58 protein-coding genes (2 of these 58 cut by a window edge) are annotated in these 55007 nt (G+C 66.4%); 27 read left to right on the top strand and 31 right to left on the bottom strand.

From position 1 onward, the window contains the following. The 5 genes from ppsA to NFU08_RS14140 all read right to left on the bottom strand — a co-directional run. Nucleotides 1-1310 carry the 5' portion of a phosphoenolpyruvate synthase gene (ppsA, locus tag NFU08_RS14160; protein ID WP_251424189.1) on the bottom strand. It extends 1105 nt beyond the left edge of the window, so the window shows 1310 of its 2415 coding nt (coding positions 1-1310); the start codon lies at nucleotides 1308-1310; the stop codon falls past the left edge of the window. Between the two features lie 94 nt (nucleotides 1311-1404). Then, entirely contained in the window at nucleotides 1405-3954 is a 2550-nt protein-coding gene (locus NFU08_RS14155; RefSeq protein ID WP_251424188.1) for a cation-transporting P-type ATPase, read from the bottom strand. Beyond that, a complete protein-coding gene (locus NFU08_RS14150) occupies nucleotides 3951-4415 on the bottom strand; it encodes a universal stress protein (protein WP_174180287.1) in 465 nt (154 codons plus the stop codon). Before NFU08_RS14150 ends, NFU08_RS14155 begins: the two co-directional genes overlap by 4 nt. 46 nt (nucleotides 4416-4461) lie before the next feature. Then, nucleotides 4462-6303 (bottom strand): heavy metal translocating P-type ATPase, encoded by a 1842-nt coding sequence (locus NFU08_RS14145; RefSeq protein ID WP_251424216.1) that lies wholly within the window; start codon nucleotides 6301-6303, stop codon nucleotides 4462-4464. A gap of 136 nt (nucleotides 6304-6439) precedes the next feature. After that, nucleotides 6440-6922 carry a pyridoxamine 5'-phosphate oxidase family protein gene (locus NFU08_RS14140; protein WP_251424186.1) on the bottom strand — a complete coding sequence of 161 codons (483 nt, stop codon included), beginning with the start codon at nucleotides 6920-6922 and terminating at the stop codon, nucleotides 6440-6442. Between the two features lie 144 nt (nucleotides 6923-7066). On the opposite strand from NFU08_RS14140, the gene NFU08_RS14135 reads away from it, so the two are divergent. The 4 genes from NFU08_RS14135 to NFU08_RS14120 all read left to right on the top strand — a co-directional run bounded on the left by NFU08_RS14135 (nucleotide 7067) and on the right by NFU08_RS14120 (nucleotide 9089). Then, nucleotides 7067-7537 carry a pyridoxamine 5'-phosphate oxidase family protein gene (locus tag NFU08_RS14135; protein WP_251424184.1) on the top strand — a complete coding sequence of 157 codons (471 nt, stop codon included), beginning with the start codon at nucleotides 7067-7069 and terminating at the stop codon, nucleotides 7535-7537. A gap of 14 nt (nucleotides 7538-7551) precedes the next feature. Continuing rightward, nucleotides 7552-7923 carry a DUF5655 domain-containing protein gene (locus NFU08_RS14130; RefSeq protein WP_251424182.1) on the top strand — a complete coding sequence of 124 codons (372 nt, stop codon included), beginning with the start codon at nucleotides 7552-7554 and terminating at the stop codon, nucleotides 7921-7923. 90 nt (nucleotides 7924-8013) lie between these two features. Then, nucleotides 8014-8484, top strand: coding sequence for a GyrI-like domain-containing protein (locus NFU08_RS14125; protein ID WP_251424181.1), 471 nt, complete (start codon nucleotides 8014-8016; stop codon nucleotides 8482-8484). Between the two features lie 23 nt (nucleotides 8485-8507). After that, nucleotides 8508-9089, top strand: coding sequence for a flavodoxin domain-containing protein (locus NFU08_RS14120; RefSeq protein ID WP_251424179.1), 582 nt, complete (start codon nucleotides 8508-8510; stop codon nucleotides 9087-9089). On the opposite strand, the gene NFU08_RS14115 is transcribed toward NFU08_RS14120, so the two are convergent. Then, a complete protein-coding gene (locus NFU08_RS14115) occupies nucleotides 9086-9571 on the bottom strand; it encodes a DUF1003 domain-containing protein (RefSeq protein ID WP_251424177.1) in 486 nt (161 codons plus the stop codon). The genes NFU08_RS14120 and NFU08_RS14115 overlap by 4 nt on opposite strands. A gap of 176 nt (nucleotides 9572-9747) precedes the next feature. Between NFU08_RS14115 and NFU08_RS14110 the strand changes: the two genes are divergently transcribed. Continuing rightward, nucleotides 9748-10020, top strand: a complete 273-nt coding sequence (locus NFU08_RS14110; RefSeq protein WP_251424175.1) for a DUF1508 domain-containing protein — start codon at nucleotides 9748-9750, stop codon at nucleotides 10018-10020. A gap of 12 nt (nucleotides 10021-10032) precedes the next feature. Here NFU08_RS14110 and NFU08_RS14105 read toward each other — a convergent pair whose 3' ends face one another. Together NFU08_RS14105 and NFU08_RS14100 are read right to left on the bottom strand one after the other, a co-directional pair. Then, nucleotides 10033-11460: a DUF5129 domain-containing protein gene (locus NFU08_RS14105; protein WP_251424214.1), complete on the bottom strand. Its 1428-nt coding sequence runs from the start codon at nucleotides 11458-11460 to the stop codon at nucleotides 10033-10035. 62 nt (nucleotides 11461-11522) lie between these two features. Then, the gene (locus tag NFU08_RS14100; RefSeq protein WP_251424173.1) at nucleotides 11523-12293 is read right to left on the bottom strand and encodes an SDR family NAD(P)-dependent oxidoreductase; all 771 of its coding nucleotides are present in this window, start codon (nucleotides 12291-12293) and stop codon (nucleotides 11523-11525) included. Nucleotides 12294-12447: 154 nt separating this feature from the next. On the opposite strand from NFU08_RS14100, the gene NFU08_RS14095 reads away from it, so the two are divergent. The 6 genes from NFU08_RS14095 (at nucleotide 12448) to NFU08_RS14070 (ending at nucleotide 16711) form a co-directional block, all read left to right on the top strand. Further along, the gene (locus tag NFU08_RS14095; protein ID WP_174180272.1) at nucleotides 12448-13320 is read left to right on the top strand and encodes a universal stress protein; all 873 of its coding nucleotides are present in this window, start codon (nucleotides 12448-12450) and stop codon (nucleotides 13318-13320) included. A 41-nt stretch (nucleotides 13321-13361) separates the two neighbouring features. Then, nucleotides 13362-13799 carry a VOC family protein gene (locus NFU08_RS14090; protein ID WP_251424171.1) on the top strand — a complete coding sequence of 146 codons (438 nt, stop codon included), beginning with the start codon at nucleotides 13362-13364 and terminating at the stop codon, nucleotides 13797-13799. Between the two features lie 128 nt (nucleotides 13800-13927). Beyond that, a complete protein-coding gene (locus tag NFU08_RS14085; RefSeq protein WP_251424169.1) occupies nucleotides 13928-14983 on the top strand; it encodes a zinc-dependent alcohol dehydrogenase family protein in 1056 nt (351 codons plus the stop codon). A 59-nt stretch (nucleotides 14984-15042) separates the two neighbouring features. Continuing rightward, nucleotides 15043-15573 carry a hypothetical protein gene (locus NFU08_RS14080; protein WP_174180266.1) on the top strand — a complete coding sequence of 177 codons (531 nt, stop codon included), beginning with the start codon at nucleotides 15043-15045 and terminating at the stop codon, nucleotides 15571-15573. Beyond that, nucleotides 15570-15764, top strand: a complete 195-nt coding sequence (locus NFU08_RS14075) for a hypothetical protein (protein WP_174180264.1) — start codon at nucleotides 15570-15572, stop codon at nucleotides 15762-15764. Before NFU08_RS14080 ends, NFU08_RS14075 begins: the two co-directional genes overlap by 4 nt. A gap of 56 nt (nucleotides 15765-15820) precedes the next feature. Further along, the gene (locus NFU08_RS14070; protein WP_251424167.1) at nucleotides 15821-16711 is read left to right on the top strand and encodes a restriction endonuclease; all 891 of its coding nucleotides are present in this window, start codon (nucleotides 15821-15823) and stop codon (nucleotides 16709-16711) included. A gap of 11 nt (nucleotides 16712-16722) precedes the next feature. Here NFU08_RS14070 and NFU08_RS14065 read toward each other — a convergent pair whose 3' ends face one another. Continuing rightward, nucleotides 16723-17430 (bottom strand): Pr6Pr family membrane protein, encoded by a 708-nt coding sequence (locus NFU08_RS14065; protein WP_251424165.1) that lies wholly within the window; start codon nucleotides 17428-17430, stop codon nucleotides 16723-16725. Nucleotides 17431-17483: 53 nt separating this feature from the next. Then, nucleotides 17484-17978, bottom strand: a complete 495-nt coding sequence (locus NFU08_RS14060) for a hypothetical protein (RefSeq protein ID WP_251424164.1) — start codon at nucleotides 17976-17978, stop codon at nucleotides 17484-17486. 237 nt (nucleotides 17979-18215) lie between these two features. Here NFU08_RS14060 and NFU08_RS14055 point away from each other — a divergent pair, with 237 nt between their 5' ends. From NFU08_RS14055 to NFU08_RS14035, 5 genes are all read left to right on the top strand, one after another. Beyond that, a complete protein-coding gene (locus NFU08_RS14055; RefSeq protein WP_174180258.1) occupies nucleotides 18216-19238 on the top strand; it encodes a LacI family DNA-binding transcriptional regulator in 1023 nt (340 codons plus the stop codon). A gap of 191 nt (nucleotides 19239-19429) precedes the next feature. Continuing rightward, the gene (locus tag NFU08_RS14050; protein ID WP_251424162.1) at nucleotides 19430-20722 is read left to right on the top strand and encodes a sugar ABC transporter substrate-binding protein; all 1293 of its coding nucleotides are present in this window, start codon (nucleotides 19430-19432) and stop codon (nucleotides 20720-20722) included. 70 nt (nucleotides 20723-20792) lie between these two features. Beyond that, nucleotides 20793-21770 carry a carbohydrate ABC transporter permease gene (locus NFU08_RS14045; RefSeq protein WP_174180256.1) on the top strand — a complete coding sequence of 326 codons (978 nt, stop codon included), beginning with the start codon at nucleotides 20793-20795 and terminating at the stop codon, nucleotides 21768-21770. A gap of 1 nt (nucleotide 21771) precedes the next feature. Next, nucleotides 21772-22650 carry a carbohydrate ABC transporter permease gene (locus NFU08_RS14040; RefSeq protein WP_066276517.1) on the top strand — a complete coding sequence of 293 codons (879 nt, stop codon included), beginning with the start codon at nucleotides 21772-21774 and terminating at the stop codon, nucleotides 22648-22650. A 2-nt stretch (nucleotides 22651-22652) separates the two neighbouring features. Continuing rightward, a complete protein-coding gene (locus NFU08_RS14035) occupies nucleotides 22653-24173 on the top strand; it encodes a glycoside hydrolase family 32 protein (protein WP_251424160.1) in 1521 nt (506 codons plus the stop codon). A gap of 37 nt (nucleotides 24174-24210) precedes the next feature. Here NFU08_RS14035 and NFU08_RS14030 read toward each other — a convergent pair whose 3' ends face one another. Next, nucleotides 24211-25377 (bottom strand): alpha/beta fold hydrolase, encoded by a 1167-nt coding sequence (locus NFU08_RS14030; RefSeq protein ID WP_251424158.1) that lies wholly within the window; start codon nucleotides 25375-25377, stop codon nucleotides 24211-24213. A gap of 69 nt (nucleotides 25378-25446) precedes the next feature. Here NFU08_RS14030 and NFU08_RS14025 point away from each other — a divergent pair, with 69 nt between their 5' ends. After that, nucleotides 25447-26967, top strand: a complete 1521-nt coding sequence (locus NFU08_RS14025) for an HNH endonuclease signature motif containing protein (protein WP_251424156.1) — start codon at nucleotides 25447-25449, stop codon at nucleotides 26965-26967. A 59-nt stretch (nucleotides 26968-27026) separates the two neighbouring features. Here NFU08_RS14025 and NFU08_RS14020 read toward each other — a convergent pair whose 3' ends face one another. The 3 genes from NFU08_RS14020 to NFU08_RS14010 form a co-directional block, all read right to left on the bottom strand. Then, nucleotides 27027-27632 carry a hypothetical protein gene (locus NFU08_RS14020; protein ID WP_174180248.1) on the bottom strand — a complete coding sequence of 202 codons (606 nt, stop codon included), beginning with the start codon at nucleotides 27630-27632 and terminating at the stop codon, nucleotides 27027-27029. Between the two features lie 58 nt (nucleotides 27633-27690). Then, nucleotides 27691-28512: a nuclease-related domain-containing protein gene (locus NFU08_RS14015; protein WP_174180246.1), complete on the bottom strand. Its 822-nt coding sequence runs from the start codon at nucleotides 28510-28512 to the stop codon at nucleotides 27691-27693. Nucleotides 28513-28690: 178 nt separating this feature from the next. After that, a complete protein-coding gene (locus tag NFU08_RS14010) occupies nucleotides 28691-29110 on the bottom strand; it encodes a hypothetical protein (protein ID WP_251424154.1) in 420 nt (139 codons plus the stop codon). A 39-nt stretch (nucleotides 29111-29149) separates the two neighbouring features. Here NFU08_RS14010 and NFU08_RS14005 point away from each other — a divergent pair, with 39 nt between their 5' ends. After that, nucleotides 29150-30016, top strand: a complete 867-nt coding sequence (locus NFU08_RS14005) for a hypothetical protein (RefSeq protein ID WP_251424152.1) — start codon at nucleotides 29150-29152, stop codon at nucleotides 30014-30016. A gap of 34 nt (nucleotides 30017-30050) precedes the next feature. Here the strand turns inward: NFU08_RS14005 and NFU08_RS14000 are convergent, their stop codons facing one another. After that, complete coding sequence (locus NFU08_RS14000; protein WP_251424150.1) at nucleotides 30051-30917, bottom strand: hypothetical protein; 867 nt, start codon at nucleotides 30915-30917, stop codon at nucleotides 30051-30053. Further along, on the bottom strand, nucleotides 30901-32667 hold the full coding sequence (locus NFU08_RS13995) for an FAD-dependent oxidoreductase (protein WP_251424148.1): 1767 nt from the start codon (nucleotides 32665-32667) through the stop codon (nucleotides 30901-30903). The genes NFU08_RS14000 and NFU08_RS13995 overlap by 17 nt, the downstream gene beginning before the upstream one ends. A gap of 143 nt (nucleotides 32668-32810) precedes the next feature. Between NFU08_RS13995 and NFU08_RS13990 the strand changes: the two genes are divergently transcribed. The 4 genes from NFU08_RS13990 (at nucleotide 32811) to NFU08_RS13975 (ending at nucleotide 35114) form a co-directional block, all read left to right on the top strand. Further along, nucleotides 32811-33185, top strand: coding sequence for a UBP-type zinc finger domain-containing protein (locus tag NFU08_RS13990; protein WP_397425868.1), 375 nt, complete (start codon nucleotides 32811-32813; stop codon nucleotides 33183-33185). A gap of 143 nt (nucleotides 33186-33328) precedes the next feature. Then, nucleotides 33329-34282 carry a cytochrome P450 gene (locus tag NFU08_RS13985; RefSeq protein ID WP_251424144.1) on the top strand — a complete coding sequence of 318 codons (954 nt, stop codon included), beginning with the start codon at nucleotides 33329-33331 and terminating at the stop codon, nucleotides 34280-34282. Next, on the top strand, nucleotides 34215-34493 hold the full coding sequence (locus NFU08_RS13980; protein WP_251424142.1) for a cytochrome P450: 279 nt from the start codon (nucleotides 34215-34217) through the stop codon (nucleotides 34491-34493). Before NFU08_RS13985 ends, NFU08_RS13980 begins: the two co-directional genes overlap by 68 nt. A gap of 21 nt (nucleotides 34494-34514) precedes the next feature. Continuing rightward, nucleotides 34515-35114, top strand: a complete 600-nt coding sequence (locus tag NFU08_RS13975) for a hypothetical protein (protein ID WP_251424140.1) — start codon at nucleotides 34515-34517, stop codon at nucleotides 35112-35114. Nucleotides 35115-35125: 11 nt separating this feature from the next. On the opposite strand, the gene NFU08_RS13970 is transcribed toward NFU08_RS13975, so the two are convergent. Then, nucleotides 35126-35362 carry a hypothetical protein gene (locus tag NFU08_RS13970; protein WP_251424138.1) on the bottom strand — a complete coding sequence of 79 codons (237 nt, stop codon included), beginning with the start codon at nucleotides 35360-35362 and terminating at the stop codon, nucleotides 35126-35128. 359 nt (nucleotides 35363-35721) lie between these two features. Here NFU08_RS13970 and NFU08_RS13965 point away from each other — a divergent pair, with 359 nt between their 5' ends. The 3 genes from NFU08_RS13965 to NFU08_RS13955 are packed head-to-tail and all read left to right on the top strand — an operon-like array spanning nucleotide 35722 to nucleotide 37760. Beyond that, entirely contained in the window at nucleotides 35722-36414 is a 693-nt protein-coding gene (locus tag NFU08_RS13965) for a histidine phosphatase family protein (RefSeq protein ID WP_174180232.1), read from the top strand. 24 nt (nucleotides 36415-36438) lie between these two features. Further along, entirely contained in the window at nucleotides 36439-36993 is a 555-nt protein-coding gene (locus NFU08_RS13960; protein WP_251424136.1) for a DUF3090 domain-containing protein, read from the top strand. Next, a complete protein-coding gene (locus NFU08_RS13955) occupies nucleotides 36993-37760 on the top strand; it encodes an SCO1664 family protein (protein ID WP_174180228.1) in 768 nt (255 codons plus the stop codon). The genes NFU08_RS13960 and NFU08_RS13955 overlap by 1 nt, the downstream gene beginning before the upstream one ends. A 107-nt stretch (nucleotides 37761-37867) precedes the next feature. On the opposite strand, the gene nrdF is transcribed toward NFU08_RS13955, so the two are convergent. From nrdF to NFU08_RS13920, 7 genes are all read right to left on the bottom strand, one after another. Continuing rightward, nucleotides 37868-38842, bottom strand: coding sequence for a class 1b ribonucleoside-diphosphate reductase subunit beta (gene nrdF / locus NFU08_RS13950; protein WP_056079660.1), 975 nt, complete (start codon nucleotides 38840-38842; stop codon nucleotides 37868-37870). Nucleotides 38843-38932: 90 nt separating this feature from the next. Beyond that, a complete protein-coding gene (gene nrdE / locus NFU08_RS13945) occupies nucleotides 38933-41053 on the bottom strand; it encodes a class 1b ribonucleoside-diphosphate reductase subunit alpha (protein ID WP_174180226.1) in 2121 nt (706 codons plus the stop codon). A gap of 20 nt (nucleotides 41054-41073) precedes the next feature. Then, nucleotides 41074-41526, bottom strand: coding sequence for a class Ib ribonucleoside-diphosphate reductase assembly flavoprotein NrdI (nrdI, locus tag NFU08_RS13940; protein WP_174180307.1), 453 nt, complete (start codon nucleotides 41524-41526; stop codon nucleotides 41074-41076). Nucleotides 41527-41614: 88 nt separating this feature from the next. After that, on the bottom strand, nucleotides 41615-41860 hold the full coding sequence (gene nrdH / locus NFU08_RS13935) for a glutaredoxin-like protein NrdH (RefSeq protein WP_066276552.1): 246 nt from the start codon (nucleotides 41858-41860) through the stop codon (nucleotides 41615-41617). A gap of 370 nt (nucleotides 41861-42230) precedes the next feature. Beyond that, nucleotides 42231-43616 carry a class I SAM-dependent methyltransferase gene (locus NFU08_RS13930; RefSeq protein WP_251424134.1) on the bottom strand — a complete coding sequence of 462 codons (1386 nt, stop codon included), beginning with the start codon at nucleotides 43614-43616 and terminating at the stop codon, nucleotides 42231-42233. Then, nucleotides 43613-44344, bottom strand: a complete 732-nt coding sequence (locus NFU08_RS13925; RefSeq protein WP_174180220.1) for a DUF1365 domain-containing protein — start codon at nucleotides 44342-44344, stop codon at nucleotides 43613-43615. Before NFU08_RS13925 ends, NFU08_RS13930 begins: the two co-directional genes overlap by 4 nt. After that, entirely contained in the window at nucleotides 44341-45741 is a 1401-nt protein-coding gene (locus NFU08_RS13920; RefSeq protein ID WP_251424132.1) for an NAD(P)/FAD-dependent oxidoreductase, read from the bottom strand. The genes NFU08_RS13925 and NFU08_RS13920 overlap by 4 nt, the downstream gene beginning before the upstream one ends. Before the next feature lie 120 nt (nucleotides 45742-45861). On the opposite strand from NFU08_RS13920, the gene NFU08_RS13915 reads away from it, so the two are divergent. After that, complete coding sequence (locus NFU08_RS13915; protein WP_174180216.1) at nucleotides 45862-46779, top strand: LysR family transcriptional regulator; 918 nt, start codon at nucleotides 45862-45864, stop codon at nucleotides 46777-46779. 45 nt (nucleotides 46780-46824) lie between these two features. Then, entirely contained in the window at nucleotides 46825-47331 is a 507-nt protein-coding gene (locus NFU08_RS13910; RefSeq protein ID WP_251424130.1) for a DUF2004 domain-containing protein, read from the top strand. Between the two features lie 123 nt (nucleotides 47332-47454). Here NFU08_RS13910 and metE read toward each other — a convergent pair whose 3' ends face one another. The 7 genes from metE to NFU08_RS13875 all read right to left on the bottom strand — a co-directional run. Next, complete coding sequence (metE, locus tag NFU08_RS13905; RefSeq protein ID WP_251424127.1) at nucleotides 47455-49797, bottom strand: 5-methyltetrahydropteroyltriglutamate--homocysteine S-methyltransferase; 2343 nt, start codon at nucleotides 49795-49797, stop codon at nucleotides 47455-47457. A gap of 66 nt (nucleotides 49798-49863) precedes the next feature. Continuing rightward, the gene (locus NFU08_RS13900; protein WP_251424125.1) at nucleotides 49864-50826 is read right to left on the bottom strand and encodes a methylenetetrahydrofolate reductase; all 963 of its coding nucleotides are present in this window, start codon (nucleotides 50824-50826) and stop codon (nucleotides 49864-49866) included. A gap of 322 nt (nucleotides 50827-51148) precedes the next feature. Next, the gene (locus NFU08_RS13895) at nucleotides 51149-51910 is read right to left on the bottom strand and encodes a hypothetical protein (RefSeq protein ID WP_174180209.1); all 762 of its coding nucleotides are present in this window, start codon (nucleotides 51908-51910) and stop codon (nucleotides 51149-51151) included. Further along, nucleotides 51907-53055 (bottom strand): VWA domain-containing protein, encoded by a 1149-nt coding sequence (locus NFU08_RS13890; RefSeq protein ID WP_251424124.1) that lies wholly within the window; start codon nucleotides 53053-53055, stop codon nucleotides 51907-51909. Before NFU08_RS13890 ends, NFU08_RS13895 begins: the two co-directional genes overlap by 4 nt. Next, nucleotides 53052-54119, bottom strand: a complete 1068-nt coding sequence (locus tag NFU08_RS13885; protein ID WP_251424123.1) for a VWA domain-containing protein — start codon at nucleotides 54117-54119, stop codon at nucleotides 53052-53054. Before NFU08_RS13885 ends, NFU08_RS13890 begins: the two co-directional genes overlap by 4 nt. Then, nucleotides 54110-54580: a hypothetical protein gene (locus NFU08_RS13880; RefSeq protein ID WP_251424122.1), complete on the bottom strand. Its 471-nt coding sequence runs from the start codon at nucleotides 54578-54580 to the stop codon at nucleotides 54110-54112. Before NFU08_RS13880 ends, NFU08_RS13885 begins: the two co-directional genes overlap by 10 nt. Continuing rightward, nucleotides 54570-55007, bottom strand: the 3' end of a protein-coding gene (locus NFU08_RS13875) for a DUF58 domain-containing protein (protein WP_251424121.1). 462 nt of this gene lie beyond the right edge of the window; 438 of the gene's 900 nt are visible here — the last part of the coding sequence; the start codon falls outside the window, past its right edge; it ends in the stop codon at nucleotides 54570-54572. The genes NFU08_RS13880 and NFU08_RS13875 overlap by 11 nt, the downstream gene beginning before the upstream one ends.

Genomic DNA, 55007 nt, shown 5'->3' with positions numbered 1-55007 from the left:
GGCACGCCGAGTTCCCGGCTGACGATCGCTGCGTGGCTGGTTGGGCCGCCGTGGTCGGTCACGATGCCGGCTGCCCGCTTCATGACCGGGACCCAGTCCGGGTCCGTCATCCTGGTCACCAGCACGGAACCGTCCACGAAGGATTCGATGTCTTTTGCGTCCCGGATGACGCAGGCCCGCCCGCCGGCGATGGCATCCCCAATGGCCGCCCCCGCGGTCAGCAGCCGCCCCTGCTGCCGGAGGTGGTACGTCCGGAACGACGTACTGCTGCGCTGGGCCTGCACCGTTTCCGGCCTGGCCTGCACCATGAACAGTTCGCCCGTCACGCCGTCTTTGGCCCACTCCATGTCCATGGGCCGCCCGTAATGGTCTTCCACGGCCTTGGCCCAGCGCGCCAGCAGGACCACTTCGTCGTCGGACAGCACAAGGGTTTCCTGCTCCCGTTCGGTGGTCTCCACCATCCGGGTCCGCGCATTGCCGCCCTGGCTGTAGATCATCTTCCGTTCCTTGGCACCCCGCTCCCTTTCGATCACGGGGCGGAAGCGCCCGTCGGCGAGCAGCGGCTTGAACACCTGGTATTTGTCCGGATTGATGGTCCCCTGGACAACGGTCTCCCCGAGGCCCCACGCCGCGCTGATGAGCACGGCATCGGGAAAGCCGGACTCGGTGTCGATGGAGAACATGACCCCGGAGGCGCCGAGGTCCGAGCGGACCATGCGCTGGACGCCCACGGACAGGGCCACGTCGAGGTGGTCGTAGCCCTTCATTTCGCGGTAGCTGATGGCGCGGTCAGTAAAGAGGGAGGCATAGCAGTTCCGGCACGCTTCGAGGACGGCGCGCTCCCCGGCCACGTTGAGGAATGTCTCCTGCTGGCCAGCGAAACTGGCGTCCGGCAGGTCCTCGGCCGTGGCGCTGCTGCGGACTGCGACGGACACCTCATGCTGGCCCGCCCGGCGGGAAAGGAGCCGGTATCGCTCCTGGATCGCCTCGCCGATGCTGTCCGGGAACGTTGCTGACAGGAACAGCTCCCGGATTGCCGCGCCCGCCTGGCGCAGCGTTGCGCGTCCGGCCCGGTACTCCTCGATGTACGTCCTGATGCGCGGCTCCAGGGCATTCGAAGCCAGGAAGGCGCGGTAGGCGCCGGCGGTGGTGGCAAACCCGTCGGGAACCCTCACACCGGCGGACTGCAGGGAGCGGCTCAACTCGCCCAGCGACGCGTTTTTTCCCCCAACGGACGCGATGTCCCCGATCCCCGTGTCCTCGAACCACTTGACGTGGACATCGGCCGAGGACGTTGCGGGAGCAGTCATGCCTTGATTCTGGGCCGTGCCCGAAACGCCCGGCAGAGTCTTTGGTCCTAAGCAGCCGCATGTCCAGGTCAAGGTACAGGACCACAGTCCGGGGTCACCGGGCGCTGCGGCCCCTGAAGCCCTTATAGGCCCAGTCCGCTGCCAGGACCGCCGGTACCGCCAGGGCGGCCACGAGCAATCCGGCCGCCGGCGGCGGGGCCTGGCCCAGCAGGGCGGCGAGCTGCGGCAGGTACAGGCAGGCTGCGAGCACGGCCAGTTCAGCCAGGACGGCCCACGCCAGGAGCCTGTTCGAGCCCCACCCCAGCCTCCACGGCGGCACGGTGGCACTCCGGCAGGCGTAGGCGTTGGCCAGCTGGCCCAGGACCACCGCGGTGAAGGCAGCCCCCGACGCGGCCATGAGGAGCCCGGGATCAGGGGGCTCGCCCCGAACCCAGCCGCCGCCGAAGAGCACAACGGAGAACGCGGCCATTTCAACAAGGGCCTCCACCGGGCCCAGCACGCAGAAGACCCGTACCATCAGCTGCCGGTCCATCAGGTGCCGGCGCTCCGGCGGCCGGGACAGCACCCGTTTGCCTGGCGGCTCGGCACCCAGGGCCAGGGCAGGCAGCAGGTCGGTTCCGATGTCCAGGGCAAGGATCTGCAGGACGCCCAGCGCAAGCGGGAACTGGCCGCCGGAGAGGGCCCAGACCACGAAGGGGGTCAGCTCCGCCACGTTGTCGGTGAGGTGGTAGGTCAGGAACCGGTGGATGTTCGAGTAGGTGGCCCTGCCCTGCTCGATAGCTGCCACGATCGTCGCGAAGTGGTCATCAAGGAGCACCAGGTCGGCCGCTTCGCGCGCAACGTCTGTGCCGCTCAATCCCATGGCCACCCCGATGTCGGCCTCACGGAGGGCCGGCCCGTCGTTGACGCCGTCCCCCGTCATGGCCACCACATGGCCCCGGGACTGCAGGGCTTTGGCAACCCGGAGCTTCTGCTCCGGGGATACCCTGCTCACCACTACCCCGTCCCGGTCCAGGAGCGCCCCCAGCAGCTGCTCATCGTCGGGAAGGTCCGATCCCTCCAGGACGAATTCCGGTGCCCCCATCAGCCCGATCTCCCGGGCAATTGCCGCTGCGGTCGCAGGATGGTCGCCGGTGATCATGGCCAGTTTGAGCCCTGCCGTCCGGGCAGTCCGGATCACGTCGCCCACGTCCGGCCGCGGCGGATCATGGAGCCCGATCAGTCCCAGCAGCTCCATGCCGCGTTCGATGTCCCCGGAGGGGCGCGACTCCCAGTCGGCGGACGGTCCATTGAGCCGCCTCCGCGCCACGGCGATAACACGGAGTCCGCGGGAGGCCATCAGCTGGACCTGGTCAGCCACCGGCCCGTCGACGTCGCTGCACAGCGGAAGGACGGCCTCGGGGGCGCCCTTGCAGAAAAGGTCGTGTCCTACGATCGCCGACTCCCGCCGTCGTGAAGGATCAAAGGCGAAGCGGCGCGAAGGCGCCATGCGGGCACCCGCCACTCCCAGGCGCCGCGCCAGCACGTCGATGGCGGCTTCCATGGGGTCCCCCGAGGCCCGCCATTGCCCCTCATGCAGTTCGGCCCGTCCCTGGGAGGCGGCGAGCGCTGCGAGCGCAGTTTCCGCGGCTCTCTCCTGCCCGTCCCCCTGGACGGTACCCTCCGGGTTGTACCCCTCGCCCGCTATGTGGACCGACCCGCCGGACGTGAAGACTTCGACGGCGTTCATCCGGTTCTGGGTGAGGGTTCCGGTCTTGTCAGTGCAGATGAAGGTGGTGGAACCGAGGGTTTCCACGGCTTCGAGGTTGCGGACCAGTGCGTTGCGGGAAGCCATGCGCTGCGCCCCCATTGCCAGCGACAGCGTCACGGTGGGCAGCAGGCCCTCGGGGACAAGCGCGACGGCGACGCCGATGGCGAACAGGAAGGAATCGCGCCATTCGATCCCCACCAGCAGGGATATCAGGAAGAACAGCGCGGCGATGGCCAGGGCAACTGATGCCACCACCCGGACAATCCGGCGCAGTTCCAGGGACAGCGGCGTGGGCGGGGGTACCGCGCCGCTGGTGAGGGCGGAGATCCCGGCCAGTCGCGTCCGGGCACCGGTGGCCGTGACAGTGGCCTCGGCATCGCCGTTCGCCAGGAACGTCCCGGCCCAGGCGGAGTCACCGGGCGTCTTTGGCACCGGATCGCTTTCGCCTGTCAGCATCGACTCGTCCACGGCGCAGGCTTGCGCCGTGGCCAGGACGACGTCCGCGGGGATGCGGTCACCGGCTGCCAGCAGCACGGCGTCGGACACCACCAGTTCGTTGGCGTGGACCTTGCGGACGTGTCCGTCCCGCCGCACCATGACGTCAGCCGGCAGCAACCCTCGCAGCCTGGCCGCGGCGTGCTGGGCCCGTTCCTGCTGGATGTGGGCAAAGACTCCGTTGACAAGGACGACGACGATGATCGCCACGCCCAGTTGCGGCAGGTCGGCGAGGAAGGCCAGGGCTGCCGCGCACCACAGCATGAGGGCAAAGAAGTGCGTCAGCTCCCCCCAGAGTTTCCGCCACTGCGGTACGGGCTTCTCGGCGGGGAGGATGTTCGGCCCTGCCTGCTTCAGGAGTTCCGCAGCCTGATCCGAGGTCAGGCCCGCCGCCGTCATGGCAGGTCATCCGCCTCCTGGCCCACCAGGAGCACCGGGCACACCGAATGCGCTGCGCAGGCCTTGCTGACCGAGCCCATGGACGTGCCGAGGAATCCGCCCTCACCGTGCCGGCCGACAACCAGCAGCTGCGCCCGCCGGCTCTCTTCCACGAGGACTTTGCCGGGCGGCCCGAACTTGACGGTCACGTCGATGTCCTGGGGCCGGTCCCCGGTGAAGGCCCTTCCCAGGGCGTCCTCCACCAGGCGGCTGGCGGTTTCCTCGAGCCTTGCCGTCAAGGGGTGCTCGGCGTTTTCAAGGTGGGCCACCACCAGGTAATCGGGCATGCCGATGCAAGTGATGACCTCCAGCCGCGCACCCAGTCGCGCGGCGAGGGTTCCGGCGTACCGCAGGGCGGCGGAGGAATATTCGGAGCCGTCGACGCCCACGATGACAGGCTTGGACACTGTTTCTGCGTTCATACCCACCACATTCGCCATTGCTGGCCGAGTGCGGAAGGGCCGAAGGTCATGCCGGGGCCTGCCGGATCAGGCCCCGGCCGGAGGGTTTCGGCGGCCGGGCACCGTGCAGGGCCCTCAGCCCGTTCAGGATCGTGGCAAGGTCCACGAGTTCCTGCAGGAGGGCGCCGGTAACCGCTGGGATGTAGCCCGTCATGGCCACGGCCATCAGGCCGATGCTCAGGCCTATGCCTGTCCAGATGCTCACCAGGGCCACCGCTACGGTGCGCTTCCCGATTTCAACCGCCACGGCTACCTTGGACAGGTCGTCGAGCATGATCACGACGTCCGCCGACTCACTCGCGGCGGTGGCACCCTTTGCCCCCATGGCGATGCCGACGTCCGCGGCCGCCAGGACGGGGGCGTCATTGACGCCGTCGCCCACCATGATGACGGGGCGCTCCCGGACGGCGGCCACCGCGTTGACCTTGTCCTCCGGCAGGCAGTCAGCCTGCACATGCCGGATGCCGGCTTCCTCGGCGATGTGCGCCGCAGTTCCGTGGGCGTCGCCGGTCAGCAACATGGTGTGCCGGACCCCCAGCCGGTGCAGCCGGGCGAGGGTCTCTCCTGCGTCGGTGCGCAGCGGGTCTTTCATGATCAGGGCCCCGGCATAGTTCCCGTTGACGGCGACGTAGATGGCCAGTTGGCCGCTCTGCAGGGCAGCTTCCCGGAAGCCCGCGGATGAGTTCCGGACCAGCCCTGCCTTGCCCACCACCACAGTGTCCCCGCCGCAGACGGCCTCCACGCCCTGGGTGGCGTGTTCTGTGGCCCGGGTGACGGGGAGGAGCTCAAGGTTGCGCCTGGCGGCGGCTTCGATGACCGAGGCCGCCAGGACATGCGAGGAGTACTGCTCGGCTGAGGCGGCGAGCTGCAGGATCCTCACGGCGTCCACCGCAGCGCCTGCTCCTGTTCCCTGGTCCTGTGCAACCTGGACCGTGTCCAGGACGGGGCGCCCTGAGGTCAGGGTTCCGGTCTTGTCGAAGACCGCGGTCCTGGCTTTGGCCAGCTGCTCCAGGGTCCCGGTGTTCTTGATGATGATGCCCCTGTGGGCTGCCTGGCTGGTGCCGGCGAGGAACGCCACGGGCGCGGCGATCAGGAGCGGGCAGGGTGTGGCCACCACCAGGACCTGGGCGATGCGCACGGGATCCCCGGACAGGGCCCAGGCAGTCCCGGCCATGAGGATCGCCAGCGCGGTGAAGGGAACGGCGTACCGGTCGGCCAGGCGGACCACCGGGGCCCGGCTGGACGCTGCTTCCTCCACCAGGGCGATGATGCGGCTGTACTGTGAATCCGTGGCTGTGGCGGCCGCCCGCATCCTGATGGCCGTCTCGCCGTTGACGGAGCCGCTGAGCAGGAGGTCCCCCCGGACCCGCTCCACGGGCAGGCTCTCCCCTGTCAGCGACGACTCATCCAGGCTCGCGGCCTGGGACAGGAGCTCACCGTCCACGGGGACCAGCTCGGAGGGGCGCACCACCAGAACGTCGCCGGGAACAACCTCGCCCACGGGTGTTTCCTCCAGGACTGATCCTGCAGCCTCCCGGTGGGCGAAACGGGGCGCCCTGTCCAGCAGGGACCTGAGTTCGCGTGCTGCCCGTCCCTGGGCGAAGCTTTCGAGCGCCTCACCGCCGGACAGCATGAGGATCACCACGAGGGCAGCGAGGTATTCACCCACCCACACGGTGCTGGCAATCGCCATCAGGGCCAGGACGTCAATCCCCCAGCGGCCCTCGCGGAGCGAACGGAACATCGCCACCGCACGGATGACGGCGACGACGGCGGCATAGGCGGACGCGCCGAGCCGGGCGGGCTCTTCCAGTCCGGACTGCAGCAGTATCCCGGTGGCGGCGAGCATCAGGCACGTCAGCGCCACCAGGGGGTACTGGCGGACAAGCGCGGAGGCCCGGCCCGGGAGCGACGTGCCGGGCTCTTCGGGACCGGCCTCCAGCTGCGGCGGGACGGGGGTGCCGGGCGGGGCTGCCGGCTTTCCCTCAGGCAAGGCCCGCCCGCGTCGGATTATCCAGATGGCTCCACCAGGTCAGCGGGGAGGTGACGGTGAAGCGCCGGCCGCTTACCGCCGTCGGAATGATCCGCACGAAATGGTCCTTGGGGCCTGCCTGCCAGGGGAACAGGGTGAGGCCGGCACCGGCCATCAGCTCCGGTGAGGGCTCGAGGACCTCGGCGTGGCCTTTCACAACGACGCTCCAGGCGGTTCGTTTGTCCTGGTCAGTGCCGTCCGCTTCAAGCGCGACGGCGGTGGGCTGGGCGGCGGCGTGGAGCTTCGTCCCTTCTCCGGTGCGGAAGACCACCGAGCCATGGTCCACCTTGTAGTTCACGGGAAAGATCTCCGGATGGCCGTCCACCAGGACAGCCAAGTGGCCCACCGAAACCCCGCGCAGGAGATCCCAGCAGTCGTTGGTGCCCAGGACGTCCACGCTGGATGCGGCGTCCCGTTCCGGTGAGTTATTGCGCATACAGCTGAAAATACTGCCGCCAGGCCGGGCACGCTAGGGCATTTAGGCCCAGCCGTCCGCATCCGGCGACAAGGGGCTTCCCCGGGCAGGTCAAAGGTCTTTGGGCCCTGTTGGGCAGCATTGGCCACACCATAGGATCTGGGCATGACCGACAAGAACATGGTGCCCGAAGCTGAAATCCTCAACGCGGACGAATGCTGGAAACTACTGGAACACACGAGTGTTGGACGGCTCGGCGTCGTGGTGGACGGCGAACCGGACGTCTTCCCGGTGAGCTTCAAAGTCGACGGTGAGGGCCTTGTCTTCCGGACTGGCAGCGGAACAAAGCTGCAGGCCATTGAAGCGAACTCGATGGTTGCCCTGGAGGCGGACAGCGTGAGCGCCGAATTCGGACTGGCCTGGAGTGTGGTGGTCAAGGGCAAGGCTGTCCAGGACGACGCAGCGGGTCCAGCCCTGAATGAGCCACGCCGGGGGCTCTTTCCCTGGCAGGGCGTTGGCCAGGACCACCTCATCCGGATTGTTCCGCAGTCGGTGACGGGCCGCAGGTTCACTTTGTCAGCCACCGGCACCTGGCAAACCCCGCTGAACGAGGCCACCCGCGCAGGGCTCGAATAACCGCCGCCGTTCCGGTGGACGGCGGCGAACCCTGGACCGTTGACCGCTTCTTTGAGGGTTCCGGCACTGCCCGGGACATCTACGAGGCGGCAGAACGCATGGCGTCCGCCATCGGCCCCATGACGGTCCGCGTGTCCAGGAGCCAGGTCTCGTTCCGCCGCCGGAGAGGCTTTGCATACCTTTGGCGCCCTGGAATGTACGTCAGGTCCGTTGTTCCCCTTGTCCTGTCGCTGGCGCTTCCCTATGAGATCGGCTCACCCCGCTTCAAGGAGACAGCGCACCCTGCCCCCGGCATCTGGATGCATCACCTTGAACTTATGGACAGCAGCCAGCTCGACGGCGAGGTGGAGCAATGGTTGCGCCAGGCGTATGAGGCTGCAGGCTGAGTGCGGCGCGGGACTCTCCGCCCGGCTGGTCGGACGCTTTAGAGTCCTAAGGCCCTGTCAGGCCCGGTGCCGGCAGCGCACGCTGGAGATATGAATGACTCTGGCGCCCACCCCAGGAAAGTCCACCTCGCTGAGCAGCCGGTCGCCGTCGTCCGTGAACGCGTCCGGATGGACGCACTGACGGATTTCTTCGGCCGGGCCTTTGGGACGGTCATGGCAGCAGCGCAGCAGCAGGGCGTGGCCCTTGCCGGCCCTCCCTTTGCGCTTTACCGTGGCAAGCCCGGCGAGAGCGTTGACGTGGAAGCGGGCTTTCCCGTGGCCGGGAACTTCACGGACGCGGACGGAGTGGCCGGCGGGACGCTGCCGGAAGCTGACGCCTTCGAGGCCCTGCACACCGGGCCCTATGACACCCTGGAAAACACCTACAACGCGGTCCTTGGCCGGATGCAGGCGGAAGGCCTCACCCCGGGGGACATCATGTGGGAGTACTACCTGAGCGACCCCGAAACGGAACCCGACCCCGCAAAGTGGCAGACACGGGTCATCTGGCCCGTCGCGTGACTGCCCGGGCCCCAGGAGGTCCTGTGAGAATCCTTGTTGCCTACGCAACCCGCCATGGTGCAACAGCCGGCATCGCCGAACGCCTCGCCTCCCGCTTCGCCGAGGACGGCATCCCGGCCGAGGCCCATCCGGTGACCGCCGTGGACGACGTCGCTTTGTACGACGCCGTGGTGCTGGGCGGCGCCGCCTACATGGGGCACTGGTTGAAGGAGGCAACAGCTTTCGCCAAACGGCACCGGCAGGAGCTGCAGGACCGGAAGGTCTGGCTCTTCAGCAGCGGCCCGCTCGGAAACGACGCCGTCGACAAAGCCGGCGAGGATGTCCTGCACAGTGCGCGGCCCAAGGAGTTCACCGAACTGACCACACTGCTCCAGCCCCGCGGCGAGGAAGTGTTTTTTGGTGCGTGGAATCCGGATGCTCCTCCCGTCGGCATCGGCGAGCGCCTGATCCGGCTCGCTCCGGCGTCCCGGGAAGCACTGCCGGCCGGTGACTTCCGCAATTGGGACGCCGTCGATGCCTGGGCTGACCACATCGCTGCCGAACTGGCAGCGGGCAGTGAACCCACGCCGGGGTCCGGTGCATCAGGACCTGCCCCGGTAAACTAGCTGCCGCCGCCCTCTGCCTCCCGCGGCGCACCGGGCTGAAGTACACCGGGCTGGAGGACACCGGGCTGCGGGACACCGGGCTTCCCAACCATCGCCCGGAGCTCCTCCAGCATTTCAAGCTGCCGGCTGTTGATGGCCATCAGCCGGTCGAGCTCCGACTTGGACTGCACATCCGTCTCGTAGTCGTGGCGTGCCATCGCCGCCGCTATGGCGTCCTGGCGTTTGGCGGCAATCAGCAGGATGGCGCCCTGGAGTCCTGCCAGCATCGAGAGGAAAAGGTTGAGGAGAATGTAGGGATACGGGTCCCAGGCTGCTGCTGCCAGGACATAGGTGTTGTACCCGGCCCACGCCGCCATGGCGGCGAGGAACAGACCTACGAAAGTCCAGCTGCCCATGCCGTTGCGGAGGACGTCCGCCGCCCGCTCACCCCGGCTCAAGCCCTCCTTGTGCCGCGCATGCCACGTACTTCTTCGCTCGCTCATGTGCTTAGGGTATGCGGCGCCCCGCGTCCTCCGCCGCACCAATGTGCGGATGGATCCACCGGCCGGGTTGCCCCCGGCGAACACCCCATTACGGGACCTTGGCCCCTAATGGATTGCCCCGTCCTCTGGCACGGTGGACGGAGGCCGAGGCAGGACCATCGAGGGAGAGCAAATTTATGGCGGGAACGTTCGAGCTGTTTGCCGATGAGGATTCGCGGATCAGGTTCAGGCTTGTCGCGCCGGACGGAACCGTGCTGGCGGTGTCCGGACAGTACCCGGACAAGTACCAGGCTGCCGCCGCCATCAGGGATGTCCGCGAGTGCGCGGGAACGGGTTTGATCAGTGACCTCGCTCCTGCGGCCGCCCTGGCAAGGGTGGGGGCGCAGCGGAGCCCGCACCACGTCCGCCCGTACAGTACCGGCACGGCAAATTCGCGCGGGGCCGCGTAGAAGCCGGCTGGGCTAGAAACTGGATGAACTGCCCGAACCGGAAAAGCTACCGCCACTGCTTCCATACCCGGTGGTGCTGCCGCCTCCGCCCCGGGCGGAGCTGACGCTGCTGACTCCCGTGTTGAGGCCGGAGTTGAAGGTGGCCACCGAGAAGAAGTGGTAGGACGGATATACGGTGCCCAGGATGCTTGGCTCGTAGCTGCGCCGCCCCCTGTGGTTGAGTCCGTCCTGGGCCGCCTGCATCTCCTTGCGCATCACCTCCGCTTCGCGTTGGTTTTTCGCGAATCCCCCAATGACTGTTTGGGCATGGTTTTCCAGGAGCACGGCCAGCCGGGACCGGGCGTCGTAGAGGCGGTCGAGCGCCTTTTCGGGGGTGGTTTTTCCTTCGGCCAGCTCCGCCGTCCACCGTTCGATGTCCCGGAGGCTCTGGTCCCGGAAGGACCGCAGGGCCGCCGCGGTGGCCGAGTCCCCCTGCCCGTGGCGCTTGCTGAGGACTTGCTCCAGCCCTGCAAGATCCTTGCGGAAGGGGGCGAGCTGGCGGTCCCACGCCGTAGGCCACGTGCCGGCCTTGTTGAGGAGGGCGTTGGTGTCGGCGATGACATCGTCCAGTGCGTCGAGCTCCGAGGCTGCATCCGCGTATTCCCGGGCGAGCCTGAGGTGCCTGCGGCGCCCCAGGTCGCGGCTGGACAGCGCATGCACCTTGTTTGAGAGCTGGCTGGCGGTGTTGTACCGGTTGAGGAAAGTCCGGTGCTTCTCAAGGACGTGGCCTCCGTACCGGGAGGCCTCGGGAATGGTGCCCGCGTTCAGCTCTGTCACCTCAAGGTCCATGCTGACGTTGGCGTAGCTTTGGTCGCCGCGCGCAATCTCTTTCCGGCTGGAGGATCTCGTGACGGCCCGCACGATGATCCAGGCGGCCGCACCCAGGGCTGCTGTTCCTGCGGTCACCCAGGCTGTGATGAGGAATGCTGCGGACCGGTACCACGGCTGGCTGATGAGCTCGGCCGCACGGCGGACGCCCGCCACGGTTCCCTCCGTCCACTGCGCGTCACGGAGGAGATCCCTGGCCGCGTCCTGGATGTCTTGCCGCTGCTCAAGGGACACCTTCCGGTCCTCGCCCATGTAGGTTCCAACATGGCGGCCCACCGGATCAAGGGCGAAGATGAAGAGCCCGTCTGCCCACTTCTGCCCGTCCGCGCTGATCCACTCGGGATGCCCGCTCCGGGCAAACCTCAGGACCTCTTCATTGAGGTTGTCCCCGGTCCTGCCGTTGTAGGTGTAGATGGCAACCCGTGTGGGCTCGTAGAAGTCGATCCCCTCCAGCGCCGGTACCAGCTGGTTCCGGTCCAGGACCCCGGCAGTGTCCTCCACCTGTACGGATACCGGCGGATCAGCGAAAGCGGCGGCTGCTCCCGCCGGCAACAGCGCTGCCAGGACCAGCATCAGGCCTACGAGCCTGTGCACTGCGGTACTTATCCGGTCCACCCCGTTGCTCCCCTGCGTGCTCAGACGGCGTTCCATCCGTTGTCGGAGGGAAGCACCACGCCGTTGATGTTTGAGCCGTCCCTGCTGAGCAGGAATGTAATCCCGGCGGCGACTTCCCCGGCTTCCGCGATGGGCGGCACGTTTGCCTGGAGCAGGGGGCCAAGGACCTCAGCGCCCAGCTGGGACTTGAATTCTGCGTGGATGTTGGTCCTGGTGCCGCCGGGAGCTACTGCATTGACCCGGATGCCGCGGCGCCCGTACATGACCGCTGAGCTGCGGGTCAGGCCGATCAGGGCGTGTTTGGAGACGGTGTAGGCAGCACCTGCCGCCGCCCCGCGCAGGCCTGCCTCGGAGGAGACATTCACTATCGAGCCGTACCCCGCCGCCAGCATCACCGGCACTACGGCCCTTGTAAGGCGCATGACGGCAGTCAGGTTGACGTCCAGCACCCGCTCCCACATGCCGTCGTCGAGCTCATGGACGGGCTGGAAGCTGTCCATGATGCCTGCCACGTTGGCCAGCGCGTCGATGCGCCCGCCGGCGGCGGCCACCACCCCCTGCACCACGTCTTCTCTGCTGATGTCGCCGGCAACCGGCACAAACCCGAGCCCCGGGTATTCGGCTACCAGGTTGTCCAGGCCTTCCCCGCTCAGGTCGCTTGCGATGACCCGGCCGCCCTCGCGGGCAACACGCAGGGCAGTTGCGCGTCCTATCCCGGATGCGGCACCGGTGACAATGACGGTCTGGCCTTCGAACCGGCCCGTCGTGATGTTTTCCTGCCACGCAGCCATGCGGTGCTCCTCAATCCTCAGCATGTCTTGCTTCCCACTGCTGTGTGGTGCTCTGCTTGGTTGAGCGGGTACACAGGAACCCACGCCACCAGCATGCAGTCACGGAAGAAACCCCCACAGTGCCGAAAGTCCCCTGACCAGGAGCGCAGAAGCTATGCAGGATTCACGGTCCATCGTTGCCGGCTATGACGGTTCTGCTGAGGCTGCTACCGCCATCCACTGGGCGGCGGAGCAGGCGCAGCTGCGCAACCGCCCACTCCTCGTGGTGCACTGCTCCATCTGGCCGCTGCTGACCAGGAACCTCGGCCCCGTTCCCGGCGTCGCGGACAGCGGGCTGGAGCGGGCGGCGCAGGCAATTCTGGAGGAGGGGATCAGCCGTGCCGAAGCGGCGGCCCCCGGGCTGAAGGTTGAAGGCACCCTGCTGCACGGATTGCCCGCATCGTATCTCGCCGAGATTTCTTCCGGGGAGGAGATGATCGTCGTCGGCAGCCGGGGTTTGGGCGGCTTCCTGGGACTCCTGGTGGGATCCGTAAGCCTGGAACTGGCGGCCACCGCAACCTGCCCGGTAGCAGTGATAAGGCCGGATCTTCACCCCGGCGGGCCCGTCGTCGTCGCGGTGGACGGCACGGGGTCCTCCATGGCGCTGGAAGACGCCTGTGAACTCGCCTCTGCCTGGCAGGCGGGCCTCACCGTCGTCCATGTCCACCACACGCCGCCCGGATACGGGCATCGCGAGATGCCGGACGCCGTGGCCGCCGCCGGGGAGGTCCTCAATTCCGCCCTTGCCCGCGCCCGCGCCCTCTCCCCTGCTGTTCCCGTGGAGGGAAGGGTGCTGACTGATACGTCGGTCGCCCATGCCGTCCTCAAAGCGTCGGAAGGTGCACGGATGCTGGTTGTGGGCACCAAGGGCCAGGGGCTCCTCAGGGAGACGATAGGTTCCACCGCCCACGCTGTCCTGCACCACGCACGTGGCCCGGTCCTCATCTCACGCCGCGGCACGACCGCCCGCATCAGGGAGGAACAATAAGGCCCCTGGAGCCAAGTGGTCCGCCTTGGTAGCTTCAACCCATGGCCATCACATTCGAGAACGTCGGCATCGCCGTCCGCGACATTGAAGCAGCAATTGCCTTCTTTACCGACCTCGGGCTCACGGTGGTCGGCCGCGATACGGTCAGCGGCGAGTGGACGGATACGGCCGTCGGGCTGGATGGCAACCACGCCAGGATTGCCATGCTCCAGACCCCGGACGGCCGCGGCCAACTTGAGCTTTTCGAATACATCCACCCCGAAGCGAACCAGACCAATCCAACCCGCCCCAACGACATTGGCATGCACCGCGTGGCCTTCTCGGTGGACAACCTGGACACAGCCCTTGAGGCAGCCGCGAAGCACGGATGCCATCCGCTGCGCGGCGTGGCGACCTACGGCGACGCGTACAAGCTCACATACCTCCGCGGTCCGAGCGGAATCATTCTGATGCTCGTCGAAAAACTGCAGAAACGCTGACACCAGCGGACGGCACAATCCTGGCCACCGGGACCTAGGACCCTTATCGATCCCGGCACCCTCCTCCATCCTTGAGGTTGACGCAGCAGTCCGGGATCAACCCGATCGCCGACCAACAAGGAGCAGTCATGAAGGCCATTGTCTACGGCGGGCCCGGGAAAAAATCCTGGACCGATGTGCCGGACCCGTCGATCATCAATCCCAGCGACGCCATCGTCAAGGTGGACACCACCACCATCTGCGGAACAGACCTGCACATCCTCAAGGGTGATGTCCCTGCAGTCCAGGAGGGACGGATCCTGGGCCACGAAGGCGTGGGAACCATCACCGAGGTGGGGGCCTCCGTCACCACACTGAAACCTGGCGACAGGGTGATCATTTCCTGCATCAAGTCCTGCGGCCACTGCGCCAACTGCAAGACTGGGCTCTATTCCCATTGCCTCGGGGACGAAGGCGCATCAGGAATCGGCTGGGTCTTTGGCCACCTCATCGACGGCACCCAAGCCGAATACGTCCGCGTTCCCTATGCGGAAAACTCCCTTCATCTCCTCCCTGAGGGGGTTACGGACGAACAGGCCGTCATGCTCTCGGACATCCTCCCCACGGGCTTCGAAATCGGGGTCCAGTACGGCCGCGTGAAGCCCGGGGACACGGTGGCTGTGGTGGGAGCGGGCCCGGTGGGGCTGGCAGCGATTGCCACTGCGGGCCTCTACGGGGCGGCCACCATCATCGCCATAGACCTTGACCGGAACCGCCTGGAGCAATCCCGCGCGTTCGGGGCTACACACGTTGTCCTGTCAGGCGATTCCGACTGGAAAGACCAAGTGCTGTCCCGGACGGACGGGCAGGGCGTGGATGTTGCCATCGAGGCCGTGGGCATTCCCGCCACCTTCGGTATGTGCACCGAGATTGTCCGGCCCGGCGGCACAGTTGCCAATGTTGGCGTGCACGGCAAACCGGTGGAACTGCACCTGGAAAACCTCTGGATCCAGAACATCAACATCAGCATGGGCCTGGTCAACGCCAACACGACGCCAATGCTCCTGAAGCTCGTTGCGCAGAAGAAGCTGCCCGCAGAAAAGTTCGCCACCCACCATTTCCGCTTTGAGCAGTTCATCGACGCCTACGACACGTTCGCGCGGGCCGCGGAGACCAACGCACTGAAGGTGGTCATCACCGCCTGAGGGGCGCGGCGGGTGGCGTCCGCCCGGCTGGCAGCCGCGCCGCGGCCTATGCTGGTCCAGTGACCCCTGCCCCCTCCCCAAGCACGCTCGACGTCGTCGTCCATTCGGGACCGGCCGACTGGTGGGTCATCCTCGCCGGCCTGGGTCCCCTGGCCGTCCTCATCGCCGCCTTGCTGGCGTTCTACATCAATTGGCGCACGCTTAAACAGCGCACTGCAGCCGATGCCACTGCGCTGGAGCAGAAGCGGGAAGCGGACGCCCATGCACTGCTGCAAAAAACCGAAGCGGACAGCCGTGCGGAGTGGTGGCGCCGGACGCAGTGGGCGCTGGACCGGGCACTGGACCAGGATGAAGGAACGAAAGCCCTGGGACTGGCAACCCTGGAAGTCCTGGCACGCAGCGAACTCGCCCGCAACGAGGAGCTTGAGCTGTTCGACATCGCCTGGAAGAGCGTGTGGGGCGACGAAAACGCGGACGACGACGGGCTGGGCACCGAGGCGGACCCGGAGACTGGGTTCGTGGACGCCGGTGGCAACATAGGCGAGAATGGAACCACGGGTGAAGACACTACCAAGGAGGTTGGACCATGAGCGCAGCATCGTCTGAACACCGGTTCGTCCATACTCCGCGGAGCGCCGCCGCCAAGCCGGCCCCGAAGAAAGCCACCCCTGCCGAGCATCGCGTCCAGGTGGCTGCTGCCAGGCTGCGTGTCACGCTCGACCAGCGCCTCGGCCGGGAAACACCGGCCAGGACCAAGGCGCTGGCCAGGGAACCCATCTAGGTTCCGTTCTGCAGGCTGTGAAGGCCAACGCACATGTGTGCTGGATTGGGTGAGTAGTGGCTGCAGTAATTCTTGGATGGAACCCGGGCGGATCCGGCCCATGGGACTACCGTGCCGCCGTCGGGCTCGTGGCGGAGTCCGGCAGGTTCCTGCGGCGCTGGAGTACTGTCCGGCCACTCAACGTCCCCGCAGGAAGTGAAGCCTGGCTCTTCGTCCAGGGTGGCAGCGACGCCGGCACAGGGCTGATCGGCCACGGGGTGGTGGTGTCCGAGCCGTACCAGGTGCTGTCCGGGGATGACGCCGCCGCGGCCTGGCACGCCGGCGTGCTGTTCGACGCACTGCTCCCCCTCGGTGAGCAGATCCGTCAGGAAACGCTCCGCGCATCAGTCCCCGGGATTCCCTGGAGTGAGGCACTGATCCGCCCGGGCGTTACCGTTCCCGGTCACGCGGAGCCCGCCCTCCGCCGCCTGTGGAGGGACCTCGGGCCGGCGGCCACCGGTCCTCCACACGTTGTTTCGGGCACGCTCCCGCCGGACGCCGTCAGCACCATTGACGTGAACCGCCATGAGCGGGACCCTGACGCACGCCGGGTGTGCCTGGCGTTCCATGGAACGTCCTGCGCTGCCTGCGGTTTCTCCTTCGAAGCCTTTTATGGCGACGCCGGCTCCGGGTCCATCGACGTCCACCATGTGGTGCCGCCGGAGCTGCTCGGGAGCGGGTACCAGCTGGACCCCGTCGCCGACCTTGTGCCGCTGTGCCCCAACTGCCACGCCCTGGCACACCCCAGCGGCGGCCCGCCGCGCACCGTGTCGGAGCTCCGGCACATCATGTCCGCCTCCGGCCACCTGAGGGGCGAGGTGGTCAGCGACCTTGCCCTCCAGGCCCAGGAAGATGCGAGGAGGATTCTGGAAGGACCACGCACAAACCGGCAGGAGCCTCCGGCCTAGGTTGCCTGGCGTTAGTGCCGCGGGTGCCTGAGGGCTAGAGCGGCGCGTGCGTTGCCGGCAAGATGCACCAGGGCCGCGACCACCAGGAAAGCCGCCAGGACCTGGGCTATGGACGCCAGGGCAGCAGGCCAGCCGCCCTCAAGCGTGGGATCCAGGAAATCGTAGACGTACCAGCCGTCGATGGAACCCCGCACCCAGGAAAAGATGAGGAAGGCCACCGGGTAGGCAAGCCACGCCAGGGGCCGCCACCAGGGACCCCGGCCCATCCTGCTGACCAGGAGCCAGTCGAACACAACATAAAGCGGGGCCAGGCGGTGGTGGGCCATTTGCGGCCAGTAGAGGTCCCAGCTCCACCATGGTTCCTCCGGCGGCGCCACGAGGACAATGTAGATAAGTCCCGTCATCACCAAGTAGAGGACAAAGGCGCCGAAGAGGTGGTCCCACCAACGCGGAAGCCTTGCCGCCGGCCATGCCGCCGATCCGATCAGCAGGAACCCGAGGCCGAGGTTCGCCTGGACGGTGAATTCCGAATACAACTGAAAACTGTCGACGTCGGTGCCCGGCAGGGTTGCGTCATAGGTCTTCTGCACGAGTGCGGCGAGCACGAACGCGCCCACCAGCAGCCGGACCGCCCTGACCCACGGGCTGTCCGGGCGCAGGGCGCTGGCCGGGTCGCGGTGATGCTCCTCCAGGGGAACCAACTTGCGTGCGCTGCTCATTCGCAAAGTTTCGCACGCCAGGGACGTCCCTGCGCAGGGCACAAAGACCGCTGTCAGCTGCTTTCACCCGACGGGCCCCGCATCCCGCTGTAGGCCGTGGCGGCGCCTGCCAAGAAGATGAGGACAGCGACGTACACCGGGCCGAGGTGTCCAATCGTTGCCAGGCCCCAGGGGTAATGCGCCGGGACAGAGATTGCGAGACTGACTGCCGTAACAGTGACGGTGGCGGCGAAGGCCCACCGTTCACCCCGTCGCACGCCGAACCAGGACATGGCCGCAATGGCCAGCCCGGTGGCAGCGATGAAGCCGCTAAGCGCAATGTGCAGATGGCTGATGTAGTGATACAGCCGGGGGCTGAACGCCTGGACCTCCGCCCTGCCTTTGTCCACCTCTTCGGGACCGATGCCCAGCTCCAGGAAGGCGCCCGAGAAGTTGAGAGCCAGGAAGGCTGCGGCGTATCCCACGAAAGCCAGCCCGGCAAGCGCCATCAGGGCTGCTCCGACCCGGAGCCGGAACTGCTGTGCGGAAGTAGTTTGGATGGCAGGCACAGCCGCCACCCCCTCTCAGGTTCACGTTCTTCTTTGATGAGAGTCCCCTGTTCCACGCCTGTCAAGGGAACTTTCCCGGGAAGCGGCGGGCTGATCAACCCCTCAGAAGAAAGCCCCTGTTCCCGGCTGCACGAAATAACCGGCAGTGTAATCCGCAAGAAAGCTTGACGGTTGCAAAACGTTTTGCATATAGTGATGCAAGCAACATACAAAACGTTTTGCAAAGGAACGAAGTCAATGGCGACAAAGGTAAACATCAGGGACGTGGCCAAGGCCGCAGGCGTCTCCGTGACCACTGTGTCGCATGCCCTGAGCGAAGCGCACAGCTCCCGGGTCAACGCCCGGACCGTGGAGCACATCAAGGCAGTGGCCGGCGACCTCGGCTACGCCCCGAACCGGCTGGCAAGCGGACTGCGCAACCAGCGCTCCCAGATCCTGGGCCTCGTCAGCGACGAAATCACCACCACCCCTTTTGCCGGCGCGATGATCCAGGGCGCACAGGATGCCGCTTCCGAACACGGGCACCTGCTCATGGTGGTCAACTCCGGCCTGGACAACGAACTCGAACTCCAGGAAATCCGGGCACTGCAGCAGCACCAGGTGGACGGCATCATCTATGCGCGCATGTTCAACCAGCAGGTATCCGTCCCGGAGGAGCTCCAGGCCGTGCCCACCATCGTGCTGGATGCCACCTCGGACAACCCGGGGCTGTCCTCAGTGGTGCCGGACGAGTTCGGCGCCGGTGACTCTGCCGCCGAGCTGCTGGTCAGGGCGGGGCACCGCACTATCGCCATGATCAACAACGAGGACGACATCCCCGCGGCCCACGGGCGGCTCGCCGGGTTCCGGGCGGGCCTGGACCGCCACGGGCTGCAGCTGCCGGAGGAGTTCCTGGTTGCAGGCCATCCCAGTACAGCGGGAGGCCGGGAAGCTGCGCTGGAGCTGCTGTCCCGGCAGGAGCGTCCCACTGCGCTGTTCTGTTTCAACGACCAGATGGCCATGGGCGCCTACCAGGCGGCCGGGCACCTCGGCCTGGGCGTCCCGGCGGACGTTTCGATCGTGGGCGTGGACAACCTCGAGCTCATCGCCGACGGCCTGTGGCCCGGACTATCCACCATGGCACTCCCCCACTACGAGATGGGCCGGTGGGCTGTCCTGAAGCTCCTCAGCGAGCTCGAAAACCCCGGGGCGCCCCGGTCGCACGAAAAAATCCCCTGCCCGCTGGTTGAGCGGGAGTCCGTCGCTCCGCCCAGGGGCTGAGCGGCTTCGTCCAGGGGCCTGACCGTCAGCACCGGGTCCGCCCCGGCACCACCGGCCCGGCTTCCGGCCCGGACCACAAACCATCCCCTCCACCCTTCCCACAAAAAACGGGAACGCAGCCGTTGCAGCGGCCGCGTTCCCTGCAGGACCCAATCAATCCCTCCACCCTGTCCAAGCAGAAAGACCGACCCATGAACAAGAAGCTCACCAGGATCCTGGCGACCAGCATAGCCGCTGCCGCCCTCACCGCCACCCTCGCCGGCTGCGGCAAAGGCAGCGCCTCCTCCTCCACCGAAGGGTCCGGGGAAATCGCCCTGTGGACCCACAACGCCGGCAATCCGGAAGAACTGGCCGCGGTCCAGGGAATCGTCGACTCCTACAACAGCAGCCAGGACAAAGTGAAAATCAAAGTCCAGGCCTTCCCCCAGGACTCCTACAACGATTCCGTGGTCTCCGCGGCCGCCGCGGGCAACCTCCCCTGCATTGTGGACATCGACGGCCCCAACGTCCCCAACTGGGCCTGGGCCGGCTACCTGGAGCCCCTCGAACTGGACACGGACCTGTCCAAGCACCTCCCCAGCACCGTGGCTGAATGGGACGGGAAGCCCTACGCCGTGGGCTACTACGACGTCGCCCTCGCCATGATGGCACGCGCCTCGGACCTGGAGGCGGCCGGCGTCCGCGTTGCCACCATGGACCAGCCCTGGACCAAGGAAGAGTTCCAGGACGCCCTCACCAAGCTCAAGGCCCTGGGCAAATGGGAGCACCCGCTGGACCTCGGCACAGCCGGCACCGGTGAATGGCTCCCCTACGCCTACTCCCCCTTCCTGCAGTCCTTCGGCGGAGACCTGGTCAACCGGGACGGCTTCCAGAGTGCGGACGGTGAACTGAACGGCGAGGAAGCAGTCCAGTGGGCCAACTGGTTCCGCGGGCTGGCCAACGAGGGCTTCATGGCCAAGAAGAGCGGCAAGGACTCCACCCAGGACTTCCTGAACAACAAGAGCGCCATCGTGTACACCGGTTCGTGGGCTGCGGACAAGGCCAAAGAGGCCCTCGGGGACGACCTGGTGGTCATGCCGCCGGTCGACCTCGGCGAAGGACCCAAGATCGGCGGCGCCTCCTGGCAGTGGGGCGTGACCAGCGGCTGCAGCGATACCGGGGCAGCCATGGACTACCTGGCCTATTCACTGAAGCCGGAGAACATCGCCGCGGTTGCCAAGGCCACCGGCGCCATTCCGGCCAGCGAGGAGGCTGCGGCCCAGATCCCCAGCTTCACCGAAGGCGGCGCCAACCGGATCTTCATGGACTTCTCCCGGGAATACGCCGTGATGCGCCCTGAAACTCCCGCCTACCCCTTCATCGCCACCGAGTTCGGCAAGGCCACCCAGGACATCCTGAACGGGGCCGACCCCCAGGCCACCCTGGACAGCGCCGTGAAGGCGATTGACGCCAACATCAAGTCCAACGGCGGCTACAAGAACTAGCCGGAGCACGCCGGAGGGATGCGCCGCAGCGCGCCGCATCCCTCCCGCCGCCCGACCTACGGAGACCCCCATGGCAACTGTTCCCCTTCCCACACGCCCACGTCCCGCTACCCCGGAAACCGCACTGCCGCCGTCGAACGCCAGGCGCAAGGCCCCCACCAAGCACCGCAGGCCCGGCTCCGGCCGCGAGCAGCTCAGCGGCTGGGGCATGATCGCCCCGGCGGCAGTGCTGCTGCTGGCCTTCATCTTCATCCCGGCCATCCTCGGCTTCGGCCTGGCCTTCACCAACGCACGGCTCATCTCGCCGCGGCCGGTGGAGTTCGTGGGCGTGGACAACTTCGCCCGCCTCTTCTCGGACCCCACGTTCTACCGGGCACTGCTCAACGTCGCCTACTTCACGGTGGTCATTGTTCCGGTGCAGTCCGGCCTGGCCCTGGTGATGGCGCTGCTGATCAACAAGAAGTTCCGGGGCGTAAATTTCTTCCGCACCGTGTACTTCCTGCCCGTGGTCACCTCCATGGTGGTGGTCTCCCTGCTGTGGCTGTTCATGTACCGCAAGGACGGCCTGATCAACGAGATCCTCTCCGCCGTCAGCTTCGGCCTCATCGACGGCCCGGACTGGCTCGGGGACCCGAACACCGCTATGCCCGCCATCATCATCCTGTCCATCTGGCAGGCCGCCGGCTTCCACATGATCATCTGGCTGGCCGGGCTCCAGGGCATCTCGGGCGAACTGTACGAGGCGTCGCAACTGGACGGCACCAGCCGCTGGCAGCAGTTCCGCTACGTCACCTGGCCGGGCCTCTTCCACACCCGCAGCCTGGTCCTCGTGACCATCACCATCCAGGCCCTTGGCCTCTTCGACCAGATCAGCGTGATGACCCAGGGCGGTCCGATGGACTCCACCACCACCATCATCTACGAGGCGGTCCAGTCCGGCTACCGGCAGCAGGAAACCTCCTACGCCTCCGCCATTTCGCTGGTGTTCTTCGTCCTCGTGCTGATCGTCTCCGCGGTGCAGCGCCACCTCACGCGGGAGAAAGACTGACATGAAAAACCAACTGTTCCTGAAAGACGCGGGCACCATGCTGGTCCGCATCCTCTTCGCCGTCGTCGCCGCGTTCCCCATCGTTTTCATGCTGGTCTCCTCGCTGAAGCCGGACCAGCAGATCTTCGGCGACATGTCCTCCCTGGCCGCGTTCCTGCCGGTGGGCAACATCTCCTTCGACAACTACGCCGCCGTCTTCGACCGAGTCCCGGCAGCCCGATTCCTGCTCAACTCGGTGGGCGTCTCCGCCGTCACGGTGATCCTCGGCATTTTCGTCAACAGCCTCTGCGCCTTCGCCCTGTCCCGCATGCAGGTCCGCGGGAAGAAGATCGTGTTCACCGCGATCCTCGCCACGCTGATTGTGCCTTTCCAGACCCTGGCCCTGCCGCTGGTGTGGTGGGTCAACCAGCTCCCCTACTTCGAACTGAACGGCTTCAGCCTCGAGTTCTCCAAGGGCTGGCTGGACACGTACCAGGTCCAGATCATCCCGTTCATCGCCAACGCCTTCTCCATCTACCTGTTCCACCAGTACTTCGAGTCCATTCCCAAGGAGCTGGACGAGGCCGCGCGCATCGACGGCGCCGGCTGGTTCAAGATCTACCGCCAGGTGGTCATGCCGCTCTCCGGGCCGGCCACCGCCACCGTGGCGATCCTGACCTTCCTCCCTGCCTGGAACTCCTATCTCTGGCCGCTGATGGTGGTCCAGTCCGAGGAACTGCGTCCGGTAATGATCGGCATCCAGTACTTCTTCCAGCTGAACGTCTCGTGGGGCGAGGTGATGGCATACGCTTCCCTCATCACTGTTCCGGTGGTGGTGCTTTTCATCGCCTTCCAGCGTTCGTTCGTCAACAGCATCGCCTCCAGCGGCGTGAAGGGCTGACCGTGAATTCATTAACGACGGCGCCAGGGGCACCTCCCGCCACCACCGCGGACCCTCACCGGCCGGAGTTCCACTTCACCGCCGAACGCAACTGGCTGAACGATCCCAACGGGCTGGTGTACCTCAACGGCACCTACCACCTCTTCTACCAGCACAACCCCTTCGGCACGGACTGGGGCAACATGTCCTGGGGCCATGCCACCTCCCCGGACCTGCTCCACTGGGACGAGCAGCCGGTGGCCATTCCGTGCGACGAGCGCGAGGCCATCTTCTCCGGCTCGGCGGTGTTCGACGAGCACAACACCAGTGGCCTTGGCACGGCCGGCAATCCTCCGCTGGTTGCCATTTACACCAGCGCCTACAGTGCCGCCTCACCGCTGGCGGGCCGGCAGGCGCAGTCGCTCGCCTACAGCCTCGACGAGGGTGCCACCTGGACAAAGTACTTTGGCAATCCCGTCCTGGACCGCGCGTCCGCCGACTTCCGGGATCCCAAGGTTTTTTGGTACGACGGCGCTGCGGGCAGTTACTGGGTGATGGTTGCCGTTGAGGCGGTGGAGCGCCAGGTGGTGCTGTACAAGTCGGCCAACCTGAAGAGCTGGGAGTACCTGAGCACCTTTGGCCCGGCCAACGCCACCGGCGGGGTGTGGGAGTGCCCGGACCTCTTCGAGCTGCCCGTGGACGGCAACCCCGGTGAGTCCAGGTGGGTCCTCATCGTCAACCTCAACCCGGGCGGCATCGCCGGCGGTTCCGCCGGGCAGTACTTCCTGGGCGCGTTCGACGGCGTGGAGTTCCGTTCCGGGTCGACGGTTACGGAGGGCTTCCAACAGGACGGCAGCCGGATGCGTGAGTACGGCTGGCTCGACTGGGGCCGCGACTACTACGCCGCGGTCTCCTTCAGCGGGGTTGCCGACGGCCGGCGGATCATGATCGGCTGGATGAACAACTGGGACTATGCCGGCTCCACCCCCACCGGCGGGTGGCGCAGTTCGATGTCACTGCCGCGGGAGGTCTCACTGGCCAGGCTGGACGGGAGATTGGTGCTTCGGCAAACGGCCATTGACCCGTTTGCCGGGCAGGAATCCCCAAGCTTCAGCCTGGGTCCGCAGGCCCTGGCATCTGGCGTCCAGGAGCTGCCGGTGGCAGCCGCCGTGGGGCGGCTGGAGGTGGTTTTCGAGCCGGGTGCGGCAACCCGTGTGGGGCTGGTGGTCCGGGCCGGCGGAGCCGAACGTACCGTCATCAGCTACGACGTTGCGGACGGCGTGCTTCGCCTGGACCGGAGGGAGTCGGGACAGGCAGATTTCCATGCGGCCTTCCCTTCCGTTGAGGCCGTCGCCGTTCCGCTGCGGGATGGCCGCCTTGGACTGTCTGTCCATCTGGACCGCTGCTCCGTGGAGGTCTTCGCCCAGGACGGGCTCGCCACCATCACGGACCTTGTGTTCCCTGCGGAGGCGAGCACGGCCCTGGCGGTCTTCGCCGAAGGTGGGGGCGCGCACCTCGTGGCGCTGAACGTCGTCGGACGCTGACGCTGCCGGTGGTCCCGGGGTTCGGGACCACCTGCCCTCAGGCTGGGGACGTTTCGGTTGAGCCCGTATCGGCAGCCTGCAGCCAGGTGGTGAGCACCGCACACGCGAGCCCGAGGTTCCCCATCTGGCAGTGCTGGCCGGCGTGCTCGGCCCGGGTGAACACCCGGGTGGTGACGCTTCGGGCCGCCACGAGCGCCCTTTCCTGTTCCCTGGCCAGCGCTGGCGGTTGGAAGGCGTCGTTTTCGCCAACCATCAACAGCACGTCCTGGTTCACCCGGCCGCTGCCCAGGTGCGTGGCATTCATGCCAAGGAACCATTCGGCGACGTCGGCCGGGTCGTCGCTGTTGAGCATGTACAGGACCTGGTCCACCACCACACGGAGGGTGGGAAACAGCCGGGCACGGGTCCGCACGCTCCAGCGCATGAAGCCGCGGTGCCGCACCATCGCGCGGACCGGGCCGCGCGCCACGCGTGGGAGCCTGTAGAGCCAGTCGTACACCGGCGGCCAGGCCACCACCCGGTGGATCCGGGGCTCGCGGCCTGCGGCGCGGACTGCCCAGTAGCCACCCATGGAGATGCCTACCAGGGCGGCGTGGCCGAGCCGGAAGTGGTCCAGCACCGCCCCGACAGGCTTTTCCCAGTCGTGGTCGAAGGTCAGCCCGTTCAATGTCCGGGCACCGCCTTGGCCCGGGCCCTCGAAGGCAACCACCTGGAAACCTGCGGCGGCTATCCGCTGGCAGATGGGGAAGAACTCCTCGATCAGGGAGTCGAACCCGCCGTGCAGCAGCACCGTGCCGCCGTTTCGGGTCCCGGACGCCGGAAGCGAGTAGGCCCGCAATGACGCTTCGCCATAAGGGATGGTGTGACGGGTCAGGCCGGCAGCGGCGAATGCCGTCTCGAAGAGCTGCAGGTAGCGGCGGTAGCGCGTCGCCTTTTCGGCTGACCGCGGTGGCGTGAAGAACTCTGCGATCCTGGCGTAACCCGCCGCCTGCCGGTGCCGGTCCTCGGCTGCGGCGCGGTTGGACAAAGCCTCGAACACGGCGACGCAGTCATCCATTCCCCGCACGTGTGGTGCGGCGCCGAGCAGTTCATCCCGGTCGGCAAAACCCAGGGCATGTGCCCGGTTGAGTTGGTAGTTGATGAAGGCCCGCCGGTGGAACCGTTCGAATCCCACCGGCAGGGGAACAAGCTCCGGATCGCTCACATCGCGATCGTACTCCTGGGCTGATGGACGGCGCAGTAGATTGTCGGACCCCCTTGGCAGGATGGGTTTATGGGCAGCGAAGCGGTGGCGAGGGCGTTTGCGGATATCAGGGCCGCCCTTGCCGTGCTCAATGCGGAGGTGGACGGGTGCGGTTCGGAGCCGTTCTCTGCTGCCGATCCCTTAGCCGGGCTGGCAGATGGGAGCCTGGACATCCTCGCCGGTGCAGCAGCGGTGGAAGCCGGCGTGGCGGGGTTGAAGGCCCGCGCTGCCATGAAGTACGCCGACACCGCCCACGCCCTGGCCCCTCCCGGGATGCCGGTGCAGGCACAGGAAATGGCCGTGGCCGCGGAGATCGGGTGCGTGCTGGCCCTCGGGCCGCGGGCCGCCAGCGCGTTCCTGTCCGTATCCCATGCGCTGACCACCACCCTGCCCCTGACCCTCGCGGCCCTGCACGCCGGCACGATCTCGTGGCAGCACGCCCGGGTCATGGCGGACGAGGCAGCCACCCTCGACGCCGCCGGCGCCACCGCCCTGGAAGCCCACTTCCTGGACCCGGACACACCACGACCAGCCACCGCAGCAACGATCGGGGAGATGCCCGCTCACCGGTTCAAACACAAAGCCCGCACCTGGCGCGAACGCCACCATCCCGAATCGCTGGAGAAGCGCCACGCCAAGGGGGTGGCGGACCGGCGGGTCGAATACCGGCCTGACCAGGACGGGATGGCCTGGCTCTCCGCTTGTTTGCCCGCGCACCAGGCGCTGGCAGGCTGGAACCGCCTTAACGCTCTCGCGCGGGCCGCACAAGGACCCACCGAACCCCGCACCCTCACCCAACTCCGGACCGACCACTTCGCCGAAGCCATCCTCACCAGCGGAACCAGTGCAACCTTCCATGCAGACAACAGTGCAGGTAACGGCGAGGAAGCAAGCGACAGCGACGGAGCCGGCGCAGGAACCTGTGCTGGCCTGCTTTCCCCGGGGATCCGGGCCCAGGTCCTGGTCACCGTGCCGGTGTTCTCGCTGATGGGCCTGACGGAGGAGCCGGCGGTGCTGGACGGGTTCGGCCCCGTTCCGCCGTCCATGGCGAGGGATCTGGTCGCTGACGGGGCTGATTCGTTCTACCGGGTCCTTGTTGATCCGCGGGACGGGGCGCCGTTGGAGATCGGGCGGAGCAGCTATAGGGTCACCAAAGCCATGCGGAACTGGCTCCGGCTAAGGGACGGCCAGTGCCCGTTCCCCGGCTGCAGCAACCCGTCTTTGGATAACGAGGCAGACCACCTCCTCGCCTGGCACCACGGCGGGACCACCGGGATCAGCAACCTGGGACAACCCTGCCCGAAGCACCACAAACTCCGGCACACGAGCGGCTGGAAACCAACACCAGCCACCAAAAACCAACCACCCGGCTGGACCTCACCCACCGGCCGCCACTACAAAAGCGAACACCAGGACTGGGAACCACCCCACTGGCCAGAGTCTGCCCTGTCCGCCATGCCCGCTCAGCCCGGCGGCCACGCGGACTATCTATACATTCCACGGTCCCCAGGAGAAGAAAACCTGCACCGCGTCCTCTACGGCAGCTCCTGACCGCTGTGCAGCTCCCTGCCTTCGGCTCCCCCGCAAGAGGGCTCTGTTCTAACTGGGGCTCAAGGCGCTGCTTCAGCCCGGTCGCGCACGTTCAGCAGCATTTTGCGCATCATCCAGAAGTCGCCGAACTCAAGCAAGAGGGAGAAAGCTATGGTGGGCGAGAGCCACCGGTACCGCGAGCGCACACGGCTGATCAACCGCGTTGAGCCGTCCGACATGGGATCGAGCTGCCACGTCCAGGTGGTGTCACCGGGCGTACCCCAGATCATGGACTTCGGTGCGTCCATCGCCTGGACCGGCATGCCGTGCTTGCCGTCAGGGCTCATCGGCACAATGTCGCCGACAGCGAGGTGTTGAAGTTCGGGGATGATGCGCCGGGCGCTTGGACGGCCCAGGTTGTCGAGGATGTCGTAGCTGTACCAGCCGGCACGGGTCAGCCCGGCCTGGACCAGCCACGGCCAGATCCGCTCCGGCGGCGCTCCAACCGTGACCGCCCGCGTGGCGTTGAAGGATGGACCCGGCACGAGGTCATCTCCGGGCAGAGCACGTGAGACCTCTTCCGGCGTCGCGCCCCAGTGGAGCTGCCGCGGACGCAGGTACCGGGCATAGGTTGCGCCCGCAGCAGCAGCCGCGAACACGATGACCAAACGCCTGTGGAACCGCATCATCCCAGTTTGCGCTTCACTCCCCTGCCGGATCCAGAGGCCAAACGTCCCGGCCGGTTCAGCGACCGCCAAGGCCTTGGAGGATGGCTGCGCCCCACTGCGCGCTGTTGGCCAGGACCACGAAACCGACTGCCGGAACGCTCAACGCCCAGGCTGCCTGCCGCCGTCGCGCTTGTTCAACCATCATCCGCAGGGCAGTGAAGCTGTCCTGAAGGGCGGGCAGATCGCTTGCGGCAGGAGGCTTCCGGCACCAGGTCCCCGGCTGGACGGCCGCCGACGCGATCCGGGCCACCTGCTCCGGGCCCAGGACGGCCTGGCTCTGGCGCAGCCAGGCAAGGAGCCGTGCGTCCCTCACCACGGCCACGCGCTCGGGCCGCGCTTTGATGGTCAGGCTCTTCGGTTGGACGATGACCACGACGCCGGTCACCTCGACAGGGAAGCCAGCCGCGGTGCCCAGAAGTCTTGCTGCCCGGGAAGCTTCGTACGCAGCGCTACGAATGTGGTGTGTCCTCTTTCCCGCAACCAGGAGTGCCCGCCCCGCCACCCAGACGGGCTGGCCGGAGTGGTTCTTGGTGTTCAAGGTGAAAACTCCCGCAGGCCCCACCAGCACGTGGTCAATATCCGAGGCACCGGCGCCCACCGGCACGGCATGCAGGACCAGCCACTCGGGACCCAGCCCCTCAAGGATCCTTCCCACGGCAATTTCGCCGAGAGCCCCCTTGTACCAGGGCATGCTCTCCGGACCGAGCGGGCTGGCACCAAGCAACCGCTTAAGCCAGCTGCGGCCCGGAACGCGGCTTTGCACCGCCATCAACGTCTCGAGCACTGCCTGCCCGGGAACCCGTTCCTGCAGCAGCTGTGGTGTGGCATCAGGGCTCATGGTCGTCTCCCAAACTTTCGGATGCTGGACAGCGTAGATCGCGAAGAGTTCGGAAAATAGCGGCCGAAGGCCCTGCTTCGGAATGCTTCAGGAATATTTGCCCAACGTTGAGCCCTTCTTGCGGGAACACGAAATCTGGTGCTTCGTCCAGCGCTTCGCACCCCCGTGGCGCATCCTTCTACGGCAGCCCGTCCACCCCGTCGAGCCCGCGCCGGGCGACGACGTACCCCCAGAGCAACAGCGCATGGGGACGTGTCCCCTTCCAGCTCATGGGGGTAGAAGCGCCGTCCCGCTCCACAGCAGTGGCTGACCAGCGGCGGCGTACCAGCCCGGGCCGGCGGAGGCGGAGTGTGGTGAGGGAGGCGTACGGGATCCAACGGCCTGCGTGCTGCTTAGCGAGCCTGACGGCACGCGCCGACGTCACGGTGGCGCGCTGAAAGCGGGGGTTCCCGCCCGGGTCCAACGGACCGTGCGGGATGGTTCCGGCGGGCAGGATGAGGATGCCGTTCATGTTGACCCACACCTGGACCTGCCGGCCATCGCTGGCGGCGTCCCCGCACACCAGCCGGCACAGGTCGTCGTCCTCTTCAGGTTCCACCTGCTGCGCCGGACGGGACGTAGTGGCTGGGGCGTCCAGGTGGACTCCTCCTCCGGCCGGGACATCCTTTTGGTCCGCGACATAGGGGTCATGTGCCCGCAAGTTGGCAGCTGCGACAGCCTGCATCACGGCTGCGCGCAATCCATCGGCGCACAACCGGGGCGCGTCAACGGCGAACACCTCCCGATCGAGCTGCACAACGGAGCGGATGCCGGCCTGCCCGCCCAGGAGTTCTGCCAGATCGTCATGGTCGCGGCGAACAAACAGGCCGACTTCATCACCCAGTCCCACCTGCCAGCCGTGGCCGGCAATCTCGGGCTCGGCGTCGGGATCGACATCGATCCAGTCCGCCAGCTCCGCCGCACGAACCGGTCCCAGATCCTCCCCTGCGCCGTAAGGCAAAAGAAGTCCCAAACGCCGGACAACATCAGCGGTGTGAACAGTACAGTCATGTTTGTTCGGTCGGTGCTGCACCAGCAGGCTCCCCCAGGATTAGTGCGGGCCAGGACCGGGGCCGCCCAAAAGTGCGGGCATCGGTACTCTTCCTGGATCCCGCAGCGACATGTCATCGAATTAGCCGGTCTCGAAGTGAGTCTGATCGTAAGTCATTTCGCCTGGGGTGAAGCAGGATCCGCACCAAAAGTTTTGGTCCTGTACCTGGCTTGGCTCTATTTCCCCGCCGCCTGCCCAGGTGTGGCCCTGGCTGGTGCAGATGAGGGTTCACGGGGCTGGACTGGAGTTCTCCTCCACGAAGCGGACGACGGCGGGACGCGGCTGCTGCTGCGGACACGCACCGGTCCGGGGCGGCCGGCAGGACTGCGCTTCATGGACTTCCTGCTTCAGCCGGGTTATTTGGTCATGGATCGCGCGATGCTGTTGGGCATCAAGCAGCGCGCTGAGGAGTAGCCGAAGAAGGATCGGGCCTCTGCGGAAAGCCCGCTCAGCTATTTCCGGCCTGTGCTCCGGGCGATCGGGATAGAGCGAATGCCCATCCACCGGCGGTTCCTATGGCCAGCAGCACGGTGACGAAGCCGATGGCCGGTGCGCTCGGCCATGCCAGGGCGCCGCCATACCGCAGCAGGGCAAGCGCCTGCAGAATGACGAAGGCAACCGAGGTCAGGGCCACGGGGCGGACAGAGCGGGGGTCGGCGCTGGACTGGCCCTGCGCGGCCGACCATCCCAGGCCGACCAGCCACGCTCCGACCGCCCTCGCCGTGAGCTCGGACAGTGTCCACGGCCACCACGCCGCGGCATAAGCGGGTACTGCCAGAAGCGCCACACCATAGAGCAGCAGTACCCCGGCGATTCCCGCCATGAGCAGCCGGAGCGCAGGGGGCAGTACTGGCCGTCCTGGCTTGACGGACCTTGCAGCAGGACGCCGGGAGCGGATCTGCATCCAGCTGACCACGAGCATCGCCACCGGCACGATGGCATAGATCGCCAGCCACGCCCAGGTGGCCACCCGGGCAAGGGGGCCATTTTCTGGCGAGAGGTGGAAGCGATCCAGATGAAGCAGGGTGACCCCAAGAGTCAGCGTGGTGAAGACGAACACGGGCCAGACGGCCAGCCTCGCCGATTCCCAACTCGATGAGCGGGCGCCGGTCACTTCCAGGCCGGCGGCCGACCAGTATGCCGCCCCGAGGAAGACGGCGGTCATGGGCGGATTGACGGTCCACGCGAACCATTCCGCCGTCCGCAGCGGAAACACGAACAGCACGAGCCCGGCAAGAAACACGAGGAATGCAGCGACGTAGAGCAGCCACCGCATCGGCGGAATCAACGGTGTGCCCTCAGTTGAAGTGGACATCTCCGGGCAGCTCCTCGGGTACGGCAGCATCACCTGGGGCAGGAGGCGAAGCAGGCAGGGGGTGCTCGGCCAGGTAGGTGTGGAGCATCGAAACCACGGTGGCCCCGTCCCCAACAGCGGTAGCCACCCTTTTGATGGAACCGGCCCGTACGTCGCCGATCGCGAAGATGCCGGGCATGCTGGTTTCCAGGGCCAGCGGATGCCTCCCGGGCCTGAGGGACCCGGCGTCGTTCACATCCCGGTTGGCGCCAGTGCGGAGGAAACCGGCCGGGTCACGCTCTACGGTGTCGGGCAGCCAGGAGGTCCGCGGCACCGAACCGATCAGCACGAATAGACCGCCGGCTTCGATCTCCTCGCCCGGCGTTGCGTCGGCGGCGCCGGGTGAGGCGACCTTGACCGAGGCAAGGAAGCCGTCCCGGTCGCGGGCGCCCACGATTACGGTGCCATAGCGGATCGCAACGTTCCTGGTGGCCTCCAGTTGGGAGATGAGGTATTCCGACATGCTCACCGACAGGGTGGGGCCACGCACCAGCAGCGTCACCTTCTTCGCGAACTTGGCCAGGTGCAGGACCGCCTGTCCGGCCGAGTTCCCGCCACCCACAACGCAGACGTTCTTACCGGCCATCGACGGCGCCTCGGAGACTGTGGCCCCGTAGAAGACGCCCCTGCCCACCAGATCCTCTATCTGGGGTATCCCGAGGCGCCGGTAGTCCACTCCGGTGGCCACCACCACTGTGCGGCACCGCACCTGGCTGCCATCGGAAATCGACACAGCGTAGAGTGCTCCGTCCGCGCCGAGGCCTTCCACCTTCCGCAAGAACAGGAAGTCCGTGCCCAAAGTCCAGGCCTGGTGGAACGAGCGGTAGGCCAGATGGGCGCCACTGACACCCCGGGAGAAGCCAGGGTAGTTGCGGATCAAGGAGCTGGTGCCGGCCTGGCCCCCCACAGCCTCTCCCTCAACCACCATGGTGGCGAGGCCCTCCGAGGAGGCATAGACGGCGGTTGCAAGACCGGAGGGACCGGCTCCAACCACCACCACATCGAAAACCTTGTCCGGTGGTGGCGGTCGCGTCACCCCCATCGCCTCGGCAATCTCCAGGTCAGTTGGGTTCTGGAGGACAATTGGTGAAGCAGTGAACTCCAGCACCAGGACTGGCAGCATGGGGTCGCGCAGGCCAAGGCTCTCCAGCGTCCGTTCCGCCGTCTCGGACCCCACAGGATGGAAGCCCACCGGAATGTGGTTTCGGCTCAGGGAGTCGCGCAGCGAATGGGTCCTCCCGTCGCCAACCTCCCCGATCAGCCTGACAGCCTCGAACCCGACCCCCTGGGCCAGGTGCCAGTCGTCAAGGGCGTCAGTGATCGCCCCATGGAATTCTTCGTCGCGCGAGCGTTCTGGTCGGATGATCAGCAGCTCCGCGTGCCCCTGCCCGATCGCACGGAAAACGGTGGGGGCGCTGGCGAAGTCACCCCATGTCACCACAACTGCCCGCTTTGCGGCCGGGTGAAAGCCATAGGCGCGACGCAGGAAATCGAGCCCACCGCGGTCAGCCGGGCCATAACACCCGAGTATGAGCGCTACCGGGCGGTTCCAGCGCCGGAGCCCCTCAAGCACCGCCCGCCCGTGGGCGTGTCCCTCGCAGGCCACCACCTCATAGTCGGCACCGTAGCGCCGGCGCAACTCATCTCCGAGAATGCGCCGGGAGTCCGAGTCAGAGGTGGCAATCAGCATGATCGGAACCGAGTGATCCATGGCCGCCGTCTTTCCGGTTCAATGGTTCGGTGGCGCTCACGATACTCGCGCTGGGACAGTGCAGACAAGGGCGTGGAGATTCTGCCAGACTTGCTCCCGACGGGGGCAGCCGGGATGACCTGAGCAGGACCGGAGTGATGGACATGGAGTACCCCTTGGAGGACCGCCCTATCGCGGGGATCAACCTTGCCGCCACACCCAGCGGAACAGGGTGCCTGGAGTGCCTTGGCGGTGACGGCCCGGGATGGTGGCTGCATCTGCGCCGCTGCGCCCAGTGCGGCCACATCGGATGCTGCGATTCATCGCCCTCCCAGCATGCCAGCGACCACGCGCGCAAAGCCGGTCACCCCGTCGTGAGGTCCTTTGAACCCGGGGAGGACTGGTTCTACGAGCACCCCACGAAGAAGTTCTTCCGTGGACCGCGACTTCCGGATCCCCAGTCCAGGCCACCGGAACAGCCCTCACCTGCACCGGCGGACAAGGTACCTGCAGACTGGCGGGAACACATCCACCGGTAGCACCGCATCCAGAAACAACCTTGCCGCCGCCTGCTAGTGACCCGGGGGCATGCGCTGGCTAAAATCAAGGTTCAGCGCTCCATCGGCAGTAACCACCGCGTACGTCAGTCCGATAGAGACCCAGGCGAGCAGAGAGGCCAGCCATGGACGTCAACCATTCCGCTGAACACCAGCTCGACCCCTTTCCCCATTACGAACGAATGCGGAAAACTGCCCCTGTCTATTTCGACGAACAATCCGGCAGTTGGCACGTCTTCCGGTACGACGACGTTCAGCGGGCTTTGTCTGAATACGCCACCTTCTCGTCGCACATGGGAGGTGACGATGCATCGGGGCCCGGCCAGCTGTTTTCCTCGAGCCTGATCGCCACCGATCCTCCAAGGCACCGGCAGCTGCGCTCCCTGGTCACCCAGGCGTTCACTCCCAAAGCCGTGGATGCGCTGGCTCCCCGCATCGCCGGGCTCACGGACGAGCTGCTGGAGGGGTTCGCGGTCCGCGGCAGCGCAGACCTGATTAAGGAACTGGCGTACCCGTTGCCCGTCATAGTGATCTCCGAACTCATGGGGATCCCCCCGCAGGACCGTGAGCGGTTCAAACGGTGGTCCGATGTGATTGTCAGCCAAACGCGGACCGGTGCGGCCAATGAGGATCACACCGCAGCAAACGTGGAGATGACGGAGTACTTCCTGGCCCTGATCGACCAACGCAGGAGCCGCCCGGGCCAGGACCTGATCAGTACCCTGCTTGCAGCGGAGATTGACGGCCAAAAACTGACGGTGCCCGAACTGCTCGGTTTTTGCGCCCTGCTGCTCGTCGCAGGAAACGAGACCACCACAAATCTCATCGGTAACGCCGTTTTATGCCTGGCTGAGAACCCCGGAACCATTGACCGCCTGCTCAGGGAACCAGCCCTGATTCCCCAGACCATCGAGGAAGTGCTGCGCTTTCGGTCGCCGGTGCAGTCCATGTACCGGTTGACCGTCGCGGACCACCCTGGGGGACGAAGTGATTCCAGCCGGCGCACCGATCGTGGCGTGGATCGGCTCCGCCAACCGCGACGAGCGGCAGTTCCAGCGGCCTGCCGAGTTCGATGTTGATCGCGGCCACAACCGGCATCTGGCGTTCGGCCACGGCATTCACTTCTGCCTCGGCGCGCCGCTGGCCCGGCTCGAAGCCAGGATTGCCCTGGAGGCCCTGCTGTCCCGTTTGCCCGGGCTTTCCCTGGAACAGGGAGCGCCCCTGGAACGAATGGACAGCACCATCGTCTATGGGGTGAAGGCACTCCCGGTGCGTTGGCAGCCGGCCTGACCGGCAAGAGTTGGTGTGCCCATGGGATCGAGGGAGAGGCGCCACCGGATTGCCTTTGCGGTGTCCTTGCTGATTCCTCCAGGGTTACTGGCCGGGTGCACGTACGAGTACATCGAACCCGGGCATCCGCCAACACGTGGCACTGAGCCACTGAACAAGCCAACGTCCGAACCGGCCGGGGAGGCTGCGTCCGCGCCGGTTTATGTCGACCCGTTGGTCCTGGAGCGGGAGGTCAAGAACTACGGCGAGCTGGACCGGCTGCTCAAGGCGGTGCCGGGGCCCGCCATCCTTTTTGAGGAGGGACCATTGGATGGCCCGGTCAGGGGCTTTGGAGCAACGGAGCAGGTGCCGGCGGCCGGGGAGTACATCGTCACCGCTGCCTGTGTTGGTGCTACCGGCGCCGCGGTGTCCGTTGGGCAGGAGCATCCGGGTGCACCCTTCCGGCCGGTTGAGCTCGCGCTGGATTGTGATGGAGCCACTTCGCAGGTCATTGCGCTTGAGCAGGGGTACGTTTTTGCGCATCTGGTCCTTACCGGACCCGGTGATACTCCGTGGACGGGGGCAGTTGGCGGGGTCCGCGTGACCGGAGCAGTCCCCGCAGCAGATGAAGGCGGACGGTGACGTCCCACTGCTCACTCCGGCTGGTCCTCGAGGGACGAGACAATACTGCCGCAGCCCTGGAAGAACATCCGCCGGCCAAGACCGCCGTCAGCCCAGATCCAGATGATGGAGTAGTCACCCGTCATGGCATCCACGACGCCCGTGCCGGAAAGGCCTGCGTCCAGAAAGCTGCCCCTCTCCCCCAGTGTGAACCGGGGATGCCGGATCCTCTTCCGACGCAGCTTCGAGTGGGAGGTAAACATGTTCATGAAGGTCCTTGGGTCGCGGGCGGTTCTGCCAGCTCATTACGACCCTGCCCGCTGCTCCCAGGTCACGCCTACACGTGGTGAAGCCACAGTATCCGCATTGTTGGGCGGCTGCAGCGGGAACGCTTGTTTTTCGAATGTGACCGGCCAACGCCAGCCCCGGACAGCCGGTGATGGGTGGAAGGCGATCCACAAGAACATCGTCATTGCCGCACCCTAAGCCCGCACCGGCGCAACATTATGGGTTATGCCTTCTTAGCCCAGTGAGACCCGACGCCCTTTGCTGAACCAATAGGGCAAGGTTGCCGGTTTCCATGGGCCCCGGTGCACACTGCCATCGTGCGGGTGGATAGGCTGGGTGGATGGCGACAGTTATCCTCGTGCGGCACGGACGCACCACAGCCAATGCCACTGGACTGCTGGCCGGGCGGGCCGCCGGTGTCAGCCTGGACCAGACCGGGCGCGAGCAGGCGGCTTTGACCGGAGAACGGCTCGCGGCGGTGCCGGTCGTCGGGGTGGTATCTAGCCCTCTCGAGCGTTGCCAGCAGACCGCCCAGCTCATCCTCGACCGCCAGGCCGGCACTCCGTACGCGCCGGTGGAACCCGACCTTACCGAATGCGATTACGGCCAGTGGCAGGGCCGCATGCTCAGTGACCTCGCAACCGAAGATCTGTGGTCGGCCGTGCAATCCCAGCCGTCCGCCGTCGTCTTTCCCGGCGGTGAATCCATGGCCGGGATGCAGGCCCGGGCGGTGGCCGCCATTCGCCGCCACGATGCCGCCTTCGAAGCCGAGTACGGGCCAGGAGCCGTCTGGGTGGCGGTGAGCCACGGTGACGTCATCAAATCAATCATCGCCGACGCACTGGGCATGCACCTGGACCTGTTCCAGCGAATTAACGTGGGTCCGGCCTCCGTATCGATCGTGCGCTACAGCGCCACAAGGCCAAGCGTTTACGCGACCAACACCGAGGCCGGGGATCTGTCCTGGCTGTCGAATGGCGTCCACTCCACCGACGCGCCGGTGGGCGGCGGTGCAGGGCACCAGGCGCCTTGAGGCGCCTGTGCCTAAAATGCTCTTATGCCTACACGTGTTCATGAGTTCGACTGGCCTGATCGGGTAGTCGTCGGCACCATTGGCCCTCCGGGGGCACGGACGTTCTACCTGCAGGTGCGGGCAGGGAATCAGACGGTCAGTATCGCCATGGAGAAGCAGCAGTCGGCCCTGCTCGCGGAGAAGATCGACGAAATCCTCGACCAGCTTCTCACCATTGAGGGGAACCCTCACAGCGTTCCCACCAGCACTCCCATTGAATTGGTTGACAATGACCAGCTCGAGACCGTTCAGGAGCAGTTCCGGACCGGCGCCATGAGCTTAGGTTGGGACCCGACAACGGCCCAGGTCGTGATCGAGGCCTACCCCATCTCCGATGTCGACGCTGATAACGGCGACGAACCGCTTGATGAGGACGACGCCGACGTGCCCGAAATGCTGCTGGTGCGGATGCCGGTCGGCACCGCCCGCGCCTTCGCCAAGCGCACGCGGGAGGTTGTGGGCGCCGGGCGTCCGGCGTGCCCGCTGTGTGGTTACCCCGTAGACGCGGACGGTCACGTCTGCACCCTGCCCGAGGCCTGATGCCTGCGCCCGACCTGGTGACGGCCGAGCTGACGCTCACGGGGCGCATCACGACGGCGTCGAACGCCACCTTCCTGGGCAGCATCGGCGACACGGCGGTTGTCTATAAGCCGGTTGCCGGGGAGAAACCGCTGTGGGATTTTCCCGACGGGGTCCTTGCCCACAGGGAGGTTGCCGCTTATCTGGTCTCGGAGGTCCTCGGATGGAACGTGGTGCCCCGCACCTGGCTGCGCGATGGTCCGTTGGGCGAAGGGATGGTGCAGCTGTGGCAGGAGGCAGACCCCGACCAGAACGCGGTGGACCTCGTTGCGTCGGACGACGTACCTGAGATCGGTTGGAAACACGTCCTCGAGGGCCAGGATGAGACCGGTCGGATGGTCGCCCTCATCCACGAGGACTCCCCGGCGCTCAGGCGCATGGCGGTGTTCGACGTCGTCGTCAACAACGCCGACCGCAAAGGCGACCACATCCTTGCCATGACGGACGGACACCGGCACGGCGTGGACCACGGGCTTACCTTCCACCGTGACCACAAGCTGCGCACGGTGCTGTGGGGGTGGCTGGGGGACGCCCTGACCGCCGAGGAGCTTGAGGGTATCGACCGCGTCAGCGAAGGACTGGACGGTGACCTGGGCCGGAACCTGGCTGACCTGCTCAGCGCCGAGGAAATTTCCTCGCTCGCTGCACGCTGCGCCCGGTTGCGCTCGGCCGGCCGGTTTCCCGCTCCACGCGGTCACATGTCGGCGGTGCCCTGGCCGCTGTTCTGAGGCTTGGGATGCCCGCCCGGAACGGCTGCCTGGCGAAAAGCCCAACGGCCCCGCACTGGACGTGCGGGGCCGTTGGCAGCAGCCTTTGGTGATGATGAAAGGCGGACTTAGAAGTCCCAGTCCTCATCCTCGGTGTTGACGGCCTTGCCGATCACGTAGGACGAACCGGACCCGGAGAAGAAGTCGTGGTTCTCGTCAGCGTTCGGGGACAGGGCGGAGAGAATGGCCGGGTTCACGTCAGTGACGGACGCCGGGAACATGGCCTCGTAGCCCAGGTTCATCAGGGCCTTGTTGGCGTTGTAGTGCAGGAACTTCTTGACGTCTTCGGCCAGGCCCACGCCGTCGTAGAGGTCGTGCGTGTACTGGACCTCGTTCTCGTACAGCTCGAACAGCAGCTCGAACGTGTAATCCTTGATTTCCTGGCGCTTCTCCTCGGAAACCCTCTCCAGGCCCTTCTGGAACTTGTAGCCGATGTAGTAGCCGTGCACTGCCTCATCGCGGATGATCAGGCGGATCAGGTCGGCCGTGTTCGTCAGCTTGGCGCGTGAGGACCAGTACATGGGCAGGTAGAAGCCCGAGTAGAACAGGAAGCTCTCCAGCAGCGTGGAGGCCACCTTCCGCTTCAGGGGGTCGTCACCCTGATAGTAGTCCATCACGATCTGCGCCTTCTTCTGAAGGTTCTCGTTCTCGGTGGACCAGCGGAACGCCTCGTCGATCTCCTTGGTGGAGGCCAGCGTGGAGAAGATCGAGGAATAGCTCTTGGCGTGCACCGACTCCATGAACGCGATGTTCGTGTAGACGGCTTCCTCGTGCGGGGTCAGCGCATCCGGGATCAGGGAAACGGCGCCCACGGTGCCCTGGATGGTATCCAGCAGTGTCAGGCCGGTGAACACGCGCATGGTGAGCTGCTGCTCTGCCGGCGTCAGCGTGTTCCACGACTGGACGTCATTGGACAGCGGCACCTTCTCTGGCAGCCAGAAGTTGTTGACCAGTCGGTTCCAGACGTCCACGTCCTTGTCGTCCTGGATGCGGTTCCAGTTGATGGCCTCGACGTGGCTAAGCAGCTTGACCTTCTCGGTCATGTCATCCCCTAAGCGTTGGGTGGGTTTCACTAAGTTAAAGCGTACGACGGCGGGCGGGCGCCCGCCGTCGTACTGTCGCGTTGGTTGAAGCTACAGCATGCAGCTGACGCAGCCCTCAACCTCGGTCCCTTCCAGCGCGAGCTGGCGGAGACGGATGTAGTAGATGGTCTTGATGCCCTTTTTCCAGGCGTAGATCTGGGCCTTGTTGATGTCGCGCGTGGTGGCGGTGTCCTTGAAGAACAGCGTCAGGGACAGGCCCTGGTCCACGTGCTGCGTGGCAGCGGCGTAGGTGTCGATGACCTTCTCGTAGCCGATCTCGTACGCGTCCTGGTAGTACTCCAGGTTGTCGTTGGTGAGGTAAGGCGCCGGGTAGTACACGCGGCCCAGCTTGCCTTCCTTGCGGATCTCGATCTTGGACGCCACCGGGTGGATCGAGGAGGTGGAGTTGTTGATGTAGGAGATCGAGCCGGTGGGCGGAACAGCCTGCAGGTTCTGGTTGTAGATGCCGTGCTCCATGACCGAGGCCTTCAGCGCCAGCCAGTCAGCCTGCGTGGGGATGTGCACGTTCTTGAACAGCTCCGCAACCTTCTCGGTCTGCGGCACCCATTCCTGCTCCGTGTACTTGTCGAAGAACTCGCCGGAGGCGTACTTGGACTTCTCGAACCCGCCGAAGGTCTGGCCGGTTTCCATGGCCAACAGGTTGGACGCACGGACGGCGTGGTACACCACCGAGTAGAAGTAGATGTTGGTGAAATCCAGGCCCTCTTCGGAACCGTAGTGCACCCGCTCGCGGGCCAGGTAGCCGTGGAGGTTCATCTGGCCCAGGCCAATGGCGTGGCTCTGGTCGTTGCCCTTGGCGATGGACGGCACCGAGGTGATGTTGGACATGTCCGAGACTGCCGAGAGGGACCGGATGGCCGTCTCGATGGTCAGGCCGAAGTCCGGGCTGTCCATGGTCTTGGCGATGTTCAGCGAGCCCAGGTTGCAGGAGATGTCCTTGCCGGTCTCGTCGTAGGAGAGGTCATCGTTGTACGTGGTGGGCTGGGAGACCTGGAGGATTTCCGAGCACAGGTTGGACATGATGATCTTGCCGTCGATCGGGTTGGCCCGGTTCACGGTGTCCTCGAACATGATGTACGGGTAGCCGGACTCGAACTGGATCTCGGCGAGCGTCTGGAAGAACTCGCGCGCCTTGATCTTGGTCTTCTTGATCCGGGAGTCGTCCACCATCTCGTAGTACTTCTCGGTGACCGAGACGTCGGAGAACGGCATGCCGTAGACGCGTTCGACGTCGTACGGGGAGAACAGGTACATGTCCTCGTCCCGCTTGGCCAGCTCGAACGTGATGTCCGGGATGACGACGCCGAGGGAGAGGGTCTTGATGCGGATCTTCTCGTCCGCGTTCTCGCGCTTGGTGTCCAGGAACCGGTAGATGTCCGGGTGGTGCGCGTGCAGGTACACAGCTCCCGCACCCTGGCGGGCACCGAGCTGGTTGGCGTAGGAGAAGCTGTCTTCGAGGAGCTTCATCACGGGGATGACGCCGGAGGACTGGTTCTCGATCTGCTTGATGGGCGCGCCCACCTCGCGGATGTTGGTCAGCGCGAAAGCCACGCCGCCGCCGCGCTTGGAGAGCTGCAGGGCGGAGTTGATGGAGCGGCCGATCGACTCCATGTTGTCTTCGATGCGGAGCAGGAAGCAGGAGACCAGCTCGCCGCGCTGCTTCTTGCCGGCGTTCAGGAAGGTGGGAGTGGCCGGCTGGAAGCGGCCCTCGATGATCTCGTCCACCATCTGCAGGGCAAGCTGCTCGTTGCCGCGCGCCAGGTGAAGGGCAACCATGCAGACGCGGTCCTCGTAGCGCTCCAGGAAACGCTTGCCGTCGAACGTCTTCAGCGTGTAGGACGTGTAGAACTTGAATGCGCCCAGGAAGGTCTCGAAGCGGAACTTCTTCTTGTACGCGCGGTTGAACAGCTCACGGATGAAGTTCATCGTGTACTGGTCCAGCGTTTCGCGCTCGTAGTACTGGTTCTTCACCAGGTAGTCGAGCTTCTCTTCCAGGTCGTGGAAGAACACAGTGTTGTTGTTGACGTGCTGCAGGAAGTACTGGTGCGCAGCCTCACGGTCGGCCTCGAACTGGATCTCGCCGTTGGGGCCGTACAGGTTCAGCATCGCGTTGAGCTCGTGGTAGCCCAGGCCCTTGTACGCTGCGGGCATCTCGGGCTTCTCGGCCCTGGTTACTTCTGTGTCTGCGACAGTCGTGTCCAAAACGTGTCCAATCCATTGTTTACGCGGGCCACGTCTTCTGGCGTGCCCATTAATTCGAAGCGGTAGAGGTGCGGCACTCCGCACTTGGCGGCGATGATGTCCCCCGCCATGCAGTAGTTGTCCCCGAAGTTGGTGTTGCCGGCCCCAATGACTCCGCGCAGGAGTTCCCTGTTCTGCGGGTTGTTCAGGAACCGGATGACTTGCTTGGGGACGGAACCCTCTCCCCCGGTGCCACCGTAGGTGGGCACCACCAGCACAAACGGCCGGGTGGCGAGGAGGGGTGCTTCCTTGGCTAAGAGCGGGATCCGGGCAACCTCACGGCCAAGCTTCGAGACAAAGCGGCTGGTGTTCTCGGATGCCGAGGAAAAGTAGATGAGCCGGCTGCCGGTGACTACCGGCGGGACCGGCCCGGAAGAATCCACACGCTGAGCCGCGTGGAAATCCTGGACTGCTGGTGCTGCCGTTGAAGTCACCTCGGCTGGTTGTTGATTGCCGGCAGGGAAAGGGTCCCTATGCCACAGAGGAAACGGCGGAGAGAGCCAGTTCCTCGATCTTGTCCGGGCGGAAACCTGACCAGTGGTCCTGGTCCGTGACCACAACGGGTGCCTGCATGTAGCCCAGTGACTTCAGGCGCTCGAGGGCCTCGGCGTCCTGGGAGATGTCAACGCTCTGGTAGGTGATGCCCTTTTTGTCGAGCGCCCGGTAGGTGGCGTTGCACTGAACACAAGCAGGCTTTGTGTAAACCGTTACGGTCATGGTTCCTGTCCCCTTTTCTGGAAAACTTGCTGGTCCGGTGTCCCCGCCCAAGCTGTACCTAGATACTACATCTAGTGCAGACGCCTCTTTGGAACCCCAAGATGATGTATTACAAGTATGTCATTTAATGCACTTTTAATCCACAGGCCGGTACCGCCAAAATGTCCGGAATCCCGCTGTTTTTGGGGAGGGAGTCCACACCCTGTGGAGTACTTAGCCACAATTTTCCCCCAGCGTGTCGGGGAAAAGACGGCGTGTCGCGCAGCCCCGGGCAGCCGCACGCGGGCACCAAAAAGGGGCCCCGACGTGACCTTCGGAACCCCTCATGGTGATGAAACGCACGGCGGCGGCAGCCGCCCGGCGGCAGCGGCTAGAGCTGCGCCTCCCGGCGGTCCAGGACAACCTGCTGCACGTCCAGGTAGCCGGACTGGAAGCCTGCCCGCGAGTAGCACAGGTAGAACAGCCACATCCGCTGGAACACCGAATCGAAGCCCAGCTCCGCTACCTCCTGCGAGCGCGAAAGGAACCGTTCCTCCCACAGCCGCAGGGTGGCGGCGTAGTGGTCCCCCATGCCCATCCTCTCGCGCACCCGCAGGGTGGTGTGCTGCTGGGTGACGCCCTCGATGGCGCGGACAGAGGGAAGGAAGCCGCCGGGGAAAATGTACTTGTGGACCCAGGTGTAGGCGTTCCGGGTGGCGAGCATGCGGCCATGCGGCATGGTGATCGCCTGGATGGCCACCTTCCCGCCGGGTGCCAGCACCCGGTCGATGGTCTGGAAGTAGATGGGCCAGTACTCGTACCCCACGGCCTCGATCATCTCCACCGAGACGACGGCGTCGTATTCGCCCTCAGCAGCCCGGTAGTCCTGCAGGGCCACGGTGACCTTGTCCGCGTAGCCGGCAGCCGCAATGCGTTCCTGCGCGAGGGCCTGCTGTTCACTGGACAGGGTGACGCTGTAGACGGTGGCGCCGCGTGCCGCTGCCCGCAGTGCCAGCTCACCCCAACCGGTGCCGATTTCCAGGAGCCTGGTGCCTGCCCCGACGCCGGCCTTGTCCAGCAGCCTGTCGATCTTCGCCTGCTGCGCTTCCGCCAGCGCCTCCCAGCCGACAGAAGCCAGGGGCCCCGAGGTCAGCGGAAACAGGGCCGACGAATAGCTCATGGTGGAGTCGAGGAAGTTGGAGAACAGCTCGTTGGACAGGTCGTAGTGCCGCGAGATGTTGCTGCGCGTGTTCTGCTCGGCATTCCGTTCCTGCCGGGGCGTGCGCGGCAGGTACAGCGCGCGCAGCTTCTGCAGCGGCGTGGGAATGAGCGTGTCCACCGACGCGGCAAAGACCTCCAGGACTCCTGCGAGGTCGCTGGCCTCCCAGTCCCCCGCCATGAAGGACTCGCCCAGCCCGATCAGTCCGTTGTCGCCGATCCGGGCTTCAAACGCCTCCGGCCGCACCATGGTCATCACCGGCGCGTCCGGGCCGCCCGTACCCAGCACGGTGCCGTCGGGGTACTCCACGCGCAGCGGCAGCCCCTTGACCGCCCCCTTGAAGAGGAGGCCAGCGGCCTTGCCGGCCACCGCGGCTTTGGCGCCCGACGGCGGCTGCGCAACTTCCGGCCACAGGTCCGGATCGATGGTGGCAGGCGAGGCCGGCACCCCCGTTGCGGTCCAGGCCGCGGCGTAGGGCGTGGCAGCATCCTCGAGAGTCCTGCGCTGCGCCTTGCCTTCGGCGGATGCAGTTGCCTGGTTGTCGTCCGTCATTGTCATTGAACTGCCTCCTGTGAGGGGTGGTGTGGTCGGGCGACGACCGGCAGGCGTCTTGCCCAGAGTGTAATGCCCTGCACCCTGATGAGTGCGGAAACCAGCAGTGGCGCGGCGGGCACGGCAACGGCCGCCGCCAGGATGTTCCGGACCGTGGCGGGCCGGCGCGTGCCGTCCATCGAGGCCACGAAAGGCCGGTGGCCCTCGCGCTCCAGCACGATGGACACCCCCAGCTTCTCCCCCGGTGCGGGCAGCTTCATGCGGTACTGCCCGTCCACATCGTTGAACGGCGACACGTAGAACGCCTTCGGCACCGAAGCGCGCCCCGCCGCGTCCGTCCGCAACAGGTAGCAGTGGCGCTCCCCGTAGGTGTTGTGGACTTCTGCCACCACGCACTCAAGTTCGCCGCTGGTCCGGTAGCACCAGAACAGCGTCAGGGGGTTGAATACGTAACCGAAGACCCTGGCGCTGGTCAGCATGTGGATCGCCCCGCCGTCGGGCTCCAGGCCCTGGGTGCGCAGGAACCGCTCCACGTTGCTCCGGATGCTGGCCCCGGGGTCCCCCAGGTGGTCACCGGACCTGAAGACGGCGAGCGGCCGTAGCAGGAACGGGAGGCGGGGCAGATGATCCACGTCCACGAACCAGGAGTAGCTGCGGTACATGAAGGCGTTCTTCAGTGGCGTGCGCCGCACATGCGAGATGGAGGTGCGGTAGATCGCTGCCGCCGTGGTCATGCCGGTTCCGCCGCGGAAAGCAGCTCCCGTTCCCCGCCGTCCCGGGAATCAACCCGGTCAGCGGCCTGGGCGGCTGGCCACGAGCGGCCCAGCGCCCCGGCCGCCCGCACCCCGGAGAGTGCGCCGTCCTCGTGGAATCCCCAGCCCAGGTAGGCGCCGGCGTACGCGATCCTGGTGTCGCTGAGCCCGGCGATCGCCTGCTGGGCCCGCAGCGATTCGGGCGTGTACTGCGGGTGCTCATACACCATCCGCTCCAGGACCCGGTCATCCCCAATCAGCTCCGATTCCCCCAGGCTCACCAGGTAGGGTTTGCCGTCCGCCGGGCTGAGCCGCTGCAGCCGGGTGAGGTCGTAGCTGACAAGGACCTTGTCCGGCCGGGCCCCGCAGGAGGGCAGGCGGTAATTCCAGGACGCCCTGGCGTTCTCCGCGGAGGGCAGAACGGCGGGATCCTGGTGGAAGACGGTGTGGTTGACCGAGTAGGGCATACCGCCCAGCGCTTCCTTCTCGGCCGGGGTGGCGTCGGCGAGGAACCCCAGCGCCTGGGCCGGGTGGGTGGCGATGACGACGGCGGCGAAGTCTTCCTGCCCGTGTGCAGTGGTGATCTGCACGCCGTCGGGAGTGCGCCGGATGGCGGTCACGGGGGTGTCGAGCCGGACGTCCGTCAGCGTGGCGGCCAGTTTTTCGACATACCTGGCGGAACCGCCGGTGACGGTACGCCATTGCGGGGAGCCCTTGACGCCCAGCAGGCCGTGATGGCCCAGGAAGGTGAAGAGGTACCGCGCCGGATAGGCCAGCGCGGTGGTGGGGTCGCAGGACCAGACGGCGCTGACCACCGGGGTCATGAAGTGCGAAACGAAGTAGGGGCTGAACTTTTCGCGCTCCAGGAACTCGCCGAGGGTGGGTTCGGGAACCTCGAGATCCGGGTTGACCGAGGAAACCGGAGCCGTCTCCAGCAGCGCCCGCGCCTTGCGGTAAAAACGGGTGACTTCCAGAAGCATCAGCAAGTAGCGGCCACGGAGCAGGCTGGAGGGCCGGGCAATGATTCCGCGTCCGCCCTCGCGGGCGCCTGCGTACTCCAGCCCGCAGCCGTCGCACCGGATGGACATGCTCATCTCGGAGTCCTGCGTCTCCACCCCGAGTTCCGCGAACAGCCTCAGCAGCGTGGGATAAGTCCGTGTGTTGTGGACGATGAAGCCGGTATCCACACCGATGGTGGAGCCGTCCGCCTGCGGCATGTCGTGCGTATGCGCGTGCCCTCCCAGCCGGGAATCCGCTTCGAACAGCGTGACGTCGTCCTGCCTGTTAAGGACGTAGGCTGCGGTCAGGCCGGCCACGCCGCTGCCAATGACGGCCACCCGCCGTGGCCCGCCTCCGGTTACTGCTGGGTCAGGTGACAATGCATGCTCCTCTGCTGGACATTTGCCAATGCTAGAGGGCAATTCGGCACCGTTGCGGCAACGGATGGGTGCCGCGCCCTGCAACTTCTTCGGGGCGGGCCGGCGGAGTACTGTGGGCAGGTGGTAAACCCGGTACACCTGAAGACCCTCCTGGAGGTCACCCGGCTCGGCTCGTTCGCGGCCGCGGCCGCCACGCTGGGCTACACTGCCTCAGCCGTCTCCCAGCAGATGACCGCCCTGGAACGCGACACCGGCGTCGTCCTTTTCCAGCGCTCGGCCCGCAGCGTGGTGCCCACGGAAGCCGCCGTCGTCATGACCCGGCACGCCGCCAAGGTGCTGACGGACATCGAGGCGCTGATGGCGGCCGCCTCCAAAACCCAGGACGCGGCCAACCAGGAACTGCGGCTGGGGATCTTTCCCAGCCTGGCCACCTACGTGCTGCCGCGGATCCTGAAGAACCCGGCGTGGAAGAACCTGGGAATCGACCTCAAAGTGTCCGTCGCCGAACCCGGGCAGACCATCCAGGGGCTGCGCACCGGCGGCGAACTGGACCTCGCCGTGGTTTTCCAGGTGGGGCAGACCGGTTTCGCATGGCCCAACACCATCAACCGGCAATGGATCGGCGACGACGACTTCCGGGTGGTGCTGCCCGCCGGCTGGGGCTTCCGCAGTGACGCGAAGGTCGCCGCCGACCACCTCTCCGAAATGCCCTGGATCATGCACCATCCGGGAACCAGCGACGCCATGGTGATTGAGCGGCTCTTCGCCGGCTGCAACCTGCACCCGCGCGTGGTGGCCCACAGCGACGATTTCCACGCCAGCCTGGAGATGGCGGCCGCAGGACTGGGGGCGGCCCTGGTTCCGGAACTCGCGCTGCGGAACAAGCCGGCCGGCGTTGTGGTGCTGGACGTTCCGGAGATCCGGCTGGCCAGGAACGTCTTTGCGCTCATCATCAATGACAGGAAAACTGCGCGGGTCCAGCTCTTCGTGGACCTCCTGGCCGAGACGCTCGCCGGAATGCGGACGGCCGTGAATTAGGCCTGAATGCTGGAATGCGCCGCTGTTCAGGTCTATGTTGAAACTATGAGCAAGGTAGCGAGCCGGCACTTTGGAGAGATCGAACTCAACCACGGCAAGGATCACTTAGTGGCCGCGAAGCACGAGCTTCGCGGGCATCCGCTGGAACTCGACCTCAACATTACGGCGCACGACCACTTCGATGAAGCCGCGCTCCGGAAGGTGGACTACCGCCTGCGGTTCCTGCCCGAACTCGTGGACGAGGTCCGGGACATGATCGCCGAGGAGCTGGAGCAGGAAGGCACCAGCCCCCAGGAATACCTGCACTTCCACTGCAATGCCCTCAAAGACGAACACCTGCAAAAAGTCTTCGGCGTCACCGACCGCAGCCAGCTCACCAACGAAGTCTTCCTCAAAGCCCTGAAGCTGGGCCACGTGGGCATCTACCCTGGCCAGCCCGAGCGCTACTTCGTCCTGGACTTCACCCTGGGCGAGCACTTCACCGATGAGGTCCTGGTGGCATCAGCCGACGAGGACGGCGTGGTGGACGACGAGATCCTCTGGGAGTCCTGAATCGAGTGCTCCGTACCTACCGTTTTGAACGTCGATAACGGCAAGTACGGAGCAATGGATGGTTAGATGCCGACGGCGGCCGGTCACGCGGGCTTCCCACGTGACCGGCCGCCGTCGTACTTATTACTTGGCCGCTTCCAGCAGGTTGGCGCGGACCGCCTGGGTTGCCTTGACCAGGTTCCGCAGCGAATCCTCGGTCTCGGCGTAGCCGCGGGTCTTCAGGCCGCAGTCCGGGTTCACCCACAGCTGGCGGGAGGGGACGTGCTTGACGGCGGTGGCCAGCAGTTCGGTCACCTCTGCCTCGCCCGGGACACGCGGCGAGTGGATGTCGTAGACGCCCGGGCCAACGCCGCGGCCGAAGCCGTGGGACTCGAGGTCGTGGACAACCTCCATGCGGGACCTGGCGGCCTCGATGGACGTGACGTCCGCATCCAGTCCGTCGATCGCGTCGATGATCACGCCGAACTCGGAGTAGCAGAGGTGGGTGTGGATCTGGGTGGCGTCGGCAGCACCGGCGGTGGCCAGGCGGAAGGAGTCCACGGACCACTTGAGGTAGTCGGCGTGGTCAGCCTTGCGCAGCGGAAGGAGTTCGCGCAGTGCAGGCTCGTCCACCTGGATGACCTTGATGCCGGCAGCTTCGAGGTCTGCGATTTCGTCACGCAGGGCCAGGCCCACCTGGTTGGCGGTCTCGCCCAAGGGCTGGTCGTCGCGGACGAAGGACCAGGCCAGGATGGTGACGGGACCCGTGAGCATGCCCTTCATCGGCTTGCTGGTCAGGGACTGCGCGTACTTGGCCCACTCAACCGTGATGGGCGCACTGCGGGTGACGTCGCCCCACAGGATGGACGGGCGGGTGCAGCGTGAGCCGTAGGACTGGACCCAACCGTGGACGGTGACGTCGAAGCCCTCCAGGTTCTCGGCGAAGTACTGGACCATGTCGTTGCGCTCGGGCTCGCCGTGCACCAGCACGTCGTAGCCAAGCTCTTCCTGCAGCTCAACAACGCGCCTGATCTCGTCCTTCATGAGCTTTTCGTACTGCCCGTCGGTGAGGTCGCCCTTGTTGTTGCGGGCGCGCGCCGACCTGATCTCGGAGGTCTGGGGGAAGGATCCGATGGTGGTAGTGGGCAGCGGCGGCAGGTGCAGCGCTTCTTCCTGGGCGGCTTCGCGGACTTCGTAGGCCGAGCGGGTGAAGTCGGCTGCGGTTAGCGCTTCGGTGCGTGCACGGACGTCGGAGCGGCGCACGCCTTCTGCGGTGGCACGGGAGGCGATGACGGCCGTTGCCTCGTCGATGGCCGCCCGGGCGGAGGCGGGATCGGCCAGGTAGGACGCGAGGGTCTTCACCTCGACGGCCTTTTGGTCCGAGAACGCCAGCCAGCTGCGGAGCTGCTCGGAGAGCTGGGTCTCCTCGGCAACATCGTGCGGGACGTGCTGGGTGGAGGTGGAGGTGGAGACGGCAACCTTGCCGGCTGCTGCCGTCAGTGCGTCCAGCTTGGCGGCAGACGCGGCGAGGTCGTTGCGCCAGATGTTGTGGCCGTCCACGACGCCGGCAACCAGGGTCTTGTTGCCCAGGCCGGCAAGTGCCGCGGCGGAGGGAACAGTGCCTTTGAAGACATCGATGTGGAGGGCGTCGATGTTGGTGGCGGCGAGGGTGCCGAGCTGGCCGTCCAGCGATCCGTACGGGGTTGAGACGAGGATCTGCGGGCGGTTGGCCGCCGAGGAGAGGACTTCGTAGGCGCGGGCCACGGCGGCCTCGACCTCGCCGGCCGGGGTGTCCTGGTCCACCACCAGCGCGGGCTCGTCGAGCTGGACCCAGCTGGCACCTGCGGCGGAGAGCTTCTCCAGGAGCTGGACGTAGACGGGCAGGATGTCCTCGAGGCGGGACAGCGGCGCGAATCCGGCGGGGGCGCCGTCGGACGCTTTGGACAGGAGCAGGTAGGTGACCGGACCCACGATGTAGGGGCGGGTCTCGACGCCGTTGGCCAGTGCGAACGCGAACTCGTCAACCTTGGCGGTGGAGGCGAGGGTGAACCCGGTCTCCGGGCCGATCTCCGGGACCAGGTAGTGGTAATTGGTGTCGAACCACTTGGTCATTTCGAGCGGCTGCTGGTCCCTGGTGCCGCGGGCCAGGGTGAAGTAGCCGTCAATGTCCAGCTGGCCCTTGTCATTGAGGAGCTTGCCGAAACGGGCGGGGACAGCGCCGAGGTGGGCGGTGGTGTCCAGGACCTGGTCGTAGTAGGAGAAGGTGCCAGGCACTGCGGCCGGTTCGGTGAGGCCGAGTTCCTGCAGGCGCTTGGCGATGGCCAGCTGGATGTCCTTGGCGGCGGAGTCCAGAGCGGCGGCGTCGATCTTTCCTGCCCAGTAGGCTTCGACGGCCTTCTTGAGCTCGCGGCGGCGGCCGATGCGCGGGTAGCCCAGGAGGGATGCAGCCGGGAACGGAGTGTGGTTGGGCGTGGTGTTTTGAGACATGGGAAATCCTAAGAGTTGGGTACAGGTCCGCCGTGGGCGGAAAGATTCAGTGCAGGAAGGGGTGCGTCAGCTGGCGAGCTGGCGGGCAGCTGCATCCGGGCGGATGCCGGAATGCGTACGCCGCGGAAGGGCCAGCTTGTCCAGCAGTTCCAGGGCACTCTGGTGCTCATTGAAGGTGTAGATGTGGATGCCGGGTGCGCCGGCCTGCAGGGCTGCGTTGGCAAGGTCCACTGTGGCATCGACACCAATGCGGAGCCGTTCAAGGTCGCTGTCCGCTGATGCCAGGCGTTCCAGCAGCTCGGGAGCGGGCTCCACGCCGGTCAGCTCGCCGAGGCGCCTGACGCGCCGGAGGCTGGTGAGGGGCATGACTCCCGGGATGATGGGGATGGTGACCCCTGCACGGCGTGCCCTGGTGAGGAGGTCCGCGTACTGGTCAGTGTGGAAGAAGACCTGCGTGATGGCGAAGTCCGCGCCGGAACGCTGCTTGGCAAGCAGCACCTCGACGTCGTGCGCCTCGCTGGGCGACTCCGGGTGGCGGGTGGGGTACGCCGCCACGCCTACCGCGATCTTTCCGGCGCAGAGCAGTGCCGAACGGCGCTGCTCGACGCGGCGGATCAGCTCGATCAGGTCCTGGGCGTACCGGAGCGAACCGGCAACCGGCGCCGCGCCGTCCTTGGGCAGGTCGCCGCGGAGCGCCAGGATCCCGCGCACCCCGGTGTCCAGCAGCTCACCGATGATTCCCGCCAGTTCCTGGGGCGTGCTGCCGACGCACGTCAGGTGCGCCAGCGGCCGGAGGGTTGTTTCCAGCAGGAGCCGGTTGATGAGTTCGACGGCGGTGTCCCGGTTTGAGCCGCTCGCACCATAGGTGACGGACACATAGTCCGGTGCGGTGGTTTCGAGTTCCCGGATGGTGGTCCAGAGGGTTTCCGCGGCTGCCGGCGACCGGGGCGGGAACAGCTCGTAGGAAAGCGCCACCGGAGCGGTGTCGGAGAGATTCGGGTGTGTGTCAATAAGGCTTGGTGGAGACATTTGCATCCTTGGCTTTGGGCCATTGGGGGCTGCCGTCGAATGCGACGGCTGACCGGCAATGAATTTGAGTTTGGGGAACACGGAAGAACTCCACAGGACGCAGCCGCGACTGTTACGCCTGGATTGAAGTTCGCCGTGAGCAAATGTCAGGCCCACATGGGGGCACCCACACCCTCCAGAAGGAGGATCGCTGACACGTTACCTCGGTAACTTGTATAAGACTCTATGAGGGGCAGGTACCGCTTTCAAGTTGGCTCCCGAATTAAGACGCAGTTTTACGGCCCGCGTCGCGTCCCCACGGAATAATGTTCGCGCCGGTGCCCTACCACGGCCGGTCGGGGCCGCCGGAGTCCGAGGAGCCGTCCAGGTAGTCCTCCCGTTCACGGCCGCTGTTGCGTTCACGTTGGGCCTGCCGGGCACTGTCCTCCAGTTGCTCCAGCTTGCGTTGCTGCGCGGAATCCTGGCTGTCCGTTCCGGGGCTTTCCTCCGGACCGGTCTCCTGGGCCGGCTCCTGGTGCTGCACCTGGCGGGCGTCGGAGAGCTTTTCCTGCAGCCGTGCTTCCGCTCCGGCCAGCCTGTCCCCCGTCCCGGCCGGCTCCCGGTCGGATAAACAGCCGTCCGGCGCCGCTGCCACAGCTGCGAGCGCTTCCTCGAAGAGGCCGGCGGCCGCGGCCGGGTCCTCCGCACCGAGCTTTTCGTCGCCGAGCCGCTCAATGGCCAGGACCAGGTTCACCGTAATGACGCAGGCCCCGGCCGACCCGGATTGGCGTGGCGGGACGAGGGCCAGCGCTTCCTCGAACCGGAGCCTGGCGGCTGCGAAGTCCCCGGCAAGGACGTCGGCGTCCCCGGCCGCGAAGGGCGCCTTGTGCGGCTCGATGAGGTTCACGACGTGAAGTGCTTCCGCGGCGGACCGGACCGCTGCGGCGTCGTTCGCTTCATAGGCGCTGGCCGCACGTGCTCCCAGCAGGCCAAGGCTCAGGAGTTTGGCCGCCACACACAGCATGAGGATCACGGGTACGGCTGACCACGCCAGGAGGCGCCGCCGTGCCGTCCGGCGGTCCACGCCATGACTGGCGGGCGTCATCGGAGAACTGCCTTGTTGCCGCTGGATTCTTGGACGCCGGAGTTTCCGGTTGTCGCAGGAGCGGCGCCTAAAGCAGCTGAGCGTGAAGAAGGGGCCAACGGTATCCTGCGGAGTTCGCGGAACTGGCGAAGGAGCAGGACAAGCTCCCAAAGGCCCAGGACAAAGGCGCCTGCTGCCGGGATCCAGTAAAGCTCGGTCCGTGCGGCCAGGGAGCCGTCCTGGCCCGCGTTCGTGAGGGCGCCGGTGTCCGGGGCGGCGGGGCGGGCGTCCTGCAGCATCGGGGCGGCGGGGTTCCCGGCTGACCGGTGCACGTAGGGGACGCCCAGTTGCCCCGCGATCTGCTGGAGCCGGATTTCATCAATCCTGGAAAGTGCATATCCGGCGCCGTCACCGTTGCTGTCCCGGAGATAGGAGGCGTCCCCGGCTTCTGTGGAACCGTCGTCGTACTCCTCCCCGGTGTTTTCCCGCATCCTGCCACCGCCGGCCGTGCCGTAACCCAGGACCGCTCCCCCGGCCACCAGGCCGTCCTCAAGGTCCATCGGTGCCGGCGCCTCTGCGCTGGTCTGTTCGCCGTCGCCAAGGTAGAACACAAGCCGGGGCCGCCCGGGGTGGCTCTGCCGGGCAAGGGTAAGGCGTTCGGAGAGCACCTCGCGGGCCGCCGTGATGCTGCTTCCCTCGGCATAGGCGGTCACCTGCGGCTCAAGGACGGACGTGATGGTGTCCAGCGCCAGCGTGTCGGTGGTCAGGGGCATCCGGACGTGGGCCGCGGTGTCGAAGGTGATGACGGAGAACCGGGCACCGGGCAGTCCTTCGGCGATGGCCGCGATGTCCTGCCGTACCCCCGCCATCCGTGGTTCCGTGGTGCCGTAGTCCTCCGCCACCATGCTGGTGGTGGTGTCCACGACGAAGAACACGTTCAGGTCGGCCGCGGCCGCCTGGGCCGTTCCTCCCGGCAGGCCGGGGCGCAGCAAAGCCCCCACCAGCAGCAGGGCCAGCAGGGCGTGCCGGACCGCGGCGCGGCGGCCCGCTCTTCCGCGCTGATGCCTGCTGGTTCCCGGCCCGCGGAGCTGCCACACCAGGACGGCCACGGCGGCAGCGATGAGGGGAAGAAGCAGCCACCAGGGCAGCACCGGCTGGAGGGTCATGGCCGCAACCGCCAGCCGGCAACCGCGAGGACCAGTCCGGACAGGAGGGCAGCGGCCAACGGAAGGCCGGGCTCATCGGAGACAACCGCCCGCGGGGTGCCGCGGAGCGCTGTTTTCTCCGTTTCTTCGACGCCCCTCACCACGCCCGGCACGGCCTCGGGGTTGTTCAGCGCATAGTAGGCCCCGCCGGTGGACTCTGCCGCGGCCCGCAGCTGCGCGCCGGGCTGGTCCGGGCCTGAACCGTAGTCGAGGTCCCCCGGGTTGAGCGCGTAAACGTGCACCGCCCTTTCCCGCGCGAGGGCTGCGGCTTCGCCAAGGGTCATGATGGGCTCCCCGGAAAGGAAGTTGTCCGTCGCCAGGACCACGGACCGTGAGCGCTGCGGCTGCCCGGGGTCCTGGGTGGCGGCAGGGTCCTGGGTGGCGGCAGAATCCTGGGTACCGCCGGGATTCCGGTTCCCAGCCTGGCCGGCGGTAGGCGGGAAGCTGTTGAGGCAGGACGCCAGGCCGTCCCCGATCAGGGAGGAACCCCGGCCGCTCCACGTTCCGTCCAGGAATCCCGAACTGCCGGGCTTCCCGTCGAACGCGTCCCGCGCCAGCTCCAACTGCTCCCGGGCGTAGTGGTAGTCGTCGGTCAGCGGAAATACCTGGACGGCCGTGCTGTCAAAGATGGTGAGTCCGATCCGTTCTCCATCGAATTCCGCCGCGAGTTCGGCGAAGACGTCTACCACCGCGGCGTCGGCACTGCTCATGGAACCCGAGGTGTCCAGGCACAGCATGATGTCCCGGTTGTGCTGTTCGGGCCGCGTGGTTGTCACCCCGACGGGCCGGGCTGCTGCCACCGCCGTGGAGGCGAGCAACGCGGCGCAGGCCAGCAGGGCGACCGCAAGCCAGCGGCGGTGCCGCCGCAGCGCGGCCTGGTATTCCGGCAGGAGGATGAGCCGGTCCGCATGCGCCACCGGCCGCCGTCGCGCGTTGGCTGTGCTGTCAGTCCGCCTGGCGGCCCACCAGGCTGCGCCTGCCGCCACCGCGGCGGGGGCAAGCAGCCACCACCACATCAGTTCCATGCCTGCACCACCTTTCGGGCTGCGGCAGCGGAGGAGGCGACGGGAGGAACGGGGTCGGGGCCGAACGCGGCCGGGTACAGCGCTCCGACGGCGGCGGCAGCCGATGGAAGGGGATGCCCGGCCAGGTCCGCCTGCGTCATGCGGGACGCGTCCACTCCGGTGGCGTCCCGGACGAATTTCCTCAGCAGGAGGCTGATTTCCTGGTGCGAGCCGCGGGCACCCCGCGTTCCGGCGGCAGCGTCCCGTTCCACATCATCGATCCGCTGCAGGTACGCGGCCTTGAGCGCTGCCAGGTCCGTCAGCCGGGCAGGACGCTGGACGGCGTCCGCTTCCCGCGGCCTCCGCGTGGCTGCCAGCACGACGCCGTACCAGGCGGCCACCAGGGCCAGCAGCGCCACGCCGGCCCACATCCATGCCGGGCCATACTGCAGGGGGCCGTAGAACCCGGGGTCAGCCTGCACGGCGGTGCCTTTCCAGGAGAGCGAACAGCGCGCTCACCACGTCCCGGCTGCCCGCCACCTCGCCCTCCGTGATCCCGGCCTGGCGCAGCATGACTTTCCGGCCGGTGTCGCGTTCGGCGACGGCGGTGGCATAGGCAGAAACGACCGCCGGGTCCCGGACGAGGTGTGCAGGAAGGGGGTAGGAGCCGGAGACGCTGTAGGAGTCCGGAACCTCGTCCGGCGGCAGCAGGGGTTCATCCGGGACAAGCCTGGCGTCCCTCACCGTGAGCCAAAGGATCTCGTGCTGGGCCTGGAGGCGGCGGAGCAGCCGGCTGGTGGCGGGGCTTGCCGCCACCTCATCGGCGACGACGAACAGCAGGTTGCGGCCTTTGATGGTCCGCGCAACATGGTCCAGCTGGTCCTCGAGCCTGCTGGGCGCGGCGTCCAG

The sequence above is a fragment of the Pseudarthrobacter sp. NCCP-2145 genome (genome assembly GCF_023708005.1).
In the GTDB taxonomy this organism is placed as follows: domain Bacteria; phylum Actinomycetota; class Actinomycetes; order Actinomycetales; family Micrococcaceae; genus Arthrobacter; species Arthrobacter oxydans.
This window is presented reverse-complemented; position numbering and strand designations above follow the sequence as displayed.

Bases quoted from the DNA above. Each gene is read 5' to 3' on its own strand.
- NFU08_RS14025 (WP_251424156.1), top strand. From the start codon at position 25,447: ATGGGCAGCGAAGCGGTGGCGAGGGCGTTTGCGGATATCAGGGCCGCC.
- NFU08_RS14020 (WP_174180248.1), bottom strand. From the start codon at position 27,632: ATGCGGTTCCACAGGCGTTTGGTCATCGTGTTCGCGGCTGCTGCTGCG.
- NFU08_RS13955 (WP_174180228.1), top strand. From the start codon at position 36,993: ATGCCTGCGCCCGACCTGGTGACGGCCGAGCTGACGCTCACGGGGCGC.
- NFU08_RS13995 (WP_251424148.1), bottom strand. From the start codon at position 32,667: ATGGATCACTCGGTTCCGATCATGCTGATTGCCACCTCTGACTCGGAC.
- NFU08_RS13890 (WP_251424124.1), bottom strand. From the start codon at position 53,055: ATGACCCTCCAGCCGGTGCTGCCCTGGTGGCTGCTTCTTCCCCTCATC.
- NFU08_RS13930 (WP_251424134.1), bottom strand. From the start codon at position 43,616: ATGACAATGACGGACGACAACCAGGCAACTGCATCCGCCGAAGGCAAG.
- NFU08_RS14105 (WP_251424214.1), bottom strand. From the start codon at position 11,460: ATGCTGGTCCTGGCAGCGCTGTTGCCGGCGGGAGCAGCCGCCGCTTTC.
- NFU08_RS13960 (WP_251424136.1), top strand. From the start codon at position 36,439: ATGCCTACACGTGTTCATGAGTTCGACTGGCCTGATCGGGTAGTCGTC.
- NFU08_RS13985 (WP_251424144.1), top strand. From the start codon at position 33,329: ATGGACGTCAACCATTCCGCTGAACACCAGCTCGACCCCTTTCCCCAT.
- NFU08_RS14145 (WP_251424216.1), bottom strand. From the start codon at position 6,303: ATGCTCGCCGCCACCGGGATACTGCTGCAGTCCGGACTGGAAGAGCCC.
- NFU08_RS14045 (WP_174180256.1), top strand. From the start codon at position 20,793: ATGGCAACTGTTCCCCTTCCCACACGCCCACGTCCCGCTACCCCGGAA.
- NFU08_RS13975 (WP_251424140.1), top strand. From the start codon at position 34,515: ATGGGATCGAGGGAGAGGCGCCACCGGATTGCCTTTGCGGTGTCCTTG.
- nrdF (WP_056079660.1), bottom strand. From the start codon at position 38,842: ATGACCGAGAAGGTCAAGCTGCTTAGCCACGTCGAGGCCATCAACTGG.
- NFU08_RS13885 (WP_251424123.1), bottom strand. From the start codon at position 54,119: ATGGAACTGATGTGGTGGTGGCTGCTTGCCCCCGCCGCGGTGGCGGCA.
- NFU08_RS13910 (WP_251424130.1), top strand. From the start codon at position 46,825: ATGAGCAAGGTAGCGAGCCGGCACTTTGGAGAGATCGAACTCAACCAC.
- NFU08_RS14075 (WP_174180264.1), top strand. From the start codon at position 15,570: ATGAGCGCAGCATCGTCTGAACACCGGTTCGTCCATACTCCGCGGAGC.
- NFU08_RS13925 (WP_174180220.1), bottom strand. From the start codon at position 44,344: ATGACCACGGCGGCAGCGATCTACCGCACCTCCATCTCGCATGTGCGG.
- NFU08_RS13895 (WP_174180209.1), bottom strand. From the start codon at position 51,910: ATGACGCCCGCCAGTCATGGCGTGGACCGCCGGACGGCACGGCGGCGC.
- NFU08_RS14150 (WP_174180287.1), bottom strand. From the start codon at position 4,415: ATGAACGCAGAAACAGTGTCCAAGCCTGTCATCGTGGGCGTCGACGGC.
- NFU08_RS13965 (WP_174180232.1), top strand. From the start codon at position 35,722: ATGGCGACAGTTATCCTCGTGCGGCACGGACGCACCACAGCCAATGCC.
- NFU08_RS14125 (WP_251424181.1), top strand. From the start codon at position 8,014: ATGAATGACTCTGGCGCCCACCCCAGGAAAGTCCACCTCGCTGAGCAG.
- NFU08_RS14085 (WP_251424169.1), top strand. From the start codon at position 13,928: ATGAAGGCCATTGTCTACGGCGGGCCCGGGAAAAAATCCTGGACCGAT.
- nrdH (WP_066276552.1), bottom strand. From the start codon at position 41,860: ATGACCGTAACGGTTTACACAAAGCCTGCTTGTGTTCAGTGCAACGCC.
- NFU08_RS14135 (WP_251424184.1), top strand. From the start codon at position 7,067: ATGACCGACAAGAACATGGTGCCCGAAGCTGAAATCCTCAACGCGGAC.
- NFU08_RS14040 (WP_066276517.1), top strand. From the start codon at position 21,772: ATGAAAAACCAACTGTTCCTGAAAGACGCGGGCACCATGCTGGTCCGC.
- NFU08_RS14110 (WP_251424175.1), top strand. From the start codon at position 9,748: ATGGCGGGAACGTTCGAGCTGTTTGCCGATGAGGATTCGCGGATCAGG.
- NFU08_RS13990 (WP_397425868.1), top strand. From the start codon at position 32,811: ATGGAGTACCCCTTGGAGGACCGCCCTATCGCGGGGATCAACCTTGCC.
- NFU08_RS14095 (WP_174180272.1), top strand. From the start codon at position 12,448: ATGCAGGATTCACGGTCCATCGTTGCCGGCTATGACGGTTCTGCTGAG.
- NFU08_RS14090 (WP_251424171.1), top strand. From the start codon at position 13,362: ATGGCCATCACATTCGAGAACGTCGGCATCGCCGTCCGCGACATTGAA.
- nrdE (WP_174180226.1), bottom strand. From the start codon at position 41,053: ATGCCCGCAGCGTACAAGGGCCTGGGCTACCACGAGCTCAACGCGATG.
- NFU08_RS14115 (WP_251424177.1), bottom strand. From the start codon at position 9,571: ATGAGCGAGCGAAGAAGTACGTGGCATGCGCGGCACAAGGAGGGCTTG.
- NFU08_RS14100 (WP_251424173.1), bottom strand. From the start codon at position 12,293: ATGGCTGCGTGGCAGGAAAACATCACGACGGGCCGGTTCGAAGGCCAG.
- NFU08_RS13970 (WP_251424138.1), bottom strand. From the start codon at position 35,362: ATGAACATGTTTACCTCCCACTCGAAGCTGCGTCGGAAGAGGATCCGG.
- NFU08_RS14015 (WP_174180246.1), bottom strand. From the start codon at position 28,512: ATGAGCCCTGATGCCACACCACAGCTGCTGCAGGAACGGGTTCCCGGG.
- NFU08_RS14155 (WP_251424188.1), bottom strand. From the start codon at position 3,954: ATGACGGCGGCGGGCCTGACCTCGGATCAGGCTGCGGAACTCCTGAAG.
- NFU08_RS14050 (WP_251424162.1), top strand. From the start codon at position 19,430: ATGAACAAGAAGCTCACCAGGATCCTGGCGACCAGCATAGCCGCTGCC.
- NFU08_RS14055 (WP_174180258.1), top strand. From the start codon at position 18,216: ATGGCGACAAAGGTAAACATCAGGGACGTGGCCAAGGCCGCAGGCGTC.
- NFU08_RS13900 (WP_251424125.1), bottom strand. From the start codon at position 50,826: ATGTCTCCACCAAGCCTTATTGACACACACCCGAATCTCTCCGACACC.
- NFU08_RS14140 (WP_251424186.1), bottom strand. From the start codon at position 6,922: ATGCGCAATAACTCACCGGAACGGGACGCCGCATCCAGCGTGGACGTC.
- metE (WP_251424127.1), bottom strand. From the start codon at position 49,797: ATGTCTCAAAACACCACGCCCAACCACACTCCGTTCCCGGCTGCATCC.
- NFU08_RS14000 (WP_251424150.1), bottom strand. From the start codon at position 30,917: ATGTCCACTTCAACTGAGGGCACACCGTTGATTCCGCCGATGCGGTGG.
- NFU08_RS14065 (WP_251424165.1), bottom strand. From the start codon at position 17,430: ATGAGCAGCGCACGCAAGTTGGTTCCCCTGGAGGAGCATCACCGCGAC.